Raw genomic sequence first — 54603 nt, 5'->3', positions numbered from 1 at the left:
CAGACGAGCACGAACTTCCACTTGGGCGTGGCCGGGAAGTCTCCGGGAGCGCCCGAGCCGCCGGACGCGGCGGGTTTGCCCTGGCTGGAGGTGCAGGCCGTCAGCAGCGCGGACGCCGCGGCCGAGGCGCTGACCAGGCCGGCGCCGGAGAGCAGGCGCCGCCGGGCGACCGGGTTGAGGTTGAGGGTTTCGACTGCCTCTTCGACCTTGGGAGGGAACTTTTCCATGTGCTCGACCTCTAATTCCTGACGGATGGGTCCAGGGGTGATCGCTTCCCCCCGTCAGCACGCCCAATGAAGAAGCTAAGAGGTTTTCGGAGTGTGTCAATGGGCCATCCTTGACTGACCTGCCGGGAGTGTTGGTTAATCCTTTATTTCCGACCGGTAAACTCCCCTTTGCAGGGGTTACGATCTACGTGACACGCGGGGCGGGTGTGTTGAGACGAGCCTCGTGGGGACGTACTCATGTCATGCCTTGCCGACGCGCACCGACCTCTGGGAGACCCGATGACATCGCCCGCAGACGCGCTCCGGGGAAGCGGAGATCCGGAGATCGAGCGCCTGCTGGCGCAGTTCAACGCCGACGTCGCGCAGGTGGAGCAGCTCAGGGACCGGATCACCGAGGTGCGCGGCCGGGGTGAGGCGGCGGACGGGCGGGTGGTCGCCGAGACCGCGCCGACCGGCGCGCTCGTGGGCCTCACGATCGACCCGCGCGCCATGCGGCTGGGCTCCGACGAGCTGGCCGCCGCGATCCTCGAAGCGGCCGAGGCCGCGGCGCGCAACGCGGAGGAGGAGATGACCGACCTGGTCGATCCGTTCATCGCGGACACCGTGCTGGGGTCGACCCGTCGCCCCCGGGACAGCCGGTAGCCGGCTGATCTCCCATGGCCATCAGTCCCGCACGCGGTGCGATCTATGGCGTCGGCGCGGTCGGCATCGGCGCCTTCGTGTTCAAGATGCTCGCGGTCGACTACCCGGACGGCGATCCGGCGAAGGCTCGACAGGCCGCCGCCGTCTGGGCGCGGCTCGCGGACCGGCTGGAGCAGAGCCAGAACCGGACCTATCCGTTCGCCGAGGCGGTGTGGAAACGCAACGGCGGCGAAGGGATCGAGGCCTACAAGAAGGCCGTGACCGCCGGGCTCTATCCGAACCCTCCCGCGCTGGGCTACGCCGACAAGCTCGCCCAGCGCTGCCGGCAGAACAGCGAGGCGTGCCTGGAGTACGCGGAGGTCATCGAGAAGGCGCAGCACGCGTACTGGACCCTCGCCCTGGCCAACCTCGCCAGTTTCATGTTCATCACCACCTTTCCCTGGCAGGCCGGGGCCGCCTACCAGCTCACCCAGTTCCTCATGCGGCGGGCCGAGGCGGGCCTGCTGGCGAAACTGCTCGAACACAACATCGCCAAGATCGTGCTGAGCAAGCTCACCGAATACAGCATCGGCAGCGCCTTCTTCGCGGTCGGCGACGTGGGCGTGGTGGCCGGGGTCAAGGCGCTGCGCGGCGAGGACCCGGGCTCGTGGGGCGACAACGGGAAGCAGATGCTGAAGGAGTTCACCGCGTCGGTCGCGTTCTACGGCGCGTTCGACGCCGCCATGCCGGCGGCCAGAGCGGTGAGCAAGAACGCCGACGTGCAGTATTTCATCAGCCGGATGGTCGGCGGATCCACCTACGGCCCCACGTACGACGCCCTGAACGGGGAGAGCGGCACGGACCTCATCCCCACCTGGAAACAGACGCTCGGCAGGGTGCTGCTCTATTTCACGATGGCCCACAAACCAGCGGGATGACGCATGGCTCCTGAACCTGACCCCAAGCCGCCGGAGCGGCCGGAGACCGTCACCATCACGCCCCCCGGCGGGGACTACGACTCACTCCAGGAGATCGCCCAGCGGCTCTTCGAGGACCCCTCACTCTGGGAGAGCATCTACCAGGCGAACCGCGACGTCCTCGACAGCCCCTACGACGTGCGACCGGGCATGCGGCTCCGCCTTCCGATGGAGATCTACCCGGGTCACATCAGGGCCGCCGCAGGGGGCTTCGACACCGAGAAACACGACCTCGGCGAATTCGTCAACGCCGCGGCGGCGGAGCTGAACGCCATCGGCAACTTCTGGGGCGACGACAAACTGGGGACCACCTTCCTCAAGGGCGAAGGCGGCCGCGTGGGCTACGAGGCCGTGTCAGGTCAGATCATCGAGGGCATCGACGCCCTCCAGGACGCCCATCACGAGATCCCGAAGCGCCTGCGGCTCGTGGCCGACCGGACCGAGGTCACCGACTGGGAGAACGTGACCACCGTCCTCGCGGCGCTGCCCACCCCTGACCCCGATCGGCCGATCTGGGGCGAGCCACACCGTTAAGGGGAAGGTCAGGACGAGCGCGACAGCACCGAGCGGACGGCCTCCGGGGTACGGCCGACGACGGCCGCCCCGTCCCCAGCGGTGATGATCGGGCGCTGGATGAGCATCGGGTGGCTGGCCAGCGCCTTGATCCAGCGGTTCCGGTTGGCCGCGTCGCGCGGCCAGCCGGCGATGCCGAGGTCGGTGGCCGTGGCCTCGCCGAAGCGGGTGATGTCCCACGGTTCGAGGCGCAGCCTGGTGAGCACCTCGCGCAGCTCGAGCTCGTTGGGCGGGTCGTCGAGGTAGCGGCGAATGGTGTAGTCGGCGTTCTCGGTGTCCAGGAGTTCGAGCGCGGAGGTGCACTTGGAGCAGTCGGGGTTGATCCAGATCTCCATGCTGACTTCCTTTGGGGATGCGAGGAGCGCGGAGCCATCCGGCAAGGCGTCCCATGGAAAAACAGGGGGCGCACTGGACGTGGCCAACCCCCTATTTCACTAGCAAGTGTTAGCCATTCGGATTACCACGTCAATCTGCGACACCGCTTATACGGCTTCCGCCACCCGGCCACGCGCCGCGTCGAGCCGGGTTCCAGCCGCCCCGCCCACCACGGCCCAGAGCACCGCGGTCACAGAGTGTGACATAACGGGCGTCGCTTAAGTAAAATCCCAAACCATCGTTTACGGCCGCAAACCCCCGGCCAAGCAGGGGTTCCCGACGCCTCAGACCCCCCTCTGGTTTACCCCCGTCACACCTGGATGTCCGAAATTTCATGACAAAGGGTGCCTGGCACCGACAGAATGCGGAACGCCCACCCGCCGTCCATCCATACGGAGGACACCCATATGCGTAGACCCCTAGGGGTACTCGCGTGTGTTGTGAGCCTGGCCACCCTCGGTGTGCCGGTCGCCACGGCCCACGCCGCGACGGTGCCGCAACCCGCATGCCGCGTGACTGTCGCCAAGCCGCAGGTCACCGCCGCCGGAAAGATCCAGACATCCGCCACCAGGCGCGGCTGCGAAGGCAGCGCCCTCGTCCGCGTCCGCATCAAGCGCGCGGTGGCCGGCCCCGACCGGATCGTCAAGAGCGCGTCGGGCAGGGGCATCAGCCCTCGGGTCACGGTCTCGATGCTGTGCGCCCCCGGTGTCTACTACGCGGTCGCCACCGACTACGCCGGCAACTCCGGCAAGTCGCGGCCGGTCCGGCTGTCGTCCTGCACGCCGACCACGCCGACTCCGACTCCCACCGACACGACCACACCGACGCCATCACCGAAGCCGACGGCCACCGCCACTCCCACTCCGACCGACACGACCAATCCGCCGACTGACGTGGTGGGAACGGTCGACGAGAACGAGGTCCTGCGGCTGACCAACGCCGAGCGGGCGAAGGGCGGCTGCAAGCCGCTCAAGCACGACGCCCAGCTGCACAAGGCCGCCTTCGGCCACTCCTCCGACATGGCGACCAAGAACTACTTCAGCCACACCTCGCAGGACGGCCGCAGCTTCATGGACCGCATCCGCGGGGCGGGCTTCACCGGCGGAACGGGCTGGGCCGAGAACATCGCCATGGGCCAGCCGACCCCGGCCTCGGTGGTCACCGGCTGGATGAACAGCGCGGGCCACAAGGCCAACATCATGAACTGCAAGTACAACCTCATAGGTGTCGGCGCGGCCAAGAACTCCAAGGGCCAGATCTACTGGACCCAGGACTTCGCCGCCAAGTAGCGGCCGCCCGAGCAGAACGATGCCCCGCGGCCGGCCGCCCGGCCGCGGGGCATCACCTCAGTCAGGGCCTGGCACTCGCCAGGCCACCCAGCCGGGCGCTCGTCCGTTACCGGTCGGCCCGCCCGATGAGGCTCGTCAGGCTTGGCGCCACTCCGCCACGCTGCCGGGATCGTGCAAGTGCAGGTCGGGGGCTCCTTCCAGGGCCTTCTCCTCGCCACCGGGCGTGTACGTGACAATCAGCCGCAACGGCCGCCAGGTCGAGTTGAACGTCGAGTGGTAGGCCCCCGCCGGAATGTGCACGGTGTCACCCTCCTTGATCGGGAACGGTTCACCGTCGTCGACCATCTGCGACGCCTCACCCGAGATGACGTAGATGATCTCCTCGGCCGTCGGGTGGTTGTGCCGGGCGTGTCCCTGCCCGGGATTGATGATGACCTCGCCCAGCGTGCTGCTCGCCCCCTCGATGGCCGACGGGGTGACGAACCACTTGATGGACCCCCAGTCGAAGGCCATCGTGGGCACGGAGTCCGGACTGACGTGCATGGGCAGCTCCTCAGAAGTTCAGTGACTTGAAGGCTCGTACCTGCTCGGTGATGGCCCGTTCCGTGGGCAGCCGCTCGACGGACGAGGCGCCGAAGAAGCCCACCACGCCCTCGGTGTGCGACAGGACGTGGGCCGCGTCGGCGGGCTCGGCGATCGGGCCGCCGTGGCAGAGCACGAGGATGTCGGGCCGGACGGCCGCAGCCGCGTCGCGCATGGCCTGTACCCGGGTCACGGCCTCGTCCAGGGTCAGGGCGGTGCCCGCGCCGATGCTGCCCTTGGTGGTCAGCCCGACGTGCGGGACCAGTACGTCGGCGCCGGCCTCGGCCATGGCGCGGGCCTGGTCCTCGTCGAAGACGTACGGGGCCGTCACCAGGTCGCGCTCGTGGGCCAGCCGGACCATCTCCACCTCCAGCTCGTAGCCCATGCCGGTCTCCTCCAGGTTCTGCCGGAAGACGCCGTCGTACAGGCCCACGGTGGGGAAGTTCTGGACGCCCGCGAAGCCCATCGCGGCCAGCTGGTCGAGGAAGCGCGGCATGACCCGGAACGGGTCGGTGCCGCAGACGCCCGCGAGCACCGGGGTGTCGGCGACGACGGGCAGCACCTCGGCGGCCATCTCGACGACGATCTGGTTCGCGTCGCCATAGGGCAGCAGCCCGGCCAGCGAGCCGCGCCCGGCCATCCGATAGCGGCCGGAGTTGTAGATGATGATCAGATCGACGCCGCCGGCCTCGGCGCACTTGGCCGACAGGCCGGTGCCCGCGCCCGCGCCGATCACCGGCCGCCCCTCCGCGACGGTACGGCGCAGCCTGGCCAGCACCTCCTGCCTGGTCATGCGGCATCCCCTCCGAGCTGCCTGGTCATGCGGAATCCTCTCCCGAGATCAGGCGATGCAGCCGCTCGGCCATCGCCCGGCCGAACTCCGGATCGTTGATGTGCAGGTCGAACCGCTTGGTCGCGGGAAAGGCGGCCAGCGCCTCGAAGCAGGCCGCGTCGGCCTTGGGATCGTGGAAGTCCATGCCCGGCGCGTCCAGGGCGGACACGCCGCCCAGCGGGACGAACAGCTCCGTCGGGCCGCTGGCCGCGCCGAGCTTGGCGGCCACCCGGGCGCCCAGCTCGGCCATCTCCTCCGGCGTGGTGCGCATCAGCGTCACGGTCGGGTTGTGCACGTACAGCAGCCGGCCCGCGAACCGCTCGGGCACGGTGTCGCGCGGGCCGAAGTTGACCATGTCCAGCGCGCCGGGGGCGACCACCTGCGGCACGCCGTGCGCGCCCGCCGCCGTCAGCCGGTCAGGTCCGGCCGACAGCACCCCGCCGACCAGGTCGTCCGCCAGTTCGGTGGTGGTCAGATCCAGCACCCCGGCCAGCAGCCCGCTCGCCGCCAGCCCCTCCAGTGCCCGGCCGCCCGACCCGGTCGCGTGGAAGACCAGCACCTCGTAGCCGAGCTCGGCCAGCCGCTCGCGCGCCGCGTCCACGGCGGGCGTGGTCACGCCGAACATCGACGCGCCGATCAGCGGCCGTTCGTCGCTCTGCGTCGTACGCACCGCTCTGGCCAGCTGGTGCGCCTTGGCCATGCCCGCCGCCGCGGCGGCCGCATTGCCGAGAATCGCCCGGGAGACCCGGTTGACGCCGGCGATGTCGACCACGCTGTACATCAGCGTGACGTCCCTTGCTCCGACATAAGGCGACACATCGCCCGACGCCATCGTGGACACGATCAGCTTGGGCAGGCCGATGGGCAGGTCGCGGACGGCTCGCGCGGCGATCGACGATCCACCGCTACCGCCCACGGCCAGCACCGCGTCGACCCGGCCCTCGGCGTACAGCCCGGTCAGGATCGCCGCCGCGCCCTCGCCCATGGCGGTGACGGCGGCCCCGCGGTCGCCCCCCTCCTGGAGCGCCCGCAGGTCACCTCCGCCCGCCGCGGCCACCTGCTCGTTGGAGACGTCGGCGAGCAGCGGCACGCCGGGCTCCTTCACTCCCGCGTCGACCACGAGCACATCGCTGCCCAGCTCCACCAGCCGGTTGCGCAGCCAGGCGTACTCCTCGCCCTTGGTGTCGAGCGTCCCGATCAGTACGACGGTCGGCATCTCACGCCACACCCCTCTGTTCGAAGACCTTCTTCGCCACATTGATCGCGTTGATCGCCCTTGGGAAGCCCGCGTACTGGACGCAATGAATGATCACCTCGACGATCTCCCCGGGCGTGAGGCCCACGTTGAGCCCCGCGTTGATGTGCCCGGTGAGCTGAGGTTCGACGCCACCGATGTTGACCAGCGAGGCGATCGAGGCGATCTGCCGCTGCTTGAGGTCCAGGCCGGGGCGCGAGTAGATCTCGCCGAAGTTGAACTCCACGCCGTAGCGCCCGAGGTCGGCGCCGGGGCCCGACAGCGCGTCGAGCAGCCGGTCGGCCGCGCCCTCGCCGTACACCTCGTCGTACTTGGCTCTGCCGCTGTCCATCGACATCAGATCGAGTGACCTCCGTCCTGGGGCAGGATGACGCCGGTCAGGTAGGCGGCGGACGGCAGGCAGAAGTGCACGATGCTCTCCGCCAGGTCCTCCGGACTGCCGAGCGTCCTGGTGGGGATCTGGCCCAGCAGGGCCTCCCGCTGCTCGGGCGTGTCGCGGTCGCGGCCCGGCGTGTGCTGGGCGCCGGGGGCGATGCAGTTGACCGTGATGCCGTCGGTGGCGTACTCGATGGCCAGGGCCTTGGTCAGGCCGACCACGCCCGCCTTGGCGGCGGCGTAGCCGCTCGCGTGCCGGACCAGGCGCCCGCCGCGCAGGGCCGCGATGGAGGCGATGTTCACGATCCGGCCGCCGCCGCGCGCCAGCATCGACGGTACGACCGCGCGGGTCACGTTGAAAACACTGGTCAGATTGACGTCGACCATCCGCTGCCACTCGGCGGCGGTCATCTCGTGGAACGGCCGCACCATACCGCCGCCCGCGTTGTTGACCAGGATGTCGATCCCGTCCCAGGCCCGGACCACCTCGTCGATCGCGCCCTGGGTCGCGTCGAGGTCGGTGATGTCGGCCTTGAGCTCCAGCGCCTCCCGCCCGGTCTCGCGTACGGCCGCGCCGAACAGCTCCAGCCCCTCGGCCGCCACGTCCAGCCCGGCGACGTCGCAGCCCTCCCTGGCCAGCACCTGGGCGAACACCTTGCCCATGGCACCGCCGGCGCCGGTGATCACGGCCTTCCTGCCTGCCAACCTCATAACGCAACCTTTCACTTAAGCGCTCCGGCGGTCATGCCCTGAATGAAGTGCCGCTGGAGGAGGAGATAGAGGGCGATGATGGGGATGCTCGCCAGCGTCACCCCGGCCGCGATCATCGACCGGTCCACGCTGTACTCACCGACGAAGAACATGATCCCGGTGGAGATCGGGCGCAGCCCCTCGTCCTGCCCGTACAGCAGGGGGATCAGGAACATGTTCCAGGTGAACATGAACTGCAGCACGACCAGCGTGATGATGCCGGGCCTGGCCAGCGGCAGGACGATGCGGGTGAAGACCCGCCACTCGGTGGCGCCGTCGATCCGGGCCGCGTTCGAGATCTCCTCGGGCAGCCCGCGGAAGAACGCGCGCATCAGGAACACCCCGAAGGCGAGGCCGAGCGCGACGCTCGGCACGATCACCCCCCAGTACGTCCCCAGGATGCCCAGATCCCTGACCAGGTAGTACTGCGGAATCATGATCGACTGAAACGGGATCATGATGCCGAGCAGGAAGGCACCGAAGATGATCCGCTCGCCGGGCAGCCGGCGGGTGCCCAGGGCGTACCCCGCGAGGCAGGAGAAGAAGGTCACCAGCGGCACCACGAAGGCGGCGTACAGCACCGAGTTGCCGATGTAGGAACCGAACCGGCCGGTCGTCCAAGCCTCGGCGAGGTTCTCCCAGTGCAGCGCGGTCGGGATGCCGAACGGGTCCTGGTTGATCTCCGACGTGCTCTTCAGCGCCGAGAACCAGATCCACAGGAACGGCATCACGAACAGCAGCGCGAACAGCCCGAGTATCAGGTACCTGGCCGTCTTCACGGTGATCGTCATGCGCGCTCCCTGACCCGGACCACCGCGACCGACACCAGCAGCGAGATCACGGTGAGCACCAGCGACAGGGTGGAGCCGTAGCCGACCTCGTTCTCCATGAACGCCTTCTGGTAGGTGTAGGTGGCGATGAGCTGGGTGGCGTTGTCCGGGCCGCCCTTGGTCATGATCCAGACGTGGTCGAACGCCTGGAAGCCGTGGACCAGCAGCAGCACGGTGACGAGCGTGATCGCGTTGGACAGCTGCGGGATCACCACGTGCCGGAAGCGCTGCCAGCCGTTCGCGCCGTCCATCCGGGCCGCGTCGAGCAGGTCGGTGTCCACGTTGTGCAGCGCGGCGGTGAAGATCACGAAGGCCAGTCCGACGGTCGCCCAGACCGAGGCCACCATCACCGCGTACAGGGCGAAGGTCGGGTCACCGAGCCAGCCTCTGGTCCACGATTCGAGGCCCACCGCCTCCAGCGCCCGGTTGAGGATGCCGAAGGCCGGGTTGTAGATCCAGCTCCAGACGATGCCGACGATGATCGCGGGCAGCACCTGCGGCATGAAGTAGATCGTGCGCAGCGCCGTGAAGCCCCGTGGCCGGTTCCACACGAACATGGCCAGCAGCAGCGCCACGCCCATCGTCAGCGCGGTGCCTGCGACGACCCAGACGAGGTTGTGCCCGAGCGAGCGCCAGAACAGGCCGTCTCCGAGCATCCGCTGGAAGTTGGCCAGGCCGACGAACCGCTTCTCCGGGCTGGCGCCGTCCCAGTCGGTGAGGCTCAGGTAGACCGACTGGGCCAGCGGCCACAGGATGAAGCCCGCGTACAACAGCCCGGCCGGGACCAGGAAGAGGTAGCCGAGAGTCCGGCCGGACGGCGACGGGGTGACGCGGGCCCCGCGACGTGTGGCGGTAAGAGTGAGCGTCATGAGGTCACGCCCGCCTCCCACGCCTTCTGCAGCTCCTCCGCCTGCTTGGCCGGGGTCTTGTCCCCGGCGACCACGGCCTGGAAGCCGCTGGTCATCGCGTTGAGGAAGCCGGGCGCGGCCAGGCCGTGGTTGACGGCGTAACCGATGTTGGTCTTGGCGTCGCCGCCGCCGGTCTGGGCCGCCTGCATGGCGAGCTTCTGCAGCGGGCTGAGGTTCCAGCCCGCGGAGTCGAACGGCACCGGCGGGAAGATCTTGGCGCCCTCGACCCAGAGCCGTACCGCCTCCGGCTTGTAGAGCGAGTCGAGGAACTGGGCGGCCACGTCCGCGTTCTTGCTCTTGGCCGAGATGTAGTAGGCCGAGCCGATGCCGCCGGGATAGACGCGGGGTCCGCCGTTGACCGAGGGCATGGCCATGATGCCGATCTCCTGGCCCTGCATCTCCTTCTCGATCGTGCCGACCGCCCAGGTGCCGTTGAGGTTCATCAGCGCCTTGCCGGCCAGGAAGAGCGACTGGGCGTCGGGGCCGCCGAGCGAGTTGAGGTCCTTGATGAACCCGCCGGCCTTGACCAGGTCGACGAAGAAGAGCTTGATCGCCTCGACCAGCTGCGGGGTGTTCCAGCTGCCCTTGTTGTCGAAGATCAGGTCGCCCATCGGCTGGGCGCCCGCGAGGTTGTTGGCCATCATCGAGAAGGCCCACCAGCTCGGGTAGACGTCCGACTGGCCATACGCGATGGGCGTGTAGCCCTTCTTGGCGGCGGCCGAGGCGAAGGTCAGTAATTCGTCGAAGGTCTCGGGGACGGTCAAGCCCGCCTTGTCGATGAGGGTCTTGTTGTAGAACAGGACGGTGTTCTCCGACTCGTCGGGCAGGCCGTAGAGCTTGCCGTCGAGCGACGCCTCCCTGATCGCGAACGGCGTCAGCCGGTCCAGCCAGCCGTACTTCGCGGCCACGTCGTCGAGCGGCTTGATCAGGCCGGCCTCGGCCAGCACTCCGGCGTTGCCCGCGCCGACCTGGTAGTAGATGACGTCCGGGCCGGTGCCCGAGGCCAGCGCGGTCTTGCCGACCGTGGTGAGCTGGTCGCCGGTCTGCGAGGTACGGGTGATCGTCGCACCCTTGAACAGGTCGTAGACCTTCTTGACGGTCTCGTTCTGCGGGGAGGTGGTGAACTGGTCCCACACCTTCAGGCTCGCGCCGGCCGTACCTCCGCTCGCCGGTGCGGGATCCGTCCGGCCCCAGCCGCAGGAGCTGAGCGTCACCGCCGCGGCGGCCAGGCCACCGGTGCGGAGGAAATCGCGGCGCGTGGGGGTGTTCAAGGCGTTGTCCTCTCATGTGCGGCCCAGGGGGCCGTGAAACGGTGGTGTCCGGAGGCCACCGAGCACACGACCGTCCCGTCACGCCGTTCGAGGACGGTGACGTGGGCGGTGGACTCGATCGCCTCGGGATCGCCGGTGGGGAGGTGCACCGTGGCGTCCGTCCCCGGGGGGATCAGCACGTCCACCGTGAGCACGCCGTCCGTCACCGACCATGCGGACTCGACTCGCCCCCGAGCGGTCTCCTGCACGGCGCGGGCCCGGGTGAGCTTGCCACCCGGCCGCGGGCGGATCACCAGACCGGCGTACGCGGATGAGTCCGCCGTCTGGCCGATCCCGGCGACTCCTCCGTAGAGCCAGTCGCCGATGGCGCCCAGGCTGTAGTGGTTGAAGGAGTTCATGGTGGCCGCCTGGAAGCCCCGGTCGGGGGTCCAGCCGTCCCATCGTTCCCAGATGGTCGTGGCTCCGTGCCTGACGGAGAACAGCCAGCTGGGAAAGGTCTCCTGGTGGAGAAGTTCGTAGGCCAGGTCGGCGCGGCCGATCCTGGTGAGCACCGGGCACAGCAGCGCGACCCCGAGGAAGCCGGTGGTGAGATGGCCGTCGTGCGCGGCGATGTCACGCACCAGGTGCTCGGCGGCCACTTCGGCGGGCATGAGGCCGAACTCGATGGCGAGGAGGTAGCAGGTCTGGGTGTCGCCGTGGATGCGGCCGTCCGGCGCGACGAACTCCTGGTTGAAGGCTCTTCTGATCGCCGCGGCCAGCTGCTCGTACCGTTCGGCTTCCGGCCTGCCGAGGATCCGCGCCGCCTCGGCGACGAGCGTGGCCGACTGCGCGAAGTAGGCCGTGGCCAGCACGTCGCGCGGGGTGTCCACGCCGATCTGGAGCCAGTCGCCGTAGTTCCTTCCGGTACGGCGGCGCCAGATCAGGTCGGGGTTGTGCCGTTCGATCTGGTCCACCCAGGCGGCCATCGCGGGCAGGCAGCGCTCCAGCACGCGGCGGTCGCCGTACAGGCGGTAGAGCGACCAGGGGACGATCACGCCCGCGTCGCCCCAGCCCGGCGCGCCTTCCCTGGTCAGGCAGACCAGCGGCGCCACGTCGGGGAAGGAGCCCTCCGCGTCCTGCCCGGTCAGCACGTCCTCCATCCAGTCGGCGAAGAAGGCCGAGACGTCGGCGCCGCGGGCCGCCGTGGGGAGGAAGACCTGGGCGTCCGCCAGCCAGCCGAGCCGCTCGTCGCGCTGGGGGCAGTCGGTGGGCACCGAGACGAAGTTGCCGCGCTGGCCCCAGCGGATGTTCTCGTGCAGCCGGTTGACCAGCGGGTCGTCACAGGAGAACTCCCCGGTCCACGGCAGCTCGCTCTGCAGCACTCGCCCGGTGACCTCGATCCGCCCGTCGAATCCGGTGATCTCGACGTAGCGGAAGCCATGGACGGTGAAGGCGGGCTCGTACACCTCCACCGGGTCGCCGCCGCAGACATAGACGTCGGTGGCCTCTGCGCGGCGCAGGTTCGCCAGGTGCAGGGAACCGTCCTCCTCCAGGATCTCGGCGTGGCGGAGCTGGATCCGCCGCCCGCGCTCGGCGCCGTGAACGGTGAGCCGGACCCGGCCGACCATGTTCTGGCCCAGGTCGGCGATGGTCTCGCCACCGGGTCCGCGCAGGACGCGCACGGTCGGGAGGTCTTCGACCACGCGTACGGGGGCGCTGCGTGACCAGACCAGCTCCGAGGTGTCCGTGCCGGTGACGGCCACGGGCGTCCAAGCGGCGTCGTCGTAGCCGGGGCCGTCCCAGCCGTCCAGCCTGGCGCGGGCGTCGTAGTACTCGCCCATCAGCAGGTCGGAGTGGCGCAGCGGGCCCGGCGACTCGCGCCAGTCCTCATCCGTGGCGATCACGTGGCGTGATCCGTCGGCGAACTCCAGCACGAGCTGGGCGATGAGCGCGGGCGCGTCGCCGTACAGCTTGCCCGCCTTGCGGGGGTCCATACCGACGAAGCCGCTCCACCAGCCGTCGGCGAGCAACGCTCCCAGGACGTTCGGCCCTTTGTGCAGCCGCGCCGTGACGTCGTAGGACTGGTACCTGATCCGGTGGCGGTAGTCGGTCCAGCCCGGCTCGAGCTCGGCGTCGGAGACGCGCACGCCGTTCAGCGAGAACCGGTGCAGACCGCGGGCGCTGGCGTACAGTCGCGCCCGCACGGGGAGTTCGGCCAGGTCGAAGGCCCGGCGGAGGTGGGCGCAGGCGGTCAGCTTGCGGGTGGTGAAGGAGCGGTCGTCCTCGACCGGCGGCTCGAAGACCGGCTGCGCGCCATCGTCCCTGGCGATCCAGGCCGCGCGCCAGCCGCCCATGAGCCCCGTCTCGAACCACGAGTCCGTACGGCCCGCCGCGGTTCCCCACGCGTCACGCACCTCCACCGACCAGTCGTAACGGGTCGAGGGCCGGAGGGGCGCTCCCTCGTAGACGACCTGGTGCTCGCCGGCGCCTCCGGTGTCCCAGACGACCTGGTCTCCGGCACGCACGATCAGCCGGTAGGCGGTCTGGCGATCGCCGTGGTCGTCGGAGCGGAGCTTCCAGGACAGACGGGGCGCGGTCTCGTCCATGCCGAGTGGCTGTTCGAGGAACTCGCAGGTGAGGCCGTACGGAGACAGGCTGGGCATGGGCTTGACCACTTCCCTTCGCAGGCCCACAACCGATCTGAATCGTTTTAAGAGGGCCGGTGTGGCGCACGTTACATCGATGTTGCGCGATTGGTCAACCGGTTGACCAATGCCGCTTTTGGGACGTACCGTCCCATGTCATGGACTACGCGCTGCTCGGCCCGACGGGCATCAGGGTGTCGCGGCTCTGCGTCGGCACGGCGACGTTCGGGGTGGCCCCCAGCGCCGCCGACGCCGCCGGGCTCGTGCGCGGCGCGCTGGACCATGGGATCAACTTCTTCGACACCGCCAACGCCTACGGCAACCGCCCGCAGTTCGACCGCCCCGGCGTACCGCCCTGGACCGAGCGCGAGTCGGCCGAGGAGATACTCGGCCGGGCGCTGGCCGGCCGGCGGGACGAGGTCGTCCTGGCGACCAAGGCCCGCGAGAGCGTCGGACCCGGCGTCAACGACCGGGGCCTGTCACGGCGGCACCTGATCCAGCAGCTCGAACGGAGCCTGCGCCGCCTCCGCACCGACCACGTGGACCTCTACTACGCCCACCACCCCGACCCCGACACGCCGCTCGAACAGACCCTCGCCACGCTCGACGACCTGGTCAGGCAGGGCAAGGCGCGCCATGCGGCGCTGTCCACCTATCCCGCGTGGGAGACCGTCCAGGCCCTGTGGATCTGCTCGGCGCGCAACCTGCACGGCCCGGTCTGCGCCCAGGTGCGCTACAACCTGTTCGACCGCACGCCGGAGACCGAGCTGGTCCCTGCCTGCCTGCGCCTCGGGCTGTCCTTGGTCGCGTTCAGCCCACTGAACGGCGGCCTGCTGGCCGGGACCGGCGGGCGGGAGTACAGCGGGGAGCGGCGCTGGGGTGGCGGCGGCTTCTCACCCGAACACCTGGCGACGGCCGGGCGCCTGGATTCACTGGGTGCCGAGTGGGGCCACCCGCCCGCCCACCTGGCCCTCGCCTGGCTGCTGTCCCGCCCGGCGGTGGCCAGCGCGGTCATCGGCCCGGAGGACCTCACTGAGCTCAGGACCAGCGTGGCCGCCGCCGACCTACGCCTGGAACCGGCCCAACTGGACGCGCTGACCGCCGTCCCGTCGTACCCACGCACCGCCCAGAGCCTGCTCAGGCTGCGGAAGAGCGAGCGATGACCGTCTCCTTCCTGCTCGCCGGTCCGCATCTGGACCGAGTACGACTCGGCGGGCTGCTCCTGCTGCGCCGGGTGGGCGTGCTGGTCAGGGACGGCCGGTGGATGACCGTGCCGGGGCGACTGCTGCGGACCGACCCCGGCACGACCGCGAACTCGTCATCGCTCTCCCTCTCGCTGGATGTGCGGCACGGCGCGGACTTCAGCTGGCGCGGAACGGCGACCGTCACGGAGGACTCACTCACGTTCGCGTTCGACGGTCGGGCGGAGCGCGACTTCGAGCGAACCAGAATCGGACTCTGCCTCATCCACCCGCCGCATCTGGCGGGCACCCCGGTCGAGGTCAACGGGCAGGCCGCCGGGGAGTTCCCGCAGCGAATCAGCCCGCATCAGATCTTCACCGGCATCAGGACCATGCGCTACCGGGACGGTGGGGCGCTGGTCACGATCGAGCTGGACGGCGAGACCTTCGAGACCGAGGACCACCGGAACTGGAGCGATGCCGGCTACAAGACCTATGGGACGCCGCTGGGGCTGGGCCGGCCGGTGACGGTACGCCGCGGCGACCACGTCCACCAGCGCCTCCACCTGACGGTCACTGACTACCCGCCATCCCAGTCACGCCCACCCCGGCGCCGGATCCGCGGTGGCCCGACGACACGGGTACGCCTCCGAATCCCGCAACCCCCTTCCGAAGACCCACTTGCGTTCGCGGAACCGCACACCCAGCGAGAAAAGCCAGCCGGGGGGACGCTTCCGTCAGTGGGGCTGTACCTGAGGCGGCCCCCGGTGGACGGGCGGAAGCTTGCCGGACCCTCGTTCCTGCACGGGACCGTGGATCTGGACGAGCCAGGGTGGCGCGAGGTGGCCGACCGGTTCTCCGCCGCCGCCAGGGCAGCCGGGGCGACGCTCACGCTGAGCGCCGTCTGCTCGTCGTCCGACCAGGTGGCCGCACTGCGTGACGTCCCGGGCCTCGACACGCTCCTGGTGTTCGACCGTACACACGGCACTCCCCGAGAACTCGCCGAGGCCGCCCGGCGGTCCTTCCGGCGTATGCCACCGCCATTCCACGGTGCGCAGGTGCCCTTCGCCGGGCCGCCGGTGCGGATCGGCGGCGGCAGTCGGGCCCATTTCGCCGAGCTGAACCGGGCCGTGTCTCTACCGTCCGACCTGCTCGACCTGGTCTGCTTCCCCATCGCGGCCCAGACCCACCACGACGACGAGGCCAGCGCGCGGGAAACGCTGGCGGTCCACCCGCTGCTCGTCGGGCAAGCCGCCGAACACTGCCTGCCCGTGCTCGTGGGGCCGGTCGGCCTGCTGCCCACCTTCGGCTTCGCCGCCCCGCGCGGCGCACACGATCCCGCGCCGTCCGCCCTCTTCCGCACGACCTGGCTAACTGCCGCCCTGATCACCCTCGCCAACGCCGGAGCAGCCGCGATCTCCGTCGACGCCTGCGATGCCGCCGAGAGCTACACGGACGACCAGGACACCGGCGCCGACGCCGTACCGTCCGAGCTGCGGCATGTTCTCGCCGCCCTGCGTCCCTTCGTAGGAGGGCAGCTCGTCGACCCCGGGCTACCGGCGGGGCTGGTCGGCTTGGCCGTACACCATGGCGGACGACGGCTCGTCCTGGCAGCGGCGCTGGACGCCGACGGCCGTGGCGACGGCCACCACGACTGCGACGGCGGCCACTGTGGCGGCGGCGAGCCGGTCTTCGTCGGCACTCGGGGCTACACCGTCACCACGGTCACCGGTGGCGACGCGGGCGGCGTGGTCGTACAGGAGCATCCGCCCGGTACCGAGACGACGGCCCTCACCGCACCGGCCGTCGCGATCCTCATCGCACCCCGCAAGCCTCACACCCGCAGGACCCCGCCCTCAGAAGGAGACCATTGATGCCCTTCAGGATCGGCCTGACCCGAGACTTCCTGACCGACGACGGGCGGATCGGCTGGGGTGACATCGGCCTGTCCGCGCTCGACGCGGCCGACGGGGTCGAGTGGGACTTCATCGAGGCCGTGGACGGTGACATCCCGCCCGAGGCGGTGCGCGGCTATGACGCCCTGATCGTCCTGACCCCCAGGGTCACCGCTGACACGCTCAAGGGCGCCGACCGGCTGGTTCTGGTCGCCCGGTTCGGTGTCGGCTACGACAACGTGGACGTCGAGGCGTGTACCCGGCACGGCGTGCTGGTCACCATCACGCCCGACGGCGTGCGCGGGCCGGTGGCGGTGTCGGCGTTGACGATGCTGCTCGCCGCCGCGCACCGGCTCGGCGAGAAGGACCGGCTGGTACGCGCGGGACGGTGGAACGACAAGCTGGACTACATGGGGACCGGCGTCACCGGTAGGACGCTCGGCCTGGTCGGCTGGGGCAACATCGGCCGCGAGCTGTCGCGGCTGTGCGCGCCGCTGGGCATGCGGCAGCTCGCCGCCGACCCGTACGCCGATCCCGAGCGGGCGGCGGCGGCCGGTGTCACGCTCGTCGAGCTGGACACGCTGCTCGCCGAGGCCGACTTCGTGGTGATCACGTGCGCGCTCACCCCGGAGACCCACCACCTCATCGACGCCGGGCGGCTGGCCGGGATGAAACCGACCGCGTACCTGGTCAACGTCGCCAGAGGTCCGATCGTCGACCAGGCCGCGCTCACTGCGGCGCTCACCCAGGGGCGCATCGCGGGGGCGGCGCTGGACGTGTTCGAGGTCGAGCCGCCCGATCCGGCCGACCCGCTGCTGGCGCTGGACAACGTGCTGCTCAGCCCGCACGCCGTCGCCTGGACCGACGAGCTCGCGCTGGGCAACGGGCGCGGCGCCATCCAGGCCGCTCTCGATGTCGCCGCCGGTCGCGCACCGGCGTACCCGGTCAACCCGGCGGCACTCGACCACCCGCGTCTCTCCTCAAAGGCCCTCCAGTGACCGACCCCACACCCCGCTTCTCCAGACTCTCCAGAAAGGTCCTCCGTTGACCGGTCCCATCAAGCAGGCGCTCCACAGCGGCGAGCTCGTGCTCGGCACCTTCGTCTTCGAGTTCGCGACCACGGGCATCGGCCGGCTCGTGGCGGGCGCCGGAGCGCAGTTCGTCATCTATGACGCGGAGCACACCGGCTGGGGGTGGGAGACCCTCGGCAAGGTCGTGGCCACCACCCGGCCGACCGGCGTCGAGCCGTACATCCGCGTCCCCACCGCCGAGCGCACCCAGATCTCCCGCGCGCTGGACGCCGGCGCGCGCGGGATCATGATCCCGATGGTGGACTCTGCCGACCAGGCGCGGGACGTGGTGCGCTGGGCGAAGTACCCGCCCGACGGAGTACGGGGGGCGGCCTTCGGGGTCGCGCACGATGACTACGTCGTCACCGACAACGTGGCCTACATGCGCGACACCAACGCCCGGACCATGGTGATCACCCAGATCGAGACCGTCGCCGGTCTGGAGTCCGTGGAGGAGATCGCCGCGGTGGACGGGGTGGACGTGCTCTGGATCGGGCATTTCGACCTGACGAACAGCATGGGCATTCCCGGACAGTTCGACCATCCCGACTACCTGGCGGCGCTCGACCGGGTGGCCAAGGCGGCGCGGGCCGCCGGCAAGTTCGCCGGGTTCATGGCGGGGAGCAAGGAGGAGGCCGCCATGCTCGTCGAGCGCGGGTTCAGGATCCTCGCGTACGGCGGCGATCTGTGGATCTATCAGGCGGCACTGCGGACCGGGTTGCGCGAGGTCAGGAAACTTGGCTGACTTCGACCACGTCGACCACGTCGGGATCGCCGTCCACGACGCCGACCAGGCCCTGCCCTTCTATGTGGAGCGGCTGGGCATGACGGTGATCGGCGACGAACGGGCGGAGGATCCCGGGGTGCGGCTCACGTACCTCGACGCGGGCAACGTCATGCTCCAGCTCGTGCAGCCGTTCAGGGACGGGCCCGTCGCCCGCTTCCTGCGCGAGCGTGGTGAGGGGCTGCACCACGTGTGCTTCAGCGTCGCCGACATCGAGACGACGCTCGCGGGCCTGCCGGGGCAGGAGAGCGCCCAGATCTTCATGGGCGGCCGGGGCCGGCGAGCCTGCTTCCTGCTGGGGGAGCCGAACGGCGTCCGCGTGGAGCTGACCGAGCGGGATCCGGTGCGATGAGCCGGGTCATCGTCCTGGACGACGATCCCACCGGCACCCAGGCCGCGGCCGACGTGCCGGTGCTGCTCGACCCGGACGCCGAACTCCCCGCCGACCCGTCGTACTACGTCCTCACCAACACCCGCGCCATGGAGGAGGGCCGGGCCGTGAGCCTGGTACGCCGGCTGCGCGACAGGTGCGGCGACGACGCCGAGTACGTCCTGCGCGGCGACTCCACCCTGCGCGGGCACGTGTTCGCCGAGGCCGACGCGCTCGGGGCGGCCGACGGGGTGCTGGTGTTCGTCCCGGCCTATCCCGCCATCGGGCGGGTGACGGTCGGCGGGGTTCACCGCGTCATGGTGAACGGCCGCTGGATGGTGGCCGCCGACACCGAGTTCGCCGCCGACCCGGTCTTCGGCTATTCGGCCAGGACGATGACGGAGTGGGTCAGGGAGACCGGCGGGCGCGCGGCGACGACGGTCCCTCTGGAGACGGTACGGCGCGGCGGTCTGGATCCGGTGCTGCGCCGGGCCGTACCGGGGGCGGTCATCGTCCCCGACGTGGAGACGGACGCCGACCTGGCGGCCATCTCCGCCTCGATCGACGCCGCCCGATCCGCGAGCGTCCCCGTCGTGCTGCGCTGCGCCGCGCCCCTGGCCGCCATGCGCGCGGGACGCCTGGCGTACGGGCTGCTCGACCGGCCGCTACACCGCCGTCCCGGCGGCACGCTGGTCGTCTGCGGGTCCCATACCGAGGCCGCCGGCGCGCAACTCGCCGCACTCGCCACCGAACTTCGCGTTCCCGTACGTACGGCGTCCACCGAGGCCGCCCTGTCGGAGCCCGAGGCAGAGGGTCGCCGGGTCGCCGGACTCGCCCGCTTCGACCTCGCCGAACGGGGTGTCGCCCTGGTCGCCAGTGAGCGGGTCAGGCATTCCCGGCACAGTACGCTCGGGCACGGCGCCAAGGTCATGGCCGCACTGTGCGCTACGGTGACCTCGCTCCGTCCGCGCCTCACCGCGGTGATCGCCAAGGGTGGCATCACCTCGGCGCAGGTCGCGCGCGACGGGCTGGGGGCGGATCGCGCGCGCGTGCTGGGACCGCTGCGGCCCGGCGTGGCCGTTTGGGAGATAGGCGTACCCGTCGGGGCTACGCTCTCCTACGCCGTCGTACCCGGGAACGTGGGCGACGAGCGAACCCTGGTGGACGTGGCGGACGCCTTCGGGCTGCTGGGACCTTCGGGTCGACAAGCCTTGGGGCCGACGATGGCTTGAGGCAGACGATGGCTTGAGGCTGGCCCTCGGGCTGACGAGGCCTTCGGGCTGATGAGGAAGGGAAGACCGTGGCGGAGTCCGAAGGCAAGGCCAGGCGCGCGGGGAGAGCGGAGACGGCGTCCATCTCCCTCGCCGCGCCCCAGCGCGAGAGCACAGTGGTCGACATCGCCAGGCAGCTGCTGTCCCAGTTGCTCTCGGGCCACCTCGCGCCGGGCACCCGGCTGCCGTCCGAGCGCCAGCTGTCCGAAACGCTCGGCGTCGGACGCTCCACGGTCAGGGAGGCGCTGAAGGCCCTGGACGTGCTCGGCATCATCGAGGTACGTCAGGGAGACGGGACCTACCTCAGGCAGAGCACGTCCAGCCTGCTGCCCAGCGCCATCGAATGGGGTCTCATGCTGGGCCAGCCCCAGGTCCTCGACCTGATCGAGGCCCGCAAGCACATCGAGGTGGTGATCGCCGAGCTGGCCGCCGAACGCGCCGACGCCGCAGCCGTCGAGGAACTGCGCGCCCACCTGGCCGACATGCGCGCTGCCCAGGACAGCACGGCCTTCGTGGAAGCGGACGTCGCCTTCCACCTCACGCTGGCGCACGCGGCGGGCAACTCGGTCCTTGACGACATTCTCGGCAGCATCCGCTCGCTCCTGCGGGTCTGGATCCGGCGGGCGATCCACGAGGCGGGAGAGACCCAGACCACCATCGCCGAACACGCGGCCGTGCTGGCCGCGATCGAACAGCGCTCGCCGTCGGCGGCCGTCACAGCCATGCGCGGCCACATGGACGCCGCCAGCGGCCGCCTGCACCGCTCCCTCCAGGACGACGAGTCTCCCCACAAGGACGACGAAGCCTGACGCCTCCGACAGCCTGACGCCTCCGACAGGACGACGAAGAGCGGATGGTCTCGGTCGCGCGAGCTGACATAGCGGACAGCCATGCGGTACCTTGATCAATGTCGGTTGAAACGACGGCCGAGGCGCCGGTTGAGCAGGAAGGGAGCGAGGAGCGTATGACCGCCCGTTGGGTGGCCGCTGTGCGCGGCATCTCCTCCTCTGTCCTTCCGGGCTGCCCGGGAGCCGGTCACTGCCGCTGAGCTCGGCCGTTCTCCGCGGGAGCCCTCTGTTCCGATGAAGGGTTCCGTTGAACACCACACCGCTCGACATCACGCCGTTCAACATCGCAACGCGGGCGGAAACGCCCGAAGACGCCGCCGCCATCCGCGCGGTGAACCTGTCGGCCTTCCCCACCCCGCTGGAAGCCGACCTCGTCGAGGCACTGCGCCTCGACCCGGCCTGGATTCCGGGCCTGTCCTGGGTGGGGGTCGCCCCTGACGGGGAGATCGTCGCCTATGCCCTCCTCACCCGCTGCCACGTCGGGCAGGCGCCCGCGCTGGCCCTCGGGCCGGTTGCCGTGTCGCCGGCCGTACAGAAGCAGGGGGCGGGCGCGGCAGTGACCCGGGCGGCGCTCCAGGCGGCCCGCGAACTGGGCGAGAGTGCCGTGGTCGTGCTCGGGCATCCCGAGTACTACCCGCGCTTCGGGTTCACGATCGCCTCCGGTCACGGCATCGGCGTGTCCTTCGACGTGCCCGACGAGGCGTTGATGGCCATGTCGCTGGACGGGAGCCCGCTGCCGGCGGGCACGATCCGGTACGCGCCGCCGTTCGGCGTGTGATCCCGCGCTGAGCCGGCGCTAAAAGCCCGCGCCGCCGTACCAGCTCAGTTGGTACGGCGGCGCGGGCGCCCGCGTTGGCGGGACCGGCCACGGGGAGGGCCGGGCCCACAGCGCGGGCTGGTTCCGCGACGAGGGCCTCCCGATATTCGCCCTCGTGGCGGTGGCCGGCTACTTGCCCTCGTGACGGTGGTCGTCGCGGTGGTCGCCGCCGCGGACGACGGTGAACTGGGCGGTGGCGGTCCGGTTGCCGACCTTGACGGTGACCGTCTTGGCGCCGAGCTTGGCCTTGGCCGGTACGGTCAGCGTCTTGGTGACCGTCCGCTGGTCGAGCGACACGCGGTAGCTCTTGCCCTCGGGGCTCGTGATCGTGGCCGCCTTACCCGCCGACGCGCCCTTGACCACGATGGTCACCCCGTAGGAGGCGCCCTGCTTGACGCGGGTCGGGTTGACCGAGACCTCGAGAGAGGCCGGGCTCCGGCGCTCCTTCAAGTAGAGGGTGGAGGCCGTGGTCTCCCGGACGTGGGCGGTGGAGGTCGGGCGCTTGGGCCGCGCGTTGTCGTCCGTCGCGTTGGGGCGGCCGGTCTTGACCGGTGCGGTGGGCTTGGTGGTCGGGGTGGTCTTCACGCCCGGGGTGACCGTCGGAGCGGGCTGCGGCTGGCCGCTGTCGGCGAAGGCGCCGCCCGCGAACGGCAGGGCGACGAGGGCGGCACTGGCCAGGGTCACGGTAAGGGGCTTCAGGAAACGCACTGAGATCAACGTCCAATCCCGGATGACCCGGCCGCATCCCGATGAATTCGGCCCCCGAAGGTCATCCGCACGCCCTGAACTCTGCCGACGCCACATGAGAGATGTCTGATATGCCGCTTTGTTTTATCTATGTCGGGTTGACATAAATTTTGCGGTCCCGCCGGCGGCGAGAGTGCGTCGACCGTGTCGGGTCGTGGTCGATGGTCACGACCGTCCAGATTCCGCGTGCTCTCGGGCCCGTCCGGCAGGGGCAGGCGGCGCTCCTCGACCGGTCGGGAGCCGGTGTCCAGGCGGCGATTTTCCGTTCCAGCAGGCAGGCCGCAAGATCTCCCATTTTTCGGGAGGGAGTATGAGAGGCCACGTGCTAGCGTGGCAGCTGTTGCAGTTTTGGTACCCACGAACTTTGCGCGCCCGACGGGTTCCGCCCCGAAGGCGTGTTGTTTTCACCGGTCATTTCCGGATGGGTCATTGCGGCGACATGGGATTCGTGACCTGCGAGTCCCGGCTCTGCGCCTATCAAAGGAGATCGACATGGCGACTGGCACCGTGAAGTGGTTCAACTCTGAAAAGGGCTTCGGCTTCATCCAGCAGGACGGCGGCGGCGCCGACGTCTTCGCCCACTACTCGAACATCGCCGCCCAGGGCTTCCGCGAGCTGCAGGAAGGCCAGAAGGTGAGCTTCGACATCACGCAGGGCCAGAAGGGCCCGCAGGCCGAGAACATCGTTCCGGTCTGATCTACGACGTAACACCACGACGAGCCGGGGTCCGCACACGCGGGCCCCGGCTCGCGTGTGTTCAGGCCAAGTTCCCGCGTGGTCCAGAAGCGCGGGGGTCAGAAGCGGCGGTAGGTGATCGGGCCGTGTTGGACCGCCACCTCTCCCACCCGGACGTTCGCCCCCGGGTGCGGCGCGTGGATCATCTTGCCGTCGCCTATGTAGATTCCCACGTGGTCGGGCGGGGCGCCGAAGAAGACGATGTCACCGGCCTGCGGTGGCCCTGAGATCGGGTGCCCGCTCGCCTGGTAGCCGGCCGCCGTGGTGTCGCCGATCTTGATGCCCGCCTGGTTCAGCGAGTAGTAGACGAGCCCACTGCAGTCGAAGGCGCTCGGGCCGTTGGCGCCCCAGACGTACGGCTTGCCGAGGTGCTGCCGCGCCGCGTTGACGATGTCGGCGCCGGTGCCGCCACCCGGCACGTACGGCACGGCCTGGGCGACCGCACCCCCAGAGCCCCCCGAGCCCCCGGAGCCCGAAGATCCGCCGGACCCGGAAGACGCGGCCACCGGGGCGGACGCGGAGGCGGGGCTGTAAGCGTTGCCGTTGCCGTTCGCGCTCGCCAGTGTCGTCTTCTGCCAGTCGGGAAGCGGCGTCGGGTCCCAGTGGACGGTGTGGCCCGGCGCCGGCACGAACGTCTGGTCGCCGGGCGCCTTGATGGCGGCGAACGTCGCCTCCCGCCCGTTCCAGTGCTCGCCGATCGTCTTGACGGCCTGGTTCACGACCTTGTTGACCGAGGTGAGGTGCGTTTTCGCGTCCTCGACCGCGTCGGCGACGGGAGAGGCGAGCGCCTTGTCGAACTCCGCCTGCGTGGCGTCCGGATTGTTGGTCTTGTAGGCGCGGGCCTTGTCGAGGACGTCGCCGCAGATCCCGCGTACCTTCGAGGCGGCCGTCTCCAGCGCCTGGGCGACGTCGTCGAGAACCGTCGCGCTGTCCGTCAGGGCGTCGTGGAGCGCGCCGCCGGCCGTGGAGTAGCGGCGCATGTACTTGTCGAAGGCGTCGGCGGAGTCGCCCTGCCAGGCCGTGTTGACGCCCTTGACCGACGTACCGAGGCGGCCGACGTACTCGCCGGTCTTGCCGCCGGCGCCGCGCCAGCGCTTGGCCACGCCGCGGACCGAGCCGGGATCGCCACTGACGGACTTGAGGATGTTCGCAAGGCCGTCACCGCCGGGCAGGTCGCCGAGCTCCACGCTTCACTCCTTGATCAAGCGCCCGAGGCCTGGTTGGCCGTGTGGACGTTGTCGCGTACCTTCTCCAGCGCCCGCTCGACGCCCTGGAGCTTGTTCTGGACATGTCCCAGCTCGCTTGAGACCCCGGTCTCGATCTTGTCGAGGAGGGCGGCCAGCGAGGAGGAGCCGGTCAGGTCACCGAAGATCGAGGAGTCGGCGGTCTTGGCCGGATACCCGCCAGCGAGGTCGGCGAACTCCTTGGACAAACGGTTCGCCGCCGACTGGCAGTCTTCGAGCGCCTGGCGGTGAAGGTCGACCTTCGCCATCAGCGATCCTCCAGGGGTACGGGACCGACGGTGACGCGCCCATCAAACTGCGCATCCCCCACAAGGAGCTGATCGTATCGGTAAGCCCCTAACGGGTCAGCTCCGGACGCCAGGCCAGGAGCACGCCGAGGGTGGCGTACCCGATGATCAGGTGCGGCCCGCCCACCCACCGGGACGCCTGCTCGCCGAACACGATGAACAGCGGGACCGTCACGACGGCCCAGCTCTCGGCGATCAGCGGCCACCAGCGCAGCGGCCCGCGCCACCGTCCGGCCACCGCGAGCTTCACCGCGATCACCATCATGCCGAGCATCGACAGCGGCCAGAAGAGGTCGAGGACCGCCAGCAGCGGACCGTCCTGCTGGGGCTCGGGCAGGACGCCGTGCAGCAGCGACCAGACGCTGGCCAGCGCGAGCAGCACCGCCTCGACCCGGAGCATGCCCCGGGAGATCCGGGTGAGCCCGGTGGCCTGGCTCCTGGCCTGCACGGTGAGCAGGGCGAACACGCCGCCCTGGAAGAGGAGCCCGGTCAGGTCACCGACGCGCTCCTCGAACCCGGTGTTCTGCGTCCCGTACAGAAAGATGCTCGCCGCCCAGGCGAGCGTGCCGGCGGTCAGCGACAGGCCCAGGCCGCGCACCATGCCGAGCGAGAGCGGGGGCTTACCGGTGATGGGCGGTTCACCGGAGACGGGCATGTCAGTGCGGGCTTTCGCGGGTGTCGTCGTGATGTGCGGGTCCATGGTGATCTGGTCCTTTCCACAGGGTGTGAGCAACGAGGACCAGCTTCCGGGCGGGCAGACCCGGGCAGGCAGGGCCCGGTGTCCCGTTCCTGTCCCGGGACTCCTGTCCCGGGACAGGAACGGACAAATCCGGTGTAATGCTTCACGTGACGAAGACCCGGGCGCTGGTCATGCCCGTTCTGCTGGCCGCGGTCGCGGTGGCGATCACCGTGGCGACGGTGGTGCTGGACGTCCGGGCCGCCGCCGTGCGGATCCCGCTCAACGCCGAGCTGGAGCCGGGCTGGTCCGCGGCGCTGTCAGGGCTGGCCCTGCTCGGGCCTGGCGTGCTGCTGCTGCGCCGGCTGCCCCGCCATCCGGTGGCCTGGGCGCTGACCGGGTTCGGGCTGTTGTGGCTGATGGACGGGCTCGCGGCGAGCTGGGCGGTGTACGGCGTCTATGTCGCGCCGGGCACGCCGGGGACCGCCGCGGCGTACTGGTTCTACGCGTGCTTCGGGGCGTCGCTGCTTCTCGGGCTGCCGCTGCTGATCCTGCTGTTCCCGGACGGGCGGCTGCCCTCGGCCCCGTTGTGGCGCTGGCTGTCGAGGGCCAGCCTCGCGCTGACCGGGTCGCTGACGGTGCTGCTGTCGCTGGCGCCCGCGTCGGTGATGGAGCGTTTCCACCAGACCGCGCTGCCGCCGGAGATCGAGCGGCTGGAGTTCGATCTGTTCGCCGTCCCGCTCCCGTACGCGGTCTGGGAGGTCGCGCTGCGGGTGGCGTACGTGTCGGTGCTGGTGAGTGTCGTGGTGCCGTTCGCGGTGGTGGTGCGCCGCTACCGGGCGTCCGGTGCCGAGCGGCGGGCCCAGATCCGCTGGCTGATGTGGGCGGCGCTGGCCGACATGCTCGTGCTGCTGTTCCCGCTCCGGCTGCCGCCACAGGTCCCAGCGCTGCTGCTCGGGCTGTCCATCGCGGTCACGTCGGGTGCCGTGGTCGTCGCGGTGACCAAGTACCGGCTGTACGACGTCGACCGGCTGCTGTCGGCCACCGTCACCTACGCCGTGCTCGCGGCGCTGGTCGTGCTGGTAGACGTGGCGGTGTTCACCGTGGCGGGGAGCGTGCTCGGCGAGCGGGACTCGGCGCTGGCCGCCATCGCGATCGTCGCGGTGCTCTACGCGCCGCTGCGTACCTGGCTGTGGCGGGTGGCGCGGCGGCTGGTGCGCGGGTCGCGCGACGATCCGTACGCCACGGTCTCGACGCTGGCCGAGCGGCTGGAACTGGCCACCGACCCGGACGAGCAACTGCTCGCGGTGGCCAGGACGCTGGCCGAGGCGTTCCGGCTGGCCTACGTCAGGGTGGAGATCGAAGGGCCGGGCGGGGAACGCTCCGTGGTGGAGCACGGCTCGCCGCGCGGGCCGTCGGTGTCCCTGCCGGTCGCCTACCGGGGTGAGGTGGTGGGGCTGCTGGTGCTGTGCCGTACGGACCTCACCGAACGCGACCAGCGCCTCCTCGGCGATCTCGTACGGCAGGCCGCCGCGGCGGCGCGGGCCAGCGAGCTCAGCACCGACCTGCAGCGCATCCGCGCCCGCCTGGTCCTCGCCCGGGAGGAGGAACGCCGCCGGCTCCGCCGCGACCTGCACGACGGCCTGGGCCCGAGCCTGGGGGCGGTGGCGTTACGCGTCGAGGCGGCCAGGAACCTGGCGGCCACCGCGCCCGACGAAGCCGACCGCATCCTGGCGCAGACGGCCGAGGAGGTGACCGGCGTGCTGGCCGACGTACGCAGGCTGGTGCACGACCTGCGCCCGCCCGCCCTGGACGAGCTGGGGCTGAGGGGCGCCATCGAGCAGCAGGCGGACCGCTTCCGCTCGGCGGGGCTGCGGGTCATGGTCGGCGGCGACGAGCGGCTGGATATGCTGCCCGCGGCCGTGGAGGTGGCGGCCTACCGGATCGTGTCCGAGGCGCTCACCAACGTGGCCAGGCACGCGAGCGCGACACGGTGCGAGATCACGCTGACCGTGCGAGAGGGAAGGCTGGACGTGGAGATCCGCGACGACGGCGTGGGCATCGGGCCGGACGTGGTGGCCGGCGTCGGCATGCTGTCGCTCCGGGAGCGCGCCGCCGAGCTGGGCGGAGACTGCCAGGTGAGCTGCCCGCCCGGCGGCGGGACGCTGGTCGGCGCGCGGCTCCCGCTGGAGCAGGCGATGGAGACGGCCGGTGTCTGAGGAGACGATCCGGGTGCTGCTCGCCGACGACCACCCGGTCTACCGTGACGGACTGGCGGTGCTGCTGGGCTCGATACCCGGCATCGAGGTGGTGGGCACCGCCGCGAACGGCGCCGAAGCGGTCGAGCGGGCCGCCGAATCGCAGCCGGACGTGGTGGTGATGGACGTACGGATGCCAGGGCTGGACGGCATCGAGGCCACCCGGCGGGTCGTCGCCGACAGCCCGCACATCGCGGTCGTGGTGCTGACCATGTCGGAGGAGGACGCCACGCTGTTCGCCGCGATGCGCGCGGGAGCCCGCGGCTATCTGCTCAAGGGGGCGAACCAGGCCGAGATCGTCCGCGCGATCACCGCGGTGGCTCATGGCGAGGCGATCTTCGGTCCGGCCGTCGCCCGTCGCGTCGCCGACTTCTTCACCGGCACCGCGACAGGGCGCTCGGACGACCCGGCCTTTCCGCAGCTCACGCCCCGTGAACGGGAGATACTCTCGCTGGTCGCGGCGGGACGGGCGAACGCGCAGATCGCCTCGGCCCTGTTCCTGTCGCCGAAGACCGTGCGCAACAACGTGTCGAACATCTTCGCCAAGCTGCACGTCGCCGACCGGGCCGAGGCGATCGTCCGGGCGCGGGACGCGGGTCTGGGACGGTGAGCCGTTTCGCCGCTCCCCCACGTCTGATGAGCCGATTCGCTGCTCCGTACGTCGTAGGAGTATGAGAATCTTGCGGATCGCGCTCATCGTGGTGTTGAGCACCGCTTTGAGCGCCACCATGGCACCCGCCGCATCGGCCACGCCCATCGCCAAGAAGGTGCTGGTCGAGCTGCGCGAGCAGGGCGGCTTCGCGGGCTTCGACAACCGGGTGATCGTCTACACCAACGGTTGCGTACGCCTGAGCCGTCGTACGGGCCCGACCGTGGACAAGTGCCTCACCCGCGGCGAACAGCGCAAACTCCACCACGACCTGAAGCTCCTGCGCCTCGGCCATTCCCAGGCCAAGCCCCAGGGAGCCGACTTCCTCAAGTACACCCTCACCTACCGAGGCCACCGCGTCAGCCGCTACACCCTGACCGCCACCTGGACCCCGGTGGTACAGCGGATGGAGCGGTTTCTGGTGAAGTACTGGGCACCGGACTGACAGATCGCCACAGATCACCTGATTCCTCGTAAGATGCGGGCATAGGCGAGGAAGGTGTAGGTGTGACCGAGCACGAGCTGCCCGCGGGGAAAGTCGACCCGACCGTTCCCAGCGTCGCCCGGATGTACGACTACTTCCTGGGCGGGAAGGACAACTTCTCCGCCGATCGCGAGGCGGCCGAACACATCATCCGGATCAGTCTGGAGACCGGCTCCGACATCCGCGAGATCGCCCGAGCGAACCGTGGGTTCCTCATCCGGGCGGTGGAGGAGGCGGCCAAGGCGGGTGTGCGGCAGTTCCTCGACATCGGCACCGGTCTGCCTACCCAGAACAACGTGCACCAGGTCGCGCAGCGCGTCATCCCGGACGCCAAGGTCGTCTACACCGACAACGACCCGATCGTCCTGGTCCATGCCCGTGCCCTGCTCGCCGACAACCCCGACACGGTGATCGTCGAGGGCGACACGCGCGACCCGAAGGCGATCCTGGACGCCGTCGCCGCGCACCTCGACTTCAGCCAGCCGGTCGCCCTCCTCGTCGTCGCCGTGTTCCACTTCCTCGCCGACGACGAGGAAGTGGCCCGCATCGTCCAGACCCTGCGCGAGCCGCTGGCCTCGGGCAGCTACCTGATCATCTCGCACGGGTACATCGAGGAGAACGAGGGCATCCCGGCCAGGCTCGCCGAGGCCCAGGACGTCTACCGGCAGACCAGCTCGGGGGCGATGACCTGGCGAAACCGCGACACCGTACGCGGCTACTTCGACGGCCTCGAACTGCTCGAACCGGGCGTCGTACCCGTGCAGGACTGGCGCAACGACGAGCAGTACATCCCGGCCAGCCTGGCGAAGGGCGGCGTCCTGGGCGGCGTCGCGCGCGTCCCGTAACCGCACGTCCGTCAGTACGGCGGGGCGATTCCCGAGCCAGGCTCCTCGACCTCGGCCAGCGCTCGGAACAGCAGCGCCACTCCCACCGCCCCGGGATCGGCGACACCCCTGGCCCGCTCACCCACGTAACTGGCCCGTCCGAGCCGAGCCCGCAGCTCGGCCGTGCTCCGGGCGCCGTCGGCGGCGGCCGCGGCGGCACGGGCGAAGGCTCCGGCACCGTCCGACTCCAGCGCCGCGACCGCGGGCACGAGCGCGTCGACCAGGGTGCGGTCGCCCACATTGGCCTCGCCCACCCGCTGGATCGCGGCCAGCCCGGCGGAGGCGCCCGCGGCCCAGCTCAGCACATCACCGTCTCGCGCCCGGCCGGTCGGCACATCGCCATCGAGCGCCCGGCTGGTCGGCTCGTCGCCATCGAGCGCCCGGCCGGTCGGCTCGTCGCCGTCGAGCGCCCGGCCGATCTCGGTGAACAGCAGCCCGAACAGCGGCCCGCTCGTGCCCCCGACGTCGTCGAGGAACACCCGTCCCGCCACGTCGAACCCGTGTCCAGCCGTGCCGGACCGGTCGAGCTCGTCGACGACGCGGCGCAGCCCGGAGCGCAGGTTGTCGCCGAAGTCGCCGTCCCCGCTGAGCTGGTCGAGCCGCGTCAGCTCGGCGTGGGCCGCCTCCACGTCGGCGGCGTAGCGGCGGAGTACGGGCGACGCGGTCATCGGTTCTCCTCAAGGCGGACGAAGGCGGGTGTCATGGCCGGGGCCCGCCACCAGCGGTCCCAGGACGGGTCGAGCCGGGTGAGGGTCAGCGAGAAGCCCGCCATGTCGAGCGCGGGCACGTACGTCCCCACCAGCGAGCCGCGCACGTCCAGCCCGCGCGCCGACAGCTCGCCCGCCACCTGGTCGAAGACGCCGTACAGCTCCAGCTGGGTGGTCCCGCCGAGCCCGTTGACCAGCACGACGAGGTCGTCGGGACCCGGTGGCAGACCGGCCAGCAGCTCGTCGAGCATCCGGGTGACCAGCTCGCCGACGGGCGGCCTGGTGATCGTCTTGGCCGCCCGCTCGCCATGGATGCCCACGCCGTACTCCAGCTCGTCGGGCCCCAGCTCGAACGAGGGTGCGCCGGTCTGCGGCGAGGTCTGGGCCCGTGCCGCGACCGCGAGGCTGCGTGAGGCGGCGGCGAACCGCGCGCCGAGTTCGGCCAGCTCGTCGAGGCCGAGCCCCTCGTCGGCGGCGGCGCCGAGGAGCTTCTCCACGATGACGGTCGCGCCGGTGCCCCGCCGTCCCGTCGCCGTCTCCGTGCTCTCGGTCGCCAGGTCGTCGTCGACCAGCACCCGGCGGACCTCGATGCCGTCGTGCCGCAGGCGTTCGGCGGCGATGCCGAAGTTGATCCGGTCGCCGGTGTAGTTCTTCACGATGTGGATGACCCCGCCGGGACCGGCTGCGGCGCGGCTGGCCGCCAGCACCTGCCGGTTGTGCGGCGAGGCGAACACCTGCCCCGGCGCCACCGCGTCGAGCATCCCCCGGCCGAGGAACCCGCCGTGCAGCGGCTCGTGCCCCGAGCCGCCGCCGGACACCAGCCCGACGGTCCGGCGCGGATCGCGGTCGCGGGCCCGCAGGAAGACCGGGTCCTCGCTCAGCTCGACGAGGTCGGCGTGCACCCGCGCGAACCCGCGCAGGGCGGGCGTCACGGGATCGCCTTCGGCGAGGAACAGGCTCATTGGATCGCCTCCTTGGCGGCGGGCACTCCACCGAGCGCCTCACGGTCGAGCTCGCCCGAGCCCAGCCGACTGGCCGCCAGGCTGGACAGAGCCGCGATCGCGATCATATAGACCACGAGCCACGTCCAGTGGCCGCCACCGGCCGCGAGCAGCGCGGTTCCGGCCAGCGGGGCGAGCCCGCCGCCGAGCGTGGCCCCTACCTGCTGGGTGACCGACAGGCCCGTGTAGCGCACCTGAACCGGGTAAAGGTTGGCGAACAGCGCCGCCTGCGCGCCGTACATGGAGCCGTGGCCGACGGCCAGGCCGAGCACCATGGCCAGGGTCATCAGCGGCAGGCTGCCGGTCTGCACGAGCAGGAAGAACGGCACGGCGAGCAGCAGCTGGAACACCGCGCCGCCCACGTACACCTTGCGTCGGCCGATCCGGTCGGACAGCGCCCCGAACAGCGGCAGCGTGAAGCACTCGGCCAGGCACGCGATCAGTACGGCCATCAGCACCGGCCCGCGCGGCAGACCCAGCTCCGTGGTGACGTAGGCGATGGCGACCACGTAGTAGACGTTGAACAGCCCGCTCTCGGCCACCTTGGCGACGATCGACAGCAGCACCTTGCCCGTGTAATCGGCGAACAGCTCCTTGACCGGCAGCTTCCGTACCTCGCGCTCGGCCCGCATCTTGACGAACTCGGGGCTCTCGCTGACGCGCAGCCGGATGTAGAAGCCGACGGCGACCAGCGCGATGCTGGCCAGGAACGGCAGGCGCCAGGCCCACGACTCGTACGCGCCCGCCGGCAGGAACGTGTCCAGCGCCGTGACCAGGGCGACCGGCAGCAGCACACCGGCCGGGGTGCCGATGTGCACCAGGGAAGTGAAGAAGCCCTGGCGTCGCTTCGGGCTGTACTCAAGGGCCATCAGCACGCCACCGCCGTACTCGCCACCCATCCCCAGCCCTTGGATCAGCCGGATGAGCACCAGCAGCAGGGGCGCGACGATGCCGATCGACTCGTACGAGGGGATCAGGCCGATGGCGAAGGTGCCGGTGCCCATCATCAGCATCGTGGTGATGAGGATGTTCTTGCGGCCCAGCCGGTCACCGAAGTGGCCGAAGATCAGGCCGCCGAGCGGGCGCGCCAGATAGCCGACGAAGAACGTGGCGAACGCGGCCAGCGTGCCGACCAGGGGGATCTCGGCCGGGAAGAAGACCTTGTTGAAGACCAGCGCGGCCGTCGTGGCGTAGAGCGTGAAGTCGTAGTACTCCACGGTCGTGCCGAGGGCGCTGGCCCAGACGACACGTTTGACTGGCGTCCCGCTCTGCATTGGACATCCTTTCATGTCCGGGTGATAATCTAATGTATCAGACACTAGATTTAACATGGGCGCAATAGCCGCGCCACGAGGAGGATGTCGATGAGCGACCTGGACCTGCACGGGATGATCTCCACGGTGGTGACCCCGTTCGACGAGAACGACGAGGTCGACCTCGATCTCCTGCGCCAGGAGGTCAAGTACCTGCTGGAAGCCGGAGTCACCGCGATCTGCGCGTGCGGCAGCACCGGGGAGGGCCAGACGCTCTCCCTGGAGGAGAGCCGGGACATCTGCCGGGTCGTGGTCGAGGAGGTCGCCGGACGGGTGCCGGTGATCGCCGGAGTGATCCAGAACTCGACGGCCCAGGTGATCCGCTACTCGCTGGCGCTGAAGGAGGTGGGCGTCGACGCGTTGCAGATCACACCGGTGCACTATGTCTTCGCGCCGTCGGCCGAGGAGACCGTGGCGTACTACCGGGAGATCGGGGCCGCGGTGGACCTGCCGATCGTGCTCTACAACGTGGTGCCGTGGGCCCTCGTACCCGTGGACGTGATCGAGCGGCTCGCGGCCGTTCCGCAGCTGGTGGCCATCAAGCAGAGCGGCGGCGACATGCACCTGCTGGTCGACCTGCTGGCCCGGGTACGCGACCGGTTCACCATCCTGGCGGCGCTCGACGACCTGCACTACCCGGCGTTCGTGCTCGGCGCGCACGGCGCGCTCGCGGCCATCCCGACCGTCACGCCGCGGCTCAGCGTCGAGCTGTGGAACGCCATCCAGGACGGCGACCACGCGCTCGCTCTGAAGCTGCACGAGCGTATTCTCACGGTGTGGCGGGCGATCGACGGACCCAACCTGCCGGCCACGCTCAAGGCGGCACTGGAGCTGCAGGGCCGCAACGGAGGACGTCCCCGGAAGCCCTTCGCGCCGGCGAGCTCCGCCGAACGCGAGCGGATCGCGGTGGCCCTCCGCGCGGCTAACCTGATCGACTAGACATCACACATCTGCAGGGGGAGATCGTGCCGGGTCAGTCCGTCAAGCTCTCGAAGGGTTCGTCCCTGGTCGTGGATTCCATCGCGGACCAGCTCTACGGGATCCTGCGCGACCGCATCACCAGCGGGGTGTACGCCCCCGGTTCCCGGTTCGATCCGAACTCGGTGGCCACGGAGTTCGGCGTCTCGCGCACGCCGGTCCGCGAGGCGCTGGCCCGCCTGGAGCACGACCAGCTCATCGAGACGCGGCCTCGGTCGGGGACGTTCGTGGCCCGGCCGGACGTCACCGACGTCCACGAGGTCTGCCAGCTGCGCAAGGGCATCGAGTGGCTGGCGACCGGCATCGCCGCCGCCGTCATGCCGCTCCCCCGGATCGCCGAGCTCCGCGCCGAGGTCGTCGAGGCACTGGCGTACGCGGAGAAGGGCGACTACGAGCCGTTCTTCGTCAGTGACACGCGCCTGCACACCGAGATCGTGGCGGCCACCGGCAACGAACGGCTCATCCGGGTCCGCTCCTCGACGGAGCCGTTCGTGCAGTGGCTGCGCGTGCTGGGCGCCACCGGCCCGCACCGGATCGCCGGCTCCACCCGCCGCCACCTGGAGATCCTCGACGCCATGGCGGGCCGCGACGTCGCGGCGGCGCAGGCGGCGGCCGCGATCCACCTGGACGAGGTCGAGGAGTGGACGGTGGCCGACATGGAGTCGCACGCCATCACCACCTGACGGGTGGCGGATGACGGTCGCACGCCATCACGACCTGGCGTACTTGGTAGGGCCTGCACTACCTCGATACGCCAGTGAGCGGGAGCGATCTGGAGGGGCGGCGACTCGTAACGTTCTTGGCATGACAACGCTCCGGCACCGCATCGCCACTGACACCCGCTATGTCCTGCTCGGTTTCCCCACCGCCGTGATGTCCTTCGTCCTGGTGCTGATCGGTGTCGCGGCCGGAGCGGGCAGCGCCGTCGCCTTCGTCGGCCTGCCGATCCTGGCCGCGGCCGCCGCCATGGCGCGTAACTTCGCCGACGTCGAGCGGGTGCTGCTGCCCGACGTGCTCGGCCGCCGCGTCGCGCGTCCTCGCTACCAGCAGGCTCCCTCGGACGCCGGCTGGTTCCGCCGCACGATGAACCCGCTGACCAGCGGGCAGGCGGCGCTGGACATGCTGCACGCCGTCGTCGCCTTCCCCCTCGCCATCGCCACCTTCGTCGTCACCATCGTCTGGTGGGCGGGCGCGATCGCCGGACTGACCTTCCCGCTCTACGGCTGGATCATCGCCGGTCTGCCCGACTTCCACGGCGGGCTGCCCGAACTGCTCGGCCTCGGCAGTGACACCACCACCTTCGTGGTCTTCAACACGGTGCTCGGCGTCCTGTTCGCGCTGACGCTGGTGCCGGTGGTGCGCGGCGCCGCCCTGATCAAGGCCAACCTCGCCCAGGCGCTGCTGACCCGCCCCGCGTACGACGAGCGCCCCGCGACCGTCCGGGCGCACCGGCTCGCGGCGGCCGAGTTCTGAGCCGCGTCGTACGGTCCCGGCGGGTCGAACACGGTCCGTATGGAGTCCCAGCCTCGGTTGTTTGAACCGGGGCCAGGTGCGGGCCGTACATCATGAGGACAGCTCAGGACGCTCCCACGGGCATGTCGCGGAGGTATCCGTGCCGGTGAATCGCCAGCTGTTCGTCAGCGGCTTGGCCTTGGCCATGGTCACCGCGTGCAGTGCCTCCGGGACGTCGCCCCAGGCCGGTGCCTGGTCGGTGAGCGCCGGGCCCCGGGCGAGCGCCGCACCGGCGCAGCCCACACTGACGGAGGACGGGGCCGAGTTCGTCCTCAACGGCTACCGTGAGCGACTGCAGCAGGTCAGGAAGCGGAACGGATCCGGAGTGCAGGAAACGAGCGCCGGCCTGGCGTTGGAGCTCGACCGGGCCGTCTTCCGGCTCGCCAGGCTACGCGGTGACCGGCTCGGCACGCTGCCCCGCCTCACCAGCACGCGTTTCGTGATCCCGAAGAACCCCGGCAGCGCCCGCTGGTTCCTGGCCGAGATCACCGAGCAGGGCAAGGACTACCGGACCCAGCTCATCCTCCAGGAGACCTCCGGCGGCTGGCGCCTGGTCGCCGGATCGACCACCCCGCTCCAGGCACCCGCACTGCCGATCGCGGTGGACGACAAGGGACTGGCGACCGCGGTGGCCGCCGACGACACCACGAACCTCGCCGTCGCCCCCCGCGCGATGGCCGCCGCGCACGCGCGCTCCCTGGCCACCAACGGCAAGGACACGGAGGCCAAGCGCCTCCTGGCCGCGGGCCCCTACACGACCCAGTCCGCCACCGCGCGGCTCGCCGACATGCGCCTCCTGCGCGGCCAGTGGGATGTACGCGACCGCACCCAGGTGGTCCCGACGATCTACGCGCTGCGCGCCTCCGGAGGAGGAGCCGTCGTCTGGTACGGCGTACGGGAGCAGCAGGTCTTCTCCGCCCGCCCCAAAGCCGCGGCACTCTCCTTCACCCGCCCGGAGCCCGCCGTACTGAGCGGCAAGAAGGAGTTCCGCAGCCGGGTCATCCTCGTCCAGGCCACCTGGTTCGCCGCCGTCGTCCCCGCCACGCCGTCGAAGAGAACACGCGTCGTCGCCGACTGGACCGCCCAGATCAGCGTCACGGGCGACTGACCGATTTTGGCCTTTTGCCGCATCGGTTTATCTATGATCTTTGATGCCCGGCCAGTAGCTTTTGCTCATGACGCCCACGCAGCTTCGCGCGTTCGCGGCCGTGGTGCGGCTCGGGTCGGTCAAGCAGGCGGCAGCGGAGCTCGACGTGTCGGAGGCGGCCGTCTCCCTGCACGTCGGCCAGCTGCGCAAGGAGCTCGGTGACCGGCTGTTCACCAGGACCGCCGCCGGGCTCGCGTTCACGCCCGGCGGCTTGCGGCTGGCCAGCAGGGCGGCGGAGCTGCTGAGCCTCCAGGAACGCACGATCATCGAGGTGAGCCAGGCGGGACGCGGGCGCCGGCTGTTACGCGTCGCCGCGTCGAGCCTGTTCGCCGAGCACGCGGCGCCCGGTCTGATCGGGTTGTTCGCCGGGCGGGCCGCCGATCTCGACGTGGAGCTGAGCGTGCACGACCCGCGGCGGTTCGGGTCGTTGCTGCGCGCGCGGACCGTCGACGTGGCGATCGGCCCAGGCCCTGGCGGCTACGTGGACGAGACGCTGTCCTGCAAGCCGTTCCTGAACTTCCAGCTCGTCGTCGTGTGTGGGCCCGATCACCCGCTCGCCGGGCGCGACGTCGGCGTACACCAGCTTCGCGACCAGGTGTGGCTGCTCGGCCCCTCGGCCGCGACCGAGCTCGGCGCCGTACCGACGATGCTGCGCAAGCTCAACGTGCCCGAACACCACCAGCAGATCTACCAGAGCCACGCCGCGGCGCTGGAGGAGGCGCAGCGCAACAGCGGCGTGGCGCCGGCGATCTCGTTCGCGGTGGCACCGGACCTCGCCAACGGGCGCCTGGTACGCATCGCCGGGCCCGCCCTGCGGTTCGACGGGGGCTGGGTCACGATGACGCTGGCCGAGGGCGGCGTGGCTCCGGCGGCGGCCGAGCTGGTCAGGTTCGTCACCACGCCCCGCGCCACCCAGGCCATGCTGCGCGGCCCCGGCGTGAACGTCGGCCGCTTCCGCCCGTCCATCCACATCACGCTGTGGAGCTGACCGTCTCAGCGCCCGTGAACATACTGAGCGGCGAAGTAGTCGGCGATCGGGGTGGGCTTGCGGCCGGTAAGGTGCTCGACCGCGTGTGTGGTCACGTCGAACCAGCCGTCGCGCTTGTACGTCCCCAGGCCCGTCCATCCCTGAACGTACATCTCGGGGAGCCCATGTCCGGACAGCGCCGCGGCCAGGTCGGTGTCCGAGACCTGTTCGCAGCGGATCGGGCGACCGGTGACCTGGGCGAGCGCGTCGGCCACGTCCGCGTCCGTGACCGCCTCCGGGCCTGTGACCTCGAGGAGTTGCCCCTCGCAGCCGCCCTCCGCCAGCACGGCCGCGGCGACGGCGGCGCTGTCATCGCGGGTGATGTGTCCCACCCGGCCGTCACCCGAATTGCTGGGCAGCACCCCGGTGGCGACGGCGATGGCGGGCAGGCCGACGAGGTTCCACATCTCCGGCCACTGGTTGAACCGCAGCGCCGTGAACGTCAGCCCTGACTCGGCCAGCAGCCGCTCGGTCTCCCCGTGGTTCTGGATGAGCGCCTGGGGCTGGCCCGGCTCGCCTGCCCTTGCGAACGATGTGTAAATCACATGGCCTACCCCCGCCTTGACCGCCGCCTCGATGGCGTTGACGTGCCCGCGAGGCGCCCCGGTGAGCGAGCCCATGCTGATCATCAGCAGCCGCTCCGCGCCCTCCAGCGCGCCGGGCAGGCTTGCCGGATCGTCGAAGTCGGCGTACCGGGTGGCCACTCCGAGATCGGCGATGGCATCAGGGGTACGGGACAACGCCACGACGCGGGCGGCCTCCACCCGCTGGAGAAGGTGCCCGACGGTGAGGCGTCCGAGCTGCCCGGACGCTCCGCTAACCACAATCACGATAAATCCCCCTTGGAGGTCGATGTGCGTACCCTGATCTTTGGCCAACTGGCGAAAGGTCCGAAAGAAGGCACATTCATGTCCACTGCAACCATCACCGTCCCTGTCACGGTGGCTGAGCACGAGAACTGCCCCGCGACCAGCGTGCTGCGCCGGGTGGGTGACAAGTGGAGCGTCGTGATCCTTTCGATCCTGGAGCGCGGCGCGCACGGCTTCAACGAGCTGGACAGGTCCGTGGAGGGGCTCAGCCGCCGCATGCTCACCCGTACGCTGCGCGCCCTCGAAGAGGATGGTCTGATCAGCCGCACGGTCCATCCGAGGGTCCCGCCGCGCGTCGACTACGCGCTGACCGACCTGGGCCGCTCCTTCCTGGGGCCGGTACGCGCCTTGGGCCTCTGGGCCGTCGCCCACCAGTCCGACCTCGAAGCCGCCCACAGCAGGTAGTCCCCTCCGCGGGCTCGGGGCTCATGCCCGTGACCAAACTGATCGCAGGTCCGATCGCGTCACTGAAATCTGCGGTGATGTGGCACAGCCCGATCGAGCCGAAGTCGACGCCGATCCTGCGTCGGCTGACACCGTCTTGAGAGAGCCGACCCAACTGCTCGATCAGGCGAGTCTGCTGGGCGAGCGATGCCCATACCCGCTCGAAGGATTCCAAATACGTGTTGAACCATGCCCCATCGACCCGACGGAGATGCAGTGTGGGCGTGTACGCAGCGAGGATGCCGTACACGTGGACATTGACCAGCATCTCATCGTCAAAACGATAGATGCTGTTGTAGAGCGGAGTGTCGTGAAGGCGGATATGTACGCTGAGGGGCATGCGCTCGGTGTAGTAGCTCAGTACTGCCGTTACGCGACCAGCGACTCCTCCGCCGATCTGATGTTCAGCATCGCGCGATACCAACTGCTTGCCCTGTGGATCACCGACGCGCGAGCGCCCACAAGGTCTGCCCCCGTGACCGGAGGGTGCAGGATCCGGCGCGCTGTCGCGTCTGCCGTGAATGTCGGCCCTGGTAGGCAACGTGTCAGGCGTGGGCAAGCTCCGTGAGTACGGTGCGGAGCGAGCCGAACGTGTCGGCGGGGAGCAGCAGGTCGCAGTACGGGAGGGCGGCCGCCATCCCGGCCACGCGCGGTTCGAAGCCGCGTGCGGCGGCCCGGGGGTTCATCCAGATCACCCGGTGCGCACGGCGTCGCAACCGGGCCATCGCGGCGGCCAGTTCCGCCGGTGGGTCGGCGTCCCAGCCGTCGGAGCCGACAAGCACGATGGCGCCCCGCACCTTCGCGCCGTGGTGCGAGGCCAGCAGCGCCCGTACGTTGGTCGCGATCCGCGTACCCCCGAACCTGTCGCTCACCCGCTCCGAGGCCAGCTCAATCGCGGCGGCCGTCGAGCGATGCGCGAGGACCGGCGTCAGCCGGGTCAGCGTCGTCGCGAACGCGAACACCTCCGCGTCCACCGCCACCGCGAGCACCCGCATCAGCTGCAGGTACGCCGACGCCTGGGCCTGCATCGATTGGCTGACGTCACAGAGCATGACCACGCGCCGGGGCCGGTCGACGGGTCGCTGCCTGGCCAGCCGGAGCGGCTCCCAGCCGGTACGGCGGGCGCGGGCCAGCGTGGCCCGGACCGCGATCGCACGACCCCTCGACGACACCGCCTGCCTGCGGCTGCGCCGTACCGGCCAGGCGGCCACGGTCGTCGCCAGCCACGCGCCGAGCAGCTCGCACTCCCGCTCGCCGAGTCGCTCGAACGGCACGTCCGCCAGGCCCTCGGCGGCACTCGGCAGCCGTTCCGGAACGGCCGGGCCGTCCGAGCTCTCGGCGGGCGCGACCACCGCCGGGAGCGTCATCCAGGGCAGCCCGCCAGGGTCGTCGCCACCGTGGGAAGCGGCCGGCAGCGGGGCGAACGCCTCGTCGGTAATGCCGTTCGCCGTGCTGAGGGGGCTGCGGCGGGCGTGCGGGTCGAGGGCGGGTCCTGTCGCGTGGAAGACGGCCGCGAACACCTCGTCGAAGGGCTCGATCTCCGACTGCCGCCGTACCAGGTTGACGCGCGCGGTCCAGTACAGCTCCGGCAGCGAGGCGGGAGGCGCGATCGCGAGGGCGCGGGTGAAGTCCTCGATGCCGGTGAAGCCCACGGGCACGCCGTGCCGCCTCAGCCGTACGGCCAGCGCCGCCGCGAAAGCCGCCCGGTCCACGCCCGCCAGCAGGGCTCCCGGCCGCCGCCCGCTATGAGACAACGGTCCAGATGACGACCACCGCCACGATGACCACGACCACCCCGACGACGAGCGGCACCAGGCGCTTGTAGATGGCCCCACCGGCGACGCCCAGCACGTCCAACGCCTCCGGTTCCGGCTCCAGTTCGCGAACAGGCGCCTCAGTGACGGGCGCCTGGGCCTCGGTGGTGGGCACCTCGTTCGTGTCGGGGGCGGACGTGTCGGGGGCCGCCGTGTCAGGGACCGGCTCCGTGAGCTTGGCTTCGAGGCAGGTGACGAACTGGCCGAGCAGCTTGTTGGAGACCTCCTTGATCATGCCGCTGCCGAGCTGCGCCACCTTCCCGGAGATCTTCAGATCCGTGTCCACCGACACGACCGTGCGTGGCCCGTCTGCACGTAGCTGCGCGGTGATGGCCGCCGAGGCGTTGCCCGCTCCACGCGAGTCCCGCCCCTTGGCGTCGATGACGGCCCGGTGCTCCCCGTCGTCCTTCTCCAGGAACCTGACCGTCCCGGCGTACTCGGAGACGACCGGCCCCACCTTCACCCGTACCTTGCCCGAATAGACGTCACCCTCCACGCCCGTGAGCCGGGCTCCGGGCATGCACGGGGCGATGCCCTCCAGGTCGGTGAGGACCTCCCAGGCTCGTTCGATGGGCACGCTGACCGTGAACTCGTTGTCGATCTTCATGTGCCTCTCCTGCTGAGCGCCTCGGTGATGGCGGCGCGGTCGTCCAGCGTCTTCGCGAGGGTGCTCAGTGTCCGTACGACGTCGTCCCTGACCAGCCGTGACGCGCCCAAGGAGGACAGGGCCGAGACCCAGTCGATCGTCTCGGCCATGCCCGGCGCCTTGTCGAGGTCGAGGCGGCGTACCTGGCCGACGAAGTCCGTGGCCGAGTGGATCAGCGCGTCGTTCGCGGCGGGGACCGTACGCCGGAGGATCTCCGCCACTCGCTCCGGCGCGGGGAAGTCGATCCAGTGGTACAGGCAGCGTCGGCGCAGCGCGTCGTGCAGGTCGCGGCTGCGGTTGGAGGTCAGGACGACGACCGGGCGGCGTTCGGCGGTGAAGGTGCCCAGCTCGGGGATCGTGATCGCCGCCTCCCCCAGGAACTCGAACAGCAGCGCCTCGAACTCGTCGTCCGCCCGGTCGATCTCGTCGATCAGGAGTACGGGCGGCTGCGGCCCGCGGTGCCTGATGGCCTGGAGGATCGGGCGCTCCTGGAGGAACGCCTCGGTGAACAGGTCGGCGTCGTTCAGCCGGTCGTGGCGGGACTCGGCCAGGCGGATGGCCAGCATCTGCCGCTGGTAGTTCCACTCGTAGAGGGCCTCGCCCGCGGTCAGTCCCTCGTAGCACTGGAGCCTGATCAGCGGCGTGGCCAGGGCGCGGGCCAGGGCCTTGGCGGCGGTGGTCTTGCCGACTCCGGGCTCGCCCTCCAACAGCAGGGGCCGGCCGAGGGTCAGGGCGAAGTACAGCGCCGCCGCCGTACCGTCGTCCACCAGGTAGTCGAGCTCGTCAAGGCGGCGGCGAATGTCATCCGCACCAGCGAACGCGAAAAGCCCAGGAGACGCCGCGGACGCGGAAGGCTGGGAGGCCACGTCCTTACCGCCCTCCCGTCCGCGCGAGATCCCCGGTACGGATGGCGGTCACGATCTCGGCGAGGATCGACAGCGCGATCTCCGGCGCTGTCCGGGCACCGATGCCGAGACCGGCCGGCGAGTGGACCCGGCGGCGCTCGTCCTCCGTCAGCCCCATCTCCGCCAGCACCGAAGCACCCCGCCGCCGACTCGCCACCAGGCCGACATAGCCGACACCGGCCTCCAGCGCGGCCCGGATCGCCTCCGGCTCGCCGCGCCCATGACTGCACACGACGGCCGCGGTGGCACCCGCCGGACCGGGCGAGGCGTCCGCAGCTCGTACGGTGAAGTCCAAGGGCCCGGCCAGGGCGGCGAGGGCCGTGGCGATCGGCGAGGAGCCGACGACCCAGAGCACCGGAGGCGGCAGCAGCGGCCGCAGGAAGATCTCCAGTGCGCCCCCGGACAGGCAATGGTTCACCACGACCTGCGCGCCCGGCGAGTCGGGAAAATCCGGCTCGCCCTCCGGCAGCACCCGCAGCAGCACCGTCCGCCCGTCCGACAGCGCCGAGAGCGCCGCCGTACGCACGGAGCTCTCGGCGCACTGCCCGCCGACGAACCCCTCGATGGACCCGTCGGACAGGATGATGGCGTCGTCGCCCGGACTGACCGCCGTAGGCAGCTGGGCCCGGACGACGACCGCGTGGACGAACGGGACGCGCTCGGCGACCAGCTCCTCCATGCGCTTGGTGTACGGCATGTACGGCTCCGAGGATCAGATCGGCGGCGTGGGCACGCCACGCATGGCGTCCCACACCCGCGAGGGGGTGAGCGGCATGTCGGCGTGCCGGATGCCGAACGGCTTGAGCGCGTCGACGACCGCGTTGACGATCGCCGGCGGGGAGCCGACGGTGGCCGATTCGCCGACGCCCTTCGCACCGATCGGGTGGTGCGGTGAGGGAGTCACCGTGAAGCCGGTCTCCCAGTCGGGCACCTCCAGCGAGGTGGGGATGAGGTAGTCCATGAGCGAGGCGCCGAGACAGTTGCCGTCCTCGTCGAACGCGATCATCTCCATCAGCGCCATGCCGACCCCGTCGGTGAGGCCGCCGTGGACCTGGCCCTCGATGATCATCGGGTTGATCCTGGTGCCGCAGTCGTCCACCGCGATGAAGCGCCGCACCTTGACCTGGGCGGTGCCGGGGTCGATGTCGACGACGCAGATGTAGGCGCCGTGCGGGTAGGTGAGGTTCTCGGGGTTGTAGCAGATCTGCGCCTCCAGGCCGCCCTCGATGCCTTCGGGCAGGTCTCCGGCGCCGTGCGCCCGCATCGCGATCTCCTGGATCGTGACGGACTTGGCCGGGTCGCCCTTGACGCGGAACGCGCCCTTGTCCCAGTCGAGGTCCGCGACCGACACCTCCAGCATGCCGGAGGCGATGATGCGGGCCTTGTCGCGTACCTTGCGGGCCACCAGGGCCGCCGCCGCGCCGGACACGGGGGTCGAGCGGCTGCCGTACGTGCCGAGGCCGAACGGCGTCTGGTCCGTGTCACCGTGCACCACGTCGATGTCGGCGGGCGGGATGCCGATCTCCTCGGCCACGATCTGCGCGAACGTGGTCTCGTGGCCCTGCCCTTGGCTCTGCACCGACAGCCGGACGACCGCCTTGCCCGTCGGGTGGACGCGCAGCTCGCAGCCGTCGGCCATGCCGAGGCCGAGGATGTCCATGTTCTTGCGCGGGCCCGCGCCGACGGCCTCGGTGAAGAAGGAGACGCCGATGCCCATCAGCTCGCCGCGGGCGCGCCGCTCGATCTGCTCCTTGCGCAGCTCCTCATATCCGGCGATCTCCATGGCCTTGCGCATGGTGGGCTCGTAGTCGCCCGAGTCGTACACCCAGCCGGTCTTGGTCGTGTAGGGGAACTGGTCGGGCTGGATGAAGTTCTTCATCCGCAGCTCGATCGGGTCCATCCCCAGCTCGTACGCCAGGCAGTCGACGATCCGCTCGACCAGGTAGACCGCCTCGGTGATGCGGAAGGAGCAGGCGTACGCGACCCCGCCGGGCGCCTTGTTGGTGAAGACGGCGGTCATCTTGCAATAAGCGGCCCGCAGGTCATAGCTGCCGGTGAACACGCCGAAGAAGCCCGCCGGATACTTCGTCGGCGCGGCGACGCCGTTGAACGCGCCGTGGTCGGCCAGCACGTTCGTACGGATGGCCAGGATCCTGCCGTCCCGGGTGGCCGCGATCTCGCCGCGCATGATGTAGTCGCGGGCGAAGCCGGTGCTGATGAGGTTCTCGGCGCGGTCCTCCACCCACTTCACCGGCTTGCCGGTCACGATCGAGGCGACGATCGCGCAGACGTAGCCGGGATAGATCGGGACCTTGCCCCCGAAGCCGCCGCCGAGGTCGGGCGAGATGACCCGGATCTTGTGCTCGGGCAGCCCGGCGACCAGCGCGTACAACGTGCGGTGCGCATGCGGCGCCTGGGTCGTCGACCACAGGGTCAGCCTGCTCTCGACCCGGTCGAAGTCGGCCACGCAGCCGCAGGTCTCCATCGGCGCGGGGTGTACGCGCGGGTAGACGATGTCCTGGCTCACCACGACGTCGGCCGTGTCGAACACCGCGGCCGTCTCCGCCGCGTCGCCCGTCTCCCAGTCGAAGCAGTGGTTGTCCGTCTTGCCGTCGAGGTCGTCACGGATGACCGGCGCGGCGGGGTCGAGGGCCTTGCGGGCGTCCATCACCGGGTCGAGCACGTCGTACTCGACGTCGATCAGCTCCAGTGCGTCGCGGGCGGAGTAGCGGTCCTCGGCCACCACGAACGCGACCTCCTGGCCCTGGAAGCGGACCTTGTCCGTGGCCAGGACGGCCTGTACGTCGTTGGAGAGCGTGGGCATCCAGGCCAGGCCCTGGGCGGCCAGGTCGGCGCCGGTGACGACGGCCTTGACCTTCGGGTGCGCCTGCGCCGCGCTGACGTCGATGCTCACGATCCGCGCGTGCGCGACGGGCGAGCGCAGGATCGCCAGGTGCAGCATCGCGGGCAGCTGTACGTCGTCGACGTAGCGGCCCCGGCCGCGGATGAAGCGCGGGTCCTCCTTGCGGAGCATCCGGCCGTGGCCGAGCGGCTTCTGGTCGTTGTCGGTGAATCCGGCGGGCCGGTGTTCGGTGCTGGTCACGATGTCGCCCCCGACTCCTGGGCTTCGCGGACTTCCTGAGCTTCCCGGGCGGCGGCCCAGCGCACCGAGCGGACGATGGTGGCGTAGCCAGTGCAGCGGCAGATCTGCCCGGAGATCGCCTCGCGGATCTCGCCCTCGGAGGGGTCGGGGTTGCGGTCGAGCAGCGCCCTGGCCGTCATCATCATCCCCGGCGTGCAGAACCCGCACTGCAGCCCGTGGCACTCCATGAAGCCCTGCTGGACGGGGTCGAGCGTGCCGTCCTGTTCGAGGTCCTCGACCGTACGCACCTCGTGGCCGCCGGCCATCGCCGCGAGCACGGTGCACGACTTGACCGGCTCGCCGTCGAGCCAGACCACGCAGGTGCCGCAGTTGCTGGTGTCGCAGCCCCAGTGGGTGCCGGTCAGCCCGAGGTGGTCACGCAGGAAGTGGACCAGGAGCAGGCGCCCCTCGATCTCCCTGGTGACCTCCTCGCCGTTCACGATCATCGATACGCGCACGTCACACCCCTTCTCTGAGCCGGGCGACGGAGCGGCGCAGGGCCCTCCTGGTGAGCTCCTTGGCGAGGTGGCGCTTGTAGAGGGCGCTGCCGCGCATGTCCGTGGCCGGGTCGCAGTGCTGTGCGGCCAGCTCCCCGGCCCGCTCGTACAGCTCCTCGGACGGCTCCCTGCCGCGCAGGGCGTCGGAGACGGCGGGCATGCCGGTCGTGTTCGGGCCGACCGCGGCGAGCCCGACGCGGGCGTCGGAGATCACCTCGCCGTCCAGCCACACGGCCGCGCCCGCCGACACGATCGCCCAGTCACCCGCGCGCCGCTCGACCTTCTCGTAGGCGCTGGACCCGTTGGGCCGGATCGGGACCCGGATCTCCACCAGCATCTCGGCGTCCTCGACCGCGGTCTCATAGGGACCCCGGTAGAACTCCTCCATGGTCACGACCCGTTCGCCCGCGCCGCCCCGGATCACACAGCTGGCGCCCAGCGTGGTGCACACCGCCGACAGGTCCTCCGACGGGTCGGCCTGGCAGAGCGAGCCGCCCAGTGTGCCCCGGTTGCGGACGACCGGGTCGGCGATGACCCGCTCGGCGTCACCGAAGATCGGGAAGGTCGCGGCCAGCTCGGCCGACTCCAGCAGCTCGCGGTGCCTGGTCATCGCGCCGATGCGGACCTGGCCGGGCTCGGTCCTGATGTAACCGAGCTCGGCGTGCAGGTCGTTGATGTCGATCAGATATTCGGGAGTGGCGAGCCGTAACTTCATCATCGGGAGCAGGCTGTGCCCGCCCGCGATGAGCCGCGCCGAACCACCGAGCCGCTCCAGCAGCCCGATGGCGTGATCGACGCTGGTGGCCCGCTCGTACTCCAACGGCGCTGGAACCTGCATCCGGACACCCCCTCGCTCGTCGTGGGCCCTCAGCCGACTCCTGCTCAGCGACGTTGTCAACGCTCACCTAAGGAAAGGCTTAACTGCCCGCGTGGGTGAGGGTCTCCCAGGCGACGAAGAGCTGGTTGGTGCCTGCGGGACGCTGCTGCTCGGTGAGCTGCTGGGTGTTCGTCATCGGGATGCCCTGGCGGTTGTGGAGCTGGTTGAAGCCGACCTCGGTGATCGGGCCGAGGCCCAGGTTCAGGCTGCCGCCGCACAACCAGGAGGGCACGGCCGCGCCGAGCTGGTACTTCGACTGGAAGCCGAGCGCCTGCCTGAGCCGCTCGCCGACCTCCGGGTAGAGGTCCTGGCCCTGGATCTTGGTCGTTTCGGCGACGTGGGAGATGGCCGAGATCCCGTAGCCGGTGTGGGTGAAGTCGCGGCAGGTCTCCTGAGTGAGGCCGGTGACGAAGGTCGTCTGCCCCTGCCAGTACTTGACGAGCTCGTCGCGGGTGTCGAGGCCGCTGCCGGGCGCGCCCTTGGGCAGCTCGCCGTCCGTGCTGAGGTAGATGTAGGCCGGCACCCGGCCGCGGTACTTGGTGATCGCCTTGTCGTAGCTCGTCCGGTCCTCCAGGAAGACGGAGATGCCGACGGCCGCCTCCATCATGCTCAGCTCCCAGTTGCCGTTGCTGTTGGAGCCGTTGATGACCTTCGGCAGATAGACGGTGCGCAGCATGGTGGCGAAGCGGTCGACGTTCGGCCAGCTGGTGTAGGTGTAGCGGATGATCTCGGCCGCCCGTGGCCAGACCGAGCCGGCCCAGCCGGTCTGCAGGGGCGCGTTGCTGTTGGTGTGGTCCTTGATCACCGCGGACCAGGCGTCCATGATCTCGATGGCCTTCTTGGCGTACTTGGCGTCCCTGGTGACGTACCAGGCGAGAGACATCGTGTACGCGGCGAGCGCGTCCTGGCGCTCGTCGGTGCAGCCGTTGTTGGGGTTGGAGTAGGGGCCGCACTCGACGACGGCGCGGGGCTTGGCCGCACGGGTGAGTGAGGCCAGCGAGTGGCCCATCATCTGGTCGTAGGCCGACTTCCACGGCTGCGCGCCCGCGTTGACCTTGGTACGCATGAAGTCGAGCTGCCCCCGGCCGAGCAGCACTCCGGGGTGGGTGAAGGTCGCGGGGGCGGCGGCCGCGGGCAGCGGCAGGGCCAGAGCGGCGACCAGGGCGGCGGTGGCGATGATACGGGGGGTCATGACAGCTCATCCAACGAGCGTTACGGGGCCCGGTCAACCCGCTTAGGAAAGTTTCCTAACTTTTCCGGGGAGTAGAGTGCCCCGCATGATCGACGTTCCCCTCTGGCCGGAGACTCCCCCCGGCCCGGCCACCGGCGAGTCCCCGAGCTTGACCCTGTACGCGGCGGACGGCCCGGCCACGGGCGCGGTGGTGGTGTGCCCCGGTGGCGGTTACTCCCGGCTGGCCGGGCACGAGGGCGCGGACGTGGCCCGCTGGCTGGTCATGCTCGGCATCGACGCCTACGTGCTGGCCTACCGGGTGGCCGGCGACGAGCCGGGGCGCGAGCCACTGCATCCGGCTCCGCTGTACGACCTGCGCCAGGCGGTGCGCGTCGTCCGCGAGCGCGGCGCCGGGCGGGTCGCCGTCATGGGGTTCTCGGCGGGCGGCCACCTTGCCGCCACCCTGGCCACCGACAAGGACGGGGACCGCCCGGATGCCCTGATACTCGGCTATCCGGTCATCGACCTCGCCGGGTGGGCCGCGCACTCGGGGTCGCGCCGACAGTTGCTCGGCCCCGACAGCACCGAGGAGCAGGCGACGGCCCTGTCCGCGCACCTCAACGTGACCGCCGAGACGCCACCGGCGTTCCTCTGGCACACTGCGGCGGACCAAGGGGTGCCGGCCGCCAACAGCCTGCTGTTCGCCGACGCGCTCGGCCGCGCGGGCACACCGTACGAGCTGCATGTCTTTCCCGAGGGCAAGCACGGGCTCGGGCTCGCCCAGGGCGACCTGGCCGTGTCCGCCTGGCCGGGCCTCTGCGCCACCTGGCTCGCCGCCCAGGGCTTCGGCCCGCGCCCTTAAGAGCGGCCCGCACTTCTGAGACGAGCGGCGCGGCCAGGTCGTCCCTGGCCACGCAGCAGTCGGTCATAGCGGTTCGGGTGACCAACTCCCTGGGGTCAGTGCCGGGATGAGTCGTACCGGCCGTGCGAAAGGGAACGGCCGCGTCCCTCCCGGACGGTCTGCCGCAGCGCGGCGCGGAAGCGCCCCGGCCCCCAGGCACGGCCGTGGACCATCCGGGCGAGCGTGTCGCGGTCGGCGGGACCGTGCTCGTCCAGCGCATGGGTCACGGCGGCGACCTCCCGGTCGAGCTGCTCGTCGGCGCTGGCGGTGACGCGGCCGCTCGCCGCGCCGGTGCCGACCATCCCGGGTGAGGGGAATGTGCTCCCCGGCCCCGGCAGGAACCGCCGCGCTCCCGTGGTGTCCTGCTCGTGGCGGTGGTGGATGCGCTCACGGCGCTCGTCCGCGTAGGGTCCGGCCTCCTCGGCCGTCAGTGGGCGGGCGATGTCCTCCAGCGACTGCTGTTCCGCCCGGACGCCGAACATCAGCTCGGCGACACCGCCGAGCGCCATGGCCGCCGCGCCGATGAAGAACCCGGCGGCCACCAGCGTCAGGTTGCCGCTGTGGATGAACTGCCCGAACAGCGCCGGCCCCGTGATGCCACCGATCGCCGTCCCGACCGCGAAGAACAGGGCGATGGCCAGCGCCCGCGTCTCCATCGGGAAGATCTCGCTGACGGTGAGGTAGGCCGAGCCGGCCCCAGCGGAGGCGACGAAGAAGGTCAGCGCGATGAGCACCATGAACGAGGTCGTGGTCAGTGCCCGATTCAGCATCAGAACAGCGATTACCGCGGTCAGGGCGGCCGACACCAGGTACGTGCCGGCGATCATGGGAATCCGCCCAACGGTGTCGAACCAGCGTCCCAGCAGGAGCGGCCCCAGGAAGTTGCCGAGCGCGAAAACGACCATGAAGTACGGGATGGACCCGGACGCCACCCCGAAGAAGCCGTGCAGCAGCGTCCCCAGGTCGAACGTCACCGCGTTGTACAGGAACGCCTGCCCGATGAAGAGAGCGAGACCCAGGAGCACCCGGCGCGGATAGCGTTCCATGGCCACCCTGGCGATCTCCCGGAACGGGATGGCGGCGCGCTGCCTGACCGTGATCTCGCCCCTGGGCGGGGGCAGGTCGCCGCCGATCTCGGCCTCGATCTGGTCCACGATACGTTCGGCCTCCTCCTCGCGACCGTGGATGAACAGCCAGCGGGGACTCTCCGGAAGGCTTCGGCGGGTGAACATGATGGCGAACCCGAGCACGCCGCCGATGACGAACGCCAGCCGCCAGCCGATGTCCATCGGAAAGAGGGCGGTGCTGAGGAAGGCCAGCGCGGCGACGCTGCCGATGGCTGCCCCGACCCAGTAGCTGCCGTTGATGGCCAGGTCCACCCGGCCCCGGTTGCGCGCCGGGATGAGCTCGTCGATGGCCGAGTTGATCGCCGCGTACTCGCCTCCGATGCCCATCCCGGTCAGGAAGCGCATGAGGAACAGGTACCAGGGCTCGAACGCGAAGGTGGTGGCCACGGTGGCGACCATGTAGAGGCCCAGCGTGAACATGAACATCTTCTTGCGGCCGAGCCGGTCCGTGAGCTGCCCGAACAGCAGCGCTCCTACGCACGCGCCGGCGACGTAGATGGCCGCCGCGGTGCCGATGTCGGCGCTGTTGACGGCGATGCCGCTGCCGCGCTCCGTCATGCGGGAGGCGACCGCGCCGACGATCGTCACCTCCAGCCCGTCGAGGATCCACACCGTTCCCAGACCCAGCACCACTCTCCAGTGGAACCGGGACCAGGGCAGCCGATCCAGCCGGGCCGGGATGTTGGTCCGGATCATGCCAAGGTCTTCTGCGGTCATGGTCAAAGCTCCTTCACGGAACGTCCTTCAGCGGTGCTCCGGAGGGATGCCGGCAGTACAGTCGTTTTAATGCTGCTTTGTCGGGTTTTCGGGCATCGTTTCCGCTTCGAGAACGAGGGGGAGACGATGCGCTGGCATTGTCAGCGCGGCTGCGGGGCAGCGGGCGCAAAGTGCTACGCGAGCGTCCGGGACAGCCGCCGCTACGCCCGCGCCTTCGACAAGGAGGACCGCGACGATCTTGGCAGGCGAGCTCCCCTGGTAGGGCTCCTGCCGCTGCGGCTCGTCCGCGCCCTCCGTGAAAGGAGTCGGAGGAGCTGAATGCCGCTATGGGAGCAAGGAGGCGAGGTTCTTCGGCATGCCCGCCTTCACGTCCTCCCACTCCCCTTCGGTGATGTGACTCTTGAGCACTTCAAGGACGCCCCGCAACAGCAGCGGAAGTTGGGTCCTGTCCACTGTCCGGTTGAACGGCGCGTAGCCGGTTTCCACCATGTCCCCACCTCCTTTCCCGGGGTCCCAACTCCTTTCCTGGGCATCACCTCGAGACTCGTCCCGGCTGCTCCCCGGCCACATCCCCGAAACGTGCAGTGGCGTGAAAGATCTTTAAGAGCATGAGCTTCACCGTTCCTCGTCTGGGAGGCGGTCTTACATGCGGGGACGCGAACAGGAATGGCATGACGTGGACGGCCTGCTCGACGCCGTTCAGGCGGGCAAGGGCGCGACCCTGCTGGTGGACGGGGAGCCGGGGATCGGCAAGACCCGGCTGCTCGACGAGGCGGCCGCCACCGCCGGCGAGCGCGGCATCGCCGTGCTCCGGGGCGAGCTGGAGGAGCTGGGCGAGCTGGTGCCGTGCGGCAGCCTGTTCGAGGCCCTGGACCTACGGCTCGACCCAGACTCGCGGACGCTGGAGGCGTTGCGAACACGCTTCGAGGAATGGCCCACGGCTCCGGTCCTGGCCGTGCTCGACGACCTGCAGTGGGCCGATCCGGCGACGCTGGTCGCCCTGCGCACCCTCCACGGCCTGCTCGAATTCCGGCCGATCGGCTGGCTGCTGAGCCGATCGACCGGTGTGGGACAGGACCAGTCCGCCTCCCTGTTCGACCTGCTGGAGCGCCACGGGGCCGGCCGGGTGCGGCTCTCGCCGCTGTCCCCGGCCGCGGCCGTCGCCCTGGCCACCGACACGCTCGGGGCCGCGCCGGGACCGGCGACGCTGGCTCTGGTGGACGTCGTGGGCGGCAACCCGCTGCTGATCACCGAGCTGCTCGCCGGCCTTCGCGACGAAGGCCAGGTCCTCGACGGCGACGCCGCCCTGCGCATCCCCGACCGGTTCACCAGGGTGGTGCGGCACTGGATCGGCGGCCTGAGCGCGGTCGCCAGGAACCTGGTGGAGACGGCCGCCGTGCTCGGCCGGTCGTTCGCCCCCGAGCAGGCCGCGTCGCTGCTCGGCACGACAACGGCCGCGCTGCTGCCCGCGGTGGAGGAGTCCATGGCGGCGGGCATCCTGTCCGCCACCGCGCATGACCTCGCCTTCCGCCACGAGCTGGTCAGGCTTGTCATCGCCGAGCGGGTCCCGCCGCCCGTCCGGCAGGCGCTGCTGGGCCGGCTCGACCTCGTCGCGACCATCGACACCGCGATGGCGGAGGGGCGGCTGCGGGCGGCCGAGCAGCTGGTCCGCGGCGGCCTCGCCGAGCACTCCTCCGCGCACGCTTCGACGCACAGTGTGGCCGAGCTGCACTGCGTGCTCGCGGACGTCATGTACCTGACCGGCAGCCTCGAGGAGGCCATGCGGGAGGCCGAGACGGTGCTGGCGCTGCCCGACCTTCCCGGCCACGTGCGCGACCGGGCGCTGCTCGTGCGCCTCTACGCCATGACGCGCCTGCCCAGCGACGAGGCGTCCGTCCGCACGTACGCGCACGAGGTCATCGAGGCGGGTGCCCGTCACAGCGCGGCGGCCACCGCGGCGGCCCTGATCGCGCTGGCGCAGGCGGAGCGGGACGAGGGCCGCCTGTCCAAGGCGCTGGCGCTGGCCGCCGACGCCAGGCGGCTGTCCGGCGACGCCAGGCTCCTGTCCGGCGCGAACGGGTCGGCCGTGCATCCGTACGAATCCCGGCTGATCTCCGCCGCGATACTCACCGACGTCCACCGGCTGGACGAGGCGCGGCTGCTCGTCCAGGACGCGCGCGAGGACATGTTCGACTCCGGCCACCAGGCATGGGAGGCCGACCTGTCCGCCCTCGCGGCCCGGTCCGAGCTGCTCGAAGGGCGGCTGGACAGCGCCGCCGACGAAGCCCAGCGGGCGCTGAGCCTCGCCGCGGACCGGGCCACGCCCCTGTCCGCCGCAGCGGCCACCAACGTCCTGGCCACCGTCGCGCTGCGGCGCGGCAACGTACGGGCGGCCGTCCGGCACGTCGCCGACCTGCCCGGCGACTCACTCGAACACGCCCTCATCGTGGCCCAGGTCACCGAGGCGTGCGACGGACCGCTGAAGGCGATGACCTTACTGGCCGACCTGCTCGAACGGCAACGTTCGATGCTCGCCGGCAACCCCACCGCGAGCGCCTGGCTGGTCCGCCTCGCCCTCGCCGTGGACGCCCGCGCGGTGGCCAACGCCGCCGTCGCCACCGCGGAGGAACTGGCGGCCGCCAACCCGGGTTTCCTGGCCCTGACCGCGTCCGCCGCGCACGCGCGCGGCCTGCTCGACGGCGATCGCGAGGCCCTGTCCCGGGCCGCCGAGCGCGCCGACGACGTGTGGGGGCGCGCCTCCGCCACGGAGGACCTCGGCGTGCTGCAGGCCGCCGGCGGGCTGCACGACGACGCGGCGGTAAGCCTCGACCGCGCGCTCGCGATCTACTACGAGATCGGATCCGTCAGGGATTCGGCCCGCGTACGCAAGCGGCTGCGCGCCATGGGTGTGCGCCACCGGCACTGGAGCTACGCCGACCGGCCGGCCTCCGGCTGGGACAGCCTCACCGAGACGGAATGGCACGTCTCGCTCCTGGTGGCCGACGGGTGGTCCAACCGGCAGGTGGCGGAGCAGATGTTCATCAGCGCGCACACGGTCGCCTTCCACCTGCGGCACATCTACTCCAAGCTGCAGATCAAGTCCCGCGTCGAGCTGACCCGCCTCGTGATCGTCCGGGGGCGGGACGACACCGTCGACTAAGGGATTTGCCCCAGAACTACACGCATGGGGGATGTGACCCCGGAGCGCCAGGGAAAGCCTGGTAAAGCGTGTGAGCCACCTGGAAATCGGGCTGCTCGTCGGCCTCTTCGTCTTCGCGCTCACCGCCATCGCCATGATTCTCTGTGGCCTGCTCTGGGGAGCGGTCGCGGAAGAACTGCTCGCGAGTATCAATCGCTAGGGGGAGCCGCAATGCGCGCTCAACGGCGTGCTCCAGCAGGCCGACGACGACGTGATCGACGCGGACTTCACCGAGGTCAAATGAACGCCTACGAACAGCACCTAGAGGAGGCCCCGGAGGCGGCCGCGAAAATCGCGGAGCTGGAGGACCGCCGGCTCCGCGCGGTCGCCGAGCTGTCCCGCCTCGGTTACACCCGCCGCGACGAGACCAGGCGCTCAAGCTCATCGCCGACCAGGGCTACGACCCCGTGTACGGGGCCCGGCCGCTGCGCCGGTTCATCGCTCGCGAGGTCGAGACCAGGATCGGCCGCGCGCTGCTCAGCGGCGACGTCCCCGACGGCTCGACCGTCACGGTGGACGTCGACCACGGCGAGCTGAGCGTCACCTTCGCCGGACCAGGGAGCTGACATGATCTCGACCACCGTCGCCTGCTCGAACTGCGGCAAACGGAACAGGGTCCCGGCCGCGGCCGACGGCGTGCCCCAGTGCGGGAACTGCCACCGGCCGCTGCCGTGGATCGCCGAGGCGGGCGACGACACGTTCGCCGAGGTCGCCGAGCGTGCCGGCCCGCCGGTCATCGTCGACTTCTGGGCGGACTGGTGCGGGCCGTGCCGGATGGTCACGCCCGCACTCGAACAGATCTCCCAGGACCTGGCCGGCCGCGTAAAACTCGTCAAAGTCGACGTGGACCGGTCGCCCCGCCTGTCCGAGCGCTTCACGATCAAGCACATTCCGATGCTCATGATGATGGTCCGCGGCGA

57 protein-coding genes (1 of these 57 only partly in view) are annotated in these 54603 nt (G+C 70.5%); 28 read left to right on the top strand and 29 right to left on the bottom strand.

Going from position 1 to position 54603, the window contains the following annotated elements; all coding sequences use genetic code 11:
• Positions 1 to 227, bottom strand: partial view of a substrate-binding domain-containing protein gene (locus tag AB0B64_RS53050; RefSeq protein ID WP_357939197.1) — the beginning only. The gene continues 388 nt to the left of window position 1, outside the view; only the first 227 of its 615 coding nucleotides appear in the window; it begins with the start codon at positions 225 to 227; its stop codon lies beyond the left edge, outside the window.
• Positions 228 to 506: 279 nt separating this feature from the next.
• Here AB0B64_RS53050 and AB0B64_RS53045 point away from each other — a divergent pair, with 279 nt between their 5' ends.
• Genes AB0B64_RS53045 through AB0B64_RS53035 form a run of 3 tightly spaced genes read left to right on the top strand, consistent with a single transcriptional unit; the run spans position 507 to position 2359 of the window.
• The gene (locus AB0B64_RS53045; RefSeq protein ID WP_358200636.1) at positions 507 to 869 is read left to right on the top strand and encodes a YbaB/EbfC family nucleoid-associated protein; all 363 of its coding nucleotides are present in this window, start codon (positions 507 to 509) and stop codon (positions 867 to 869) included.
• Between the two features lie 14 nt (positions 870 to 883).
• Positions 884 to 1786, top strand: coding sequence for a hypothetical protein (locus AB0B64_RS53040; protein WP_358200628.1), 903 nt, complete (start codon positions 884 to 886; stop codon positions 1784 to 1786).
• A gap of 3 nt (positions 1787 to 1789) precedes the next feature.
• Complete coding sequence (locus AB0B64_RS53035; protein ID WP_358200621.1) at positions 1790 to 2359, top strand: hypothetical protein; 570 nt, start codon at positions 1790 to 1792, stop codon at positions 2357 to 2359.
• Between the two features lie 8 nt (positions 2360 to 2367).
• Here AB0B64_RS53035 and AB0B64_RS53030 read toward each other — a convergent pair whose 3' ends face one another.
• Positions 2368 to 2733: an ArsC/Spx/MgsR family protein gene (locus tag AB0B64_RS53030; protein ID WP_357939188.1), complete on the bottom strand. Its 366-nt coding sequence runs from the start codon at positions 2731 to 2733 to the stop codon at positions 2368 to 2370.
• A gap of 447 nt (positions 2734 to 3180) precedes the next feature.
• Here AB0B64_RS53030 and AB0B64_RS53025 point away from each other — a divergent pair, with 447 nt between their 5' ends.
• Positions 3181 to 4062 (top strand): CAP domain-containing protein, encoded by an 882-nt coding sequence (locus tag AB0B64_RS53025; RefSeq protein ID WP_358200607.1) that lies wholly within the window; start codon positions 3181 to 3183, stop codon positions 4060 to 4062.
• Positions 4063 to 4197: 135 nt separating this feature from the next.
• Here AB0B64_RS53025 and AB0B64_RS53020 read toward each other — a convergent pair whose 3' ends face one another.
• Genes AB0B64_RS53020 through AB0B64_RS52980 form a run of 9 tightly spaced genes read right to left on the bottom strand, consistent with a single transcriptional unit; the run spans position 4198 to position 13507 of the window.
• Positions 4198 to 4605: a cupin domain-containing protein gene (locus tag AB0B64_RS53020; protein WP_358200598.1), complete on the bottom strand. Its 408-nt coding sequence runs from the start codon at positions 4603 to 4605 to the stop codon at positions 4198 to 4200.
• Positions 4606 to 4615: 10 nt separating this feature from the next.
• The gene (locus tag AB0B64_RS53015) at positions 4616 to 5437 is read right to left on the bottom strand and encodes a phosphoenolpyruvate hydrolase family protein (RefSeq protein WP_358200589.1); all 822 of its coding nucleotides are present in this window, start codon (positions 5435 to 5437) and stop codon (positions 4616 to 4618) included.
• 25 nt (positions 5438 to 5462) lie between these two features.
• The gene (locus AB0B64_RS53010) at positions 5463 to 6692 is read right to left on the bottom strand and encodes a Tm-1-like ATP-binding domain-containing protein (RefSeq protein WP_357939179.1); all 1230 of its coding nucleotides are present in this window, start codon (positions 6690 to 6692) and stop codon (positions 5463 to 5465) included.
• 1 nt (position 6693) lies between these two features.
• Positions 6694 to 7068, bottom strand: a complete 375-nt coding sequence (locus tag AB0B64_RS53005; RefSeq protein ID WP_357939177.1) for a carboxymuconolactone decarboxylase family protein — start codon at positions 7066 to 7068, stop codon at positions 6694 to 6696.
• Entirely contained in the window at positions 7068 to 7817 is a 750-nt protein-coding gene (locus tag AB0B64_RS53000) for an SDR family NAD(P)-dependent oxidoreductase (protein WP_357939175.1), read from the bottom strand. Before AB0B64_RS53000 ends, AB0B64_RS53005 begins: the two co-directional genes overlap by 1 nt.
• An 11-nt stretch (positions 7818 to 7828) precedes the next feature.
• Positions 7829 to 8647, bottom strand: a complete 819-nt coding sequence (locus AB0B64_RS52995) for a carbohydrate ABC transporter permease (protein ID WP_357939173.1) — start codon at positions 8645 to 8647, stop codon at positions 7829 to 7831.
• Positions 8644 to 9555, bottom strand: coding sequence for a sugar ABC transporter permease (locus AB0B64_RS52990; RefSeq protein ID WP_357939171.1), 912 nt, complete (start codon positions 9553 to 9555; stop codon positions 8644 to 8646). Before AB0B64_RS52990 ends, AB0B64_RS52995 begins: the two co-directional genes overlap by 4 nt.
• Positions 9552 to 10865 carry a substrate-binding domain-containing protein gene (locus tag AB0B64_RS52985; protein ID WP_358200554.1) on the bottom strand — a complete coding sequence of 438 codons (1314 nt, stop codon included), beginning with the start codon at positions 10863 to 10865 and terminating at the stop codon, positions 9552 to 9554. The genes AB0B64_RS52990 and AB0B64_RS52985 overlap by 4 nt, the downstream gene beginning before the upstream one ends.
• On the bottom strand, positions 10862 to 13507 hold the full coding sequence (locus AB0B64_RS52980; RefSeq protein WP_358200546.1) for a family 78 glycoside hydrolase catalytic domain: 2646 nt from the start codon (positions 13505 to 13507) through the stop codon (positions 10862 to 10864). The genes AB0B64_RS52985 and AB0B64_RS52980 overlap by 4 nt, the downstream gene beginning before the upstream one ends.
• A 140-nt stretch (positions 13508 to 13647) precedes the next feature.
• On the opposite strand from AB0B64_RS52980, the gene AB0B64_RS52975 reads away from it, so the two are divergent.
• From AB0B64_RS52975 to AB0B64_RS52940, 8 genes are all read left to right on the top strand, one after another.
• Positions 13648 to 14652, top strand: coding sequence for an aldo/keto reductase (locus tag AB0B64_RS52975; RefSeq protein ID WP_358200537.1), 1005 nt, complete (start codon positions 13648 to 13650; stop codon positions 14650 to 14652).
• A complete protein-coding gene (locus AB0B64_RS52970; protein ID WP_358200527.1) occupies positions 14649 to 16544 on the top strand; it encodes a hypothetical protein in 1896 nt (631 codons plus the stop codon). The genes AB0B64_RS52975 and AB0B64_RS52970 overlap by 4 nt, the downstream gene beginning before the upstream one ends.
• The gene (locus AB0B64_RS52965; protein ID WP_358200520.1) at positions 16544 to 17563 is read left to right on the top strand and encodes a hydroxyacid dehydrogenase; all 1020 of its coding nucleotides are present in this window, start codon (positions 16544 to 16546) and stop codon (positions 17561 to 17563) included. The genes AB0B64_RS52970 and AB0B64_RS52965 overlap by 1 nt, the downstream gene beginning before the upstream one ends.
• Before the next feature lie 46 nt (positions 17564 to 17609).
• Complete coding sequence (locus AB0B64_RS52960) at positions 17610 to 18380, top strand: aldolase/citrate lyase family protein (RefSeq protein ID WP_357939159.1); 771 nt, start codon at positions 17610 to 17612, stop codon at positions 18378 to 18380.
• A complete protein-coding gene (locus AB0B64_RS52955; protein ID WP_357939157.1) occupies positions 18373 to 18771 on the top strand; it encodes a VOC family protein in 399 nt (132 codons plus the stop codon). The genes AB0B64_RS52960 and AB0B64_RS52955 overlap by 8 nt, the downstream gene beginning before the upstream one ends.
• Positions 18768 to 20021, top strand: coding sequence for a four-carbon acid sugar kinase family protein (locus tag AB0B64_RS52950; RefSeq protein WP_358200499.1), 1254 nt, complete (start codon positions 18768 to 18770; stop codon positions 20019 to 20021). The genes AB0B64_RS52955 and AB0B64_RS52950 overlap by 4 nt, the downstream gene beginning before the upstream one ends.
• Positions 20022 to 20089: 68 nt before the next feature.
• The gene (locus AB0B64_RS52945) at positions 20090 to 20869 is read left to right on the top strand and encodes a FadR/GntR family transcriptional regulator (protein ID WP_357939153.1); all 780 of its coding nucleotides are present in this window, start codon (positions 20090 to 20092) and stop codon (positions 20867 to 20869) included.
• A 286-nt stretch (positions 20870 to 21155) separates the two neighbouring features.
• Positions 21156 to 21686, top strand: a complete 531-nt coding sequence (locus AB0B64_RS52940; protein WP_357939151.1) for an N-acetyltransferase — start codon at positions 21156 to 21158, stop codon at positions 21684 to 21686.
• A 168-nt stretch (positions 21687 to 21854) separates the two neighbouring features.
• Here AB0B64_RS52940 and AB0B64_RS52935 read toward each other — a convergent pair whose 3' ends face one another.
• On the bottom strand, positions 21855 to 22433 hold the full coding sequence (locus AB0B64_RS52935; RefSeq protein WP_358200478.1) for a hypothetical protein: 579 nt from the start codon (positions 22431 to 22433) through the stop codon (positions 21855 to 21857).
• 531 nt (positions 22434 to 22964) lie between these two features.
• Here AB0B64_RS52935 and AB0B64_RS52930 point away from each other — a divergent pair.
• A complete protein-coding gene (locus AB0B64_RS52930; protein WP_214640926.1) occupies positions 22965 to 23168 on the top strand; it encodes a cold-shock protein in 204 nt (67 codons plus the stop codon).
• A gap of 98 nt (positions 23169 to 23266) precedes the next feature.
• On the opposite strand, the gene AB0B64_RS52925 is transcribed toward AB0B64_RS52930, so the two are convergent.
• The 3 genes from AB0B64_RS52925 to AB0B64_RS52915 all read right to left on the bottom strand — a co-directional run bounded on the left by AB0B64_RS52925 (position 23267) and on the right by AB0B64_RS52915 (position 25438).
• Positions 23267 to 24394: an NlpC/P60 family protein gene (locus AB0B64_RS52925; RefSeq protein WP_358200462.1), complete on the bottom strand. Its 1128-nt coding sequence runs from the start codon at positions 24392 to 24394 to the stop codon at positions 23267 to 23269.
• Between the two features lie 14 nt (positions 24395 to 24408).
• Positions 24409 to 24699 (bottom strand): hypothetical protein, encoded by a 291-nt coding sequence (locus AB0B64_RS52920; protein ID WP_358200453.1) that lies wholly within the window; start codon positions 24697 to 24699, stop codon positions 24409 to 24411.
• Between the two features lie 88 nt (positions 24700 to 24787).
• Entirely contained in the window at positions 24788 to 25438 is a 651-nt protein-coding gene (locus AB0B64_RS52915) for a hypothetical protein (protein WP_358200446.1), read from the bottom strand.
• 146 nt (positions 25439 to 25584) lie between these two features.
• Between AB0B64_RS52915 and AB0B64_RS52910 the strand changes: the two genes are divergently transcribed.
• The 4 genes from AB0B64_RS52910 to AB0B64_RS52895 all read left to right on the top strand — a co-directional run bounded on the left by AB0B64_RS52910 (position 25585) and on the right by AB0B64_RS52895 (position 29650).
• Positions 25585 to 27633, top strand: coding sequence for a sensor histidine kinase (locus AB0B64_RS52910; RefSeq protein ID WP_358200441.1), 2049 nt, complete (start codon positions 25585 to 25587; stop codon positions 27631 to 27633).
• A complete protein-coding gene (locus tag AB0B64_RS52905; RefSeq protein ID WP_358200427.1) occupies positions 27626 to 28282 on the top strand; it encodes a response regulator transcription factor in 657 nt (218 codons plus the stop codon). The genes AB0B64_RS52910 and AB0B64_RS52905 overlap by 8 nt, the downstream gene beginning before the upstream one ends.
• 61 nt (positions 28283 to 28343) lie before the next feature.
• Positions 28344 to 28766 (top strand): hypothetical protein, encoded by a 423-nt coding sequence (locus AB0B64_RS52900; protein WP_358200419.1) that lies wholly within the window; start codon positions 28344 to 28346, stop codon positions 28764 to 28766.
• Positions 28767 to 28828: 62 nt separating this feature from the next.
• A complete protein-coding gene (locus AB0B64_RS52895) occupies positions 28829 to 29650 on the top strand; it encodes an SAM-dependent methyltransferase (RefSeq protein WP_358200412.1) in 822 nt (273 codons plus the stop codon).
• Positions 29651 to 29661: 11 nt separating this feature from the next.
• Here the strand turns inward: AB0B64_RS52895 and AB0B64_RS52890 are convergent, their stop codons facing one another.
• Genes AB0B64_RS52890 through AB0B64_RS52880 form a run of 3 tightly spaced genes read right to left on the bottom strand, consistent with a single transcriptional unit; the run spans position 29662 to position 32671 of the window.
• Entirely contained in the window at positions 29662 to 30357 is a 696-nt protein-coding gene (locus tag AB0B64_RS52890; protein ID WP_358200403.1) for a DAK2 domain-containing protein, read from the bottom strand.
• The gene (locus AB0B64_RS52885; RefSeq protein WP_357939133.1) at positions 30354 to 31358 is read right to left on the bottom strand and encodes a dihydroxyacetone kinase subunit DhaK; all 1005 of its coding nucleotides are present in this window, start codon (positions 31356 to 31358) and stop codon (positions 30354 to 30356) included. The genes AB0B64_RS52890 and AB0B64_RS52885 overlap by 4 nt, the downstream gene beginning before the upstream one ends.
• A complete protein-coding gene (locus AB0B64_RS52880; RefSeq protein ID WP_357939131.1) occupies positions 31355 to 32671 on the bottom strand; it encodes an MFS transporter in 1317 nt (438 codons plus the stop codon). The genes AB0B64_RS52885 and AB0B64_RS52880 overlap by 4 nt, the downstream gene beginning before the upstream one ends.
• A 90-nt stretch (positions 32672 to 32761) precedes the next feature.
• Between AB0B64_RS52880 and AB0B64_RS52875 the strand changes: the two genes are divergently transcribed.
• From AB0B64_RS52875 to AB0B64_RS52855, 5 genes are all read left to right on the top strand, one after another.
• Complete coding sequence (locus AB0B64_RS52875) at positions 32762 to 33649, top strand: dihydrodipicolinate synthase family protein (RefSeq protein ID WP_357939129.1); 888 nt, start codon at positions 32762 to 32764, stop codon at positions 33647 to 33649.
• 26 nt (positions 33650 to 33675) lie between these two features.
• Positions 33676 to 34371: a GntR family transcriptional regulator gene (locus AB0B64_RS52870; protein WP_357939127.1), complete on the top strand. Its 696-nt coding sequence runs from the start codon at positions 33676 to 33678 to the stop codon at positions 34369 to 34371.
• A 121-nt stretch (positions 34372 to 34492) separates the two neighbouring features.
• Positions 34493 to 35161, top strand: coding sequence for a sensor domain-containing protein (locus tag AB0B64_RS52865; protein ID WP_357939125.1), 669 nt, complete (start codon positions 34493 to 34495; stop codon positions 35159 to 35161).
• Between the two features lie 139 nt (positions 35162 to 35300).
• Positions 35301 to 36308: a hypothetical protein gene (locus AB0B64_RS52860; protein WP_358200373.1), complete on the top strand. Its 1008-nt coding sequence runs from the start codon at positions 35301 to 35303 to the stop codon at positions 36306 to 36308.
• Between the two features lie 67 nt (positions 36309 to 36375).
• Entirely contained in the window at positions 36376 to 37335 is a 960-nt protein-coding gene (locus tag AB0B64_RS52855; protein ID WP_358200363.1) for a LysR family transcriptional regulator, read from the top strand.
• Positions 37336 to 37340: 5 nt separating this feature from the next.
• On the opposite strand, the gene AB0B64_RS52850 is transcribed toward AB0B64_RS52855, so the two are convergent.
• Positions 37341 to 38204 carry an NAD(P)H-binding protein gene (locus AB0B64_RS52850; protein WP_357939118.1) on the bottom strand — a complete coding sequence of 288 codons (864 nt, stop codon included), beginning with the start codon at positions 38202 to 38204 and terminating at the stop codon, positions 37341 to 37343.
• Positions 38205 to 38282: 78 nt separating this feature from the next.
• Here AB0B64_RS52850 and AB0B64_RS52845 point away from each other — a divergent pair, with 78 nt between their 5' ends.
• Positions 38283 to 38648, top strand: coding sequence for a helix-turn-helix domain-containing protein (locus AB0B64_RS52845; RefSeq protein ID WP_357939116.1), 366 nt, complete (start codon positions 38283 to 38285; stop codon positions 38646 to 38648).
• A 584-nt stretch (positions 38649 to 39232) separates the two neighbouring features.
• Here the strand turns inward: AB0B64_RS52845 and AB0B64_RS52840 are convergent.
• The 8 genes from AB0B64_RS52840 to AB0B64_RS52805 all read right to left on the bottom strand — a co-directional run bounded on the left by AB0B64_RS52840 (position 39233) and on the right by AB0B64_RS52805 (position 47760).
• Positions 39233 to 40441, bottom strand: coding sequence for a VWA domain-containing protein (locus AB0B64_RS52840; RefSeq protein ID WP_357939114.1), 1209 nt, complete (start codon positions 40439 to 40441; stop codon positions 39233 to 39235).
• Positions 40431 to 41108 (bottom strand): SRPBCC family protein, encoded by a 678-nt coding sequence (locus AB0B64_RS52835; protein WP_358200343.1) that lies wholly within the window; start codon positions 41106 to 41108, stop codon positions 40431 to 40433. The genes AB0B64_RS52840 and AB0B64_RS52835 overlap by 11 nt, the downstream gene beginning before the upstream one ends.
• Entirely contained in the window at positions 41105 to 42013 is a 909-nt protein-coding gene (locus AB0B64_RS52830) for a MoxR family ATPase (protein WP_357939112.1), read from the bottom strand. The genes AB0B64_RS52835 and AB0B64_RS52830 overlap by 4 nt, the downstream gene beginning before the upstream one ends.
• A 4-nt stretch (positions 42014 to 42017) precedes the next feature.
• Positions 42018 to 42749, bottom strand: a complete 732-nt coding sequence (locus AB0B64_RS52825; RefSeq protein WP_357939110.1) for an XdhC family protein — start codon at positions 42747 to 42749, stop codon at positions 42018 to 42020.
• Between the two features lie 15 nt (positions 42750 to 42764).
• The gene (locus AB0B64_RS52820; protein ID WP_358200320.1) at positions 42765 to 45155 is read right to left on the bottom strand and encodes an aerobic carbon-monoxide dehydrogenase large subunit; all 2391 of its coding nucleotides are present in this window, start codon (positions 45153 to 45155) and stop codon (positions 42765 to 42767) included.
• Complete coding sequence (locus AB0B64_RS52815; protein WP_357939106.1) at positions 45152 to 45652, bottom strand: (2Fe-2S)-binding protein; 501 nt, start codon at positions 45650 to 45652, stop codon at positions 45152 to 45154. Before AB0B64_RS52815 ends, AB0B64_RS52820 begins: the two co-directional genes overlap by 4 nt.
• A gap of 1 nt (position 45653) precedes the next feature.
• A complete protein-coding gene (locus AB0B64_RS52810) occupies positions 45654 to 46529 on the bottom strand; it encodes a xanthine dehydrogenase family protein subunit M (protein ID WP_358200308.1) in 876 nt (291 codons plus the stop codon).
• A gap of 79 nt (positions 46530 to 46608) precedes the next feature.
• Positions 46609 to 47760 carry an alginate lyase family protein gene (locus tag AB0B64_RS52805; protein ID WP_357939102.1) on the bottom strand — a complete coding sequence of 384 codons (1152 nt, stop codon included), beginning with the start codon at positions 47758 to 47760 and terminating at the stop codon, positions 46609 to 46611.
• Between the two features lie 85 nt (positions 47761 to 47845).
• Between AB0B64_RS52805 and AB0B64_RS52800 the strand changes: the two genes are divergently transcribed.
• The gene (locus tag AB0B64_RS52800) at positions 47846 to 48601 is read left to right on the top strand and encodes an alpha/beta hydrolase (protein ID WP_358200292.1); all 756 of its coding nucleotides are present in this window, start codon (positions 47846 to 47848) and stop codon (positions 48599 to 48601) included.
• A 95-nt stretch (positions 48602 to 48696) separates the two neighbouring features.
• Here AB0B64_RS52800 and AB0B64_RS52795 read toward each other — a convergent pair whose 3' ends face one another.
• Positions 48697 to 50484: an MFS transporter gene (locus tag AB0B64_RS52795; protein WP_358200284.1), complete on the bottom strand. Its 1788-nt coding sequence runs from the start codon at positions 50482 to 50484 to the stop codon at positions 48697 to 48699.
• Positions 50485 to 50808: 324 nt separating this feature from the next.
• Entirely contained in the window at positions 50809 to 50973 is a 165-nt protein-coding gene (locus AB0B64_RS52790; protein WP_357939096.1) for a hypothetical protein, read from the bottom strand.
• Positions 50974 to 51130: 157 nt separating this feature from the next.
• Between AB0B64_RS52790 and AB0B64_RS52785 the strand changes: the two genes are divergently transcribed.
• The 4 genes from AB0B64_RS52785 to AB0B64_RS52770 form a co-directional block, all read left to right on the top strand.
• Complete coding sequence (locus AB0B64_RS52785) at positions 51131 to 53644, top strand: AAA family ATPase (protein ID WP_357939094.1); 2514 nt, start codon at positions 51131 to 51133, stop codon at positions 53642 to 53644.
• Positions 53645 to 53714: 70 nt separating this feature from the next.
• A complete protein-coding gene (locus AB0B64_RS52780) occupies positions 53715 to 53843 on the top strand; it encodes a hypothetical protein (protein WP_357939092.1) in 129 nt (42 codons plus the stop codon).
• 247 nt (positions 53844 to 54090) lie between these two features.
• Entirely contained in the window at positions 54091 to 54249 is a 159-nt protein-coding gene (locus tag AB0B64_RS52775; RefSeq protein ID WP_357939089.1) for a hypothetical protein, read from the top strand.
• A gap of 1 nt (position 54250) precedes the next feature.
• On the top strand, positions 54251 to 54603 hold a 353-nt coding region (locus AB0B64_RS52770; protein ID WP_358200256.1), incomplete at its 3' end, for a thioredoxin domain-containing protein.

The sequence above is a fragment of the Nonomuraea sp. NPDC049129 genome, from assembly GCF_040648495.1.
In the GTDB taxonomy this organism is placed as follows: domain Bacteria; phylum Actinomycetota; class Actinomycetes; order Streptosporangiales; family Streptosporangiaceae; genus Nonomuraea.
This window is presented reverse-complemented; position numbering and strand designations above follow the sequence as displayed.

What these genes read in the sequence shown, in the direction of transcription:
- AB0B64_RS52980 (WP_358200546.1), bottom strand. Translation starts at nt 13,507, where the DNA reads ATGCCCAGCCTGTCTCCGTACGGCCTCACCTGCGAGTTCCTCGAACAG.
- AB0B64_RS52975 (WP_358200537.1), top strand. Translation starts at nt 13,648, where the DNA reads ATGGACTACGCGCTGCTCGGCCCGACGGGCATCAGGGTGTCGCGGCTC.
- AB0B64_RS53005 (WP_357939177.1), bottom strand. Translation starts at nt 7,068, where the DNA reads ATGTCGATGGACAGCGGCAGAGCCAAGTACGACGAGGTGTACGGCGAG.
- AB0B64_RS52900 (WP_358200419.1), top strand. Translation starts at nt 28,344, where the DNA reads ATGAGAATCTTGCGGATCGCGCTCATCGTGGTGTTGAGCACCGCTTTG.
- AB0B64_RS53045 (WP_358200636.1), top strand. Translation starts at nt 507, where the DNA reads ATGACATCGCCCGCAGACGCGCTCCGGGGAAGCGGAGATCCGGAGATC.
- AB0B64_RS52855 (WP_358200363.1), top strand. Translation starts at nt 36,376, where the DNA reads ATGACGCCCACGCAGCTTCGCGCGTTCGCGGCCGTGGTGCGGCTCGGG.
- AB0B64_RS52995 (WP_357939173.1), bottom strand. Translation starts at nt 8,647, where the DNA reads ATGACGATCACCGTGAAGACGGCCAGGTACCTGATACTCGGGCTGTTC.
- AB0B64_RS52885 (WP_357939133.1), bottom strand. Translation starts at nt 31,358, where the DNA reads ATGAGCCTGTTCCTCGCCGAAGGCGATCCCGTGACGCCCGCCCTGCGC.
- AB0B64_RS52915 (WP_358200446.1), bottom strand. Translation starts at nt 25,438, where the DNA reads ATGGACCCGCACATCACGACGACACCCGCGAAAGCCCGCACTGACATG.
- AB0B64_RS52950 (WP_358200499.1), top strand. Translation starts at nt 18,768, where the DNA reads ATGAGCCGGGTCATCGTCCTGGACGACGATCCCACCGGCACCCAGGCC.
- AB0B64_RS52795 (WP_358200284.1), bottom strand. Translation starts at nt 50,484, where the DNA reads ATGACCGCAGAAGACCTTGGCATGATCCGGACCAACATCCCGGCCCGG.
- AB0B64_RS52880 (WP_357939131.1), bottom strand. Translation starts at nt 32,671, where the DNA reads ATGCAGAGCGGGACGCCAGTCAAACGTGTCGTCTGGGCCAGCGCCCTC.
- AB0B64_RS53030 (WP_357939188.1), bottom strand. Translation starts at nt 2,733, where the DNA reads ATGGAGATCTGGATCAACCCCGACTGCTCCAAGTGCACCTCCGCGCTC.
- AB0B64_RS53020 (WP_358200598.1), bottom strand. Translation starts at nt 4,605, where the DNA reads ATGCACGTCAGTCCGGACTCCGTGCCCACGATGGCCTTCGACTGGGGG.
- AB0B64_RS52930 (WP_214640926.1), top strand. Translation starts at nt 22,965, where the DNA reads ATGGCGACTGGCACCGTGAAGTGGTTCAACTCTGAAAAGGGCTTCGGC.
- AB0B64_RS52810 (WP_358200308.1), bottom strand. Translation starts at nt 46,529, where the DNA reads ATGCAGGTTCCAGCGCCGTTGGAGTACGAGCGGGCCACCAGCGTCGAT.
- AB0B64_RS52845 (WP_357939116.1), top strand. Translation starts at nt 38,283, where the DNA reads ATGTCCACTGCAACCATCACCGTCCCTGTCACGGTGGCTGAGCACGAG.
- AB0B64_RS52785 (WP_357939094.1), top strand. Translation starts at nt 51,131, where the DNA reads ATGCGGGGACGCGAACAGGAATGGCATGACGTGGACGGCCTGCTCGAC.
- AB0B64_RS52890 (WP_358200403.1), bottom strand. Translation starts at nt 30,357, where the DNA reads ATGACCGCGTCGCCCGTACTCCGCCGCTACGCCGCCGACGTGGAGGCG.
- AB0B64_RS52990 (WP_357939171.1), bottom strand. Translation starts at nt 9,555, where the DNA reads ATGACGCTCACTCTTACCGCCACACGTCGCGGGGCCCGCGTCACCCCG.
- AB0B64_RS53010 (WP_357939179.1), bottom strand. Translation starts at nt 6,692, where the DNA reads ATGCCGACCGTCGTACTGATCGGGACGCTCGACACCAAGGGCGAGGAG.
- AB0B64_RS53025 (WP_358200607.1), top strand. Translation starts at nt 3,181, where the DNA reads ATGCGTAGACCCCTAGGGGTACTCGCGTGTGTTGTGAGCCTGGCCACC.
- AB0B64_RS52965 (WP_358200520.1), top strand. Translation starts at nt 16,544, where the DNA reads ATGCCCTTCAGGATCGGCCTGACCCGAGACTTCCTGACCGACGACGGG.
- AB0B64_RS52865 (WP_357939125.1), top strand. Translation starts at nt 34,493, where the DNA reads ATGACAACGCTCCGGCACCGCATCGCCACTGACACCCGCTATGTCCTG.
- AB0B64_RS53035 (WP_358200621.1), top strand. Translation starts at nt 1,790, where the DNA reads ATGGCTCCTGAACCTGACCCCAAGCCGCCGGAGCGGCCGGAGACCGTC.
- AB0B64_RS52800 (WP_358200292.1), top strand. Translation starts at nt 47,846, where the DNA reads ATGATCGACGTTCCCCTCTGGCCGGAGACTCCCCCCGGCCCGGCCACC.
- AB0B64_RS52790 (WP_357939096.1), bottom strand. Translation starts at nt 50,973, where the DNA reads ATGGTGGAAACCGGCTACGCGCCGTTCAACCGGACAGTGGACAGGACC.
- AB0B64_RS52920 (WP_358200453.1), bottom strand. Translation starts at nt 24,699, where the DNA reads ATGGCGAAGGTCGACCTTCACCGCCAGGCGCTCGAAGACTGCCAGTCG.
- AB0B64_RS52970 (WP_358200527.1), top strand. Translation starts at nt 14,649, where the DNA reads ATGACCGTCTCCTTCCTGCTCGCCGGTCCGCATCTGGACCGAGTACGA.
- AB0B64_RS52805 (WP_357939102.1), bottom strand. Translation starts at nt 47,760, where the DNA reads ATGACCCCCCGTATCATCGCCACCGCCGCCCTGGTCGCCGCTCTGGCC.
- AB0B64_RS52835 (WP_358200343.1), bottom strand. Translation starts at nt 41,108, where the DNA reads ATGAAGATCGACAACGAGTTCACGGTCAGCGTGCCCATCGAACGAGCC.
- AB0B64_RS53015 (WP_358200589.1), bottom strand. Translation starts at nt 5,437, where the DNA reads ATGACCAGGCAGGAGGTGCTGGCCAGGCTGCGCCGTACCGTCGCGGAG.
- AB0B64_RS53000 (WP_357939175.1), bottom strand. Translation starts at nt 7,817, where the DNA reads ATGAGGTTGGCAGGCAGGAAGGCCGTGATCACCGGCGCCGGCGGTGCC.
- AB0B64_RS52875 (WP_357939129.1), top strand. Translation starts at nt 32,762, where the DNA reads ATGAGCGACCTGGACCTGCACGGGATGATCTCCACGGTGGTGACCCCG.
- AB0B64_RS53040 (WP_358200628.1), top strand. Translation starts at nt 884, where the DNA reads ATGGCCATCAGTCCCGCACGCGGTGCGATCTATGGCGTCGGCGCGGTC.
- AB0B64_RS52825 (WP_357939110.1), bottom strand. Translation starts at nt 42,749, where the DNA reads ATGCCGTACACCAAGCGCATGGAGGAGCTGGTCGCCGAGCGCGTCCCG.